This window comes from Teredinibacter turnerae T7901 (genome assembly GCF_000023025.1).
GTDB classification, from domain to species: Bacteria; Pseudomonadota; Gammaproteobacteria; order Pseudomonadales; family Cellvibrionaceae; genus Teredinibacter; species Teredinibacter turnerae_B.
In genome coordinates this window covers 57,672-115,342 of sequence record NC_012997.1, presented here as the reverse complement: position 1 = coordinate 115,342, position 57,671 = coordinate 57,672, and the positions used below count along the sequence as shown (strand labels likewise).

General features: G+C 51.0%; 46 protein-coding genes and 2 pseudogenes (2 of these 48 cut by a window edge). 23 read left to right on the top strand and 25 right to left on the bottom strand.

Translation table 11 applies throughout. The annotated features are described in order from the left end of the window. Positions 1–1,800 carry the 5' portion of an oligoendopeptidase F gene (gene pepF, locus TERTU_RS00445; protein ID WP_015817014.1) on the bottom strand. Its footprint begins 51 nt before the window's first position, so only the first 1,800 of its 1,851 coding nucleotides appear in the window; the start codon lies at positions 1,798–1,800; its stop codon lies off the left edge, out of view. A gap of 440 nt (positions 1,801–2,240) precedes the next feature. Between pepF and TERTU_RS00440 the strand changes: the two genes are divergently transcribed. From TERTU_RS00440 to TERTU_RS00410, 7 genes are all read left to right on the top strand, one after another. Further along, positions 2,241–5,726, top strand: coding sequence for a PAS domain-containing hybrid sensor histidine kinase/response regulator (locus TERTU_RS00440; RefSeq protein WP_228378225.1), 3,486 nt, complete (start codon positions 2,241–2,243; stop codon positions 5,724–5,726). Between the two features lie 44 nt (positions 5,727–5,770). Then, positions 5,771–6,310, top strand: coding sequence for a GNAT family N-acetyltransferase (locus tag TERTU_RS00435; protein ID WP_015819243.1), 540 nt, complete (start codon positions 5,771–5,773; stop codon positions 6,308–6,310). A 478-nt stretch (positions 6,311–6,788) separates the two neighbouring features. Further along, positions 6,789–8,990, top strand: coding sequence for a tetratricopeptide repeat protein (locus TERTU_RS00430; protein ID WP_015820409.1), 2,202 nt, complete (start codon positions 6,789–6,791; stop codon positions 8,988–8,990). Between the two features lie 23 nt (positions 8,991–9,013). Then, positions 9,014–9,529: a hypothetical protein gene (locus TERTU_RS00425; protein ID WP_015820851.1), complete on the top strand. Its 516-nt coding sequence runs from the start codon at positions 9,014–9,016 to the stop codon at positions 9,527–9,529. Positions 9,530–10,058: 529 nt separating this feature from the next. Further along, positions 10,059–12,260 carry a tetratricopeptide repeat protein gene (locus TERTU_RS00420; RefSeq protein WP_015817320.1) on the top strand — a complete coding sequence of 734 codons (2,202 nt, stop codon included), beginning with the start codon at positions 10,059–10,061 and terminating at the stop codon, positions 12,258–12,260. Positions 12,261–12,578: 318 nt separating this feature from the next. Next, entirely contained in the window at positions 12,579–13,049 is a 471-nt protein-coding gene (locus TERTU_RS00415; RefSeq protein WP_015819936.1) for a hypothetical protein, read from the top strand. Between the two features lie 213 nt (positions 13,050–13,262). Then, complete coding sequence (locus TERTU_RS00410; protein WP_015818438.1) at positions 13,263–14,126, top strand: alpha/beta hydrolase; 864 nt, start codon at positions 13,263–13,265, stop codon at positions 14,124–14,126. 14 nt (positions 14,127–14,140) lie between these two features. Here the strand turns inward: TERTU_RS00410 and TERTU_RS00405 are convergent, their stop codons facing one another. Then, positions 14,141–14,623: a YHS domain-containing (seleno)protein gene (locus TERTU_RS00405; protein WP_015816937.1), complete on the bottom strand. Its 483-nt coding sequence runs from the start codon at positions 14,621–14,623 to the stop codon at positions 14,141–14,143. A gap of 297 nt (positions 14,624–14,920) precedes the next feature. On the opposite strand from TERTU_RS00405, the gene TERTU_RS00400 reads away from it, so the two are divergent. Next, the gene (locus tag TERTU_RS00400; RefSeq protein WP_015820641.1) at positions 14,921–17,305 is read left to right on the top strand and encodes a TonB-dependent receptor domain-containing protein; all 2,385 of its coding nucleotides are present in this window, start codon (positions 14,921–14,923) and stop codon (positions 17,303–17,305) included. A gap of 76 nt (positions 17,306–17,381) precedes the next feature. Beyond that, positions 17,382–18,500, top strand: a complete 1,119-nt coding sequence (locus TERTU_RS00395) for an alkaline phosphatase family protein (protein WP_015817248.1) — start codon at positions 17,382–17,384, stop codon at positions 18,498–18,500. 243 nt (positions 18,501–18,743) lie between these two features. Here the strand turns inward: TERTU_RS00395 and TERTU_RS00390 are convergent, their stop codons facing one another. Beyond that, positions 18,744–18,998 carry a hypothetical protein gene (locus TERTU_RS00390; protein WP_015817707.1) on the bottom strand — a complete coding sequence of 85 codons (255 nt, stop codon included), beginning with the start codon at positions 18,996–18,998 and terminating at the stop codon, positions 18,744–18,746. Positions 18,999–19,438: 440 nt separating this feature from the next. Here TERTU_RS00390 and TERTU_RS00385 point away from each other — a divergent pair, with 440 nt between their 5' ends. After that, positions 19,439–20,227 carry a type IV pili methyl-accepting chemotaxis transducer N-terminal domain-containing protein gene (locus TERTU_RS00385; protein WP_015819598.1) on the top strand — a complete coding sequence of 263 codons (789 nt, stop codon included), beginning with the start codon at positions 19,439–19,441 and terminating at the stop codon, positions 20,225–20,227. 145 nt (positions 20,228–20,372) lie between these two features. Here the strand turns inward: TERTU_RS00385 and TERTU_RS00380 are convergent, their stop codons facing one another. Genes TERTU_RS00380 through TERTU_RS00360 form a run of 5 tightly spaced genes read right to left on the bottom strand, consistent with a single transcriptional unit; the run spans position 20,373 to position 24,635 of the window. Beyond that, positions 20,373–21,038, bottom strand: a complete 666-nt coding sequence (locus TERTU_RS00380) for an SCO family protein (protein WP_015817857.1) — start codon at positions 21,036–21,038, stop codon at positions 20,373–20,375. Between the two features lie 2 nt (positions 21,039–21,040). Beyond that, on the bottom strand, positions 21,041–21,976 hold the full coding sequence (cyoE, locus tag TERTU_RS00375; RefSeq protein WP_015819185.1) for a heme o synthase: 936 nt from the start codon (positions 21,974–21,976) through the stop codon (positions 21,041–21,043). Next, on the bottom strand, positions 21,960–23,231 hold the full coding sequence (locus TERTU_RS00370) for a COX15/CtaA family protein (RefSeq protein ID WP_015819023.1): 1,272 nt from the start codon (positions 23,229–23,231) through the stop codon (positions 21,960–21,962). The genes cyoE and TERTU_RS00370 overlap by 17 nt, the downstream gene beginning before the upstream one ends. Further along, positions 23,228–23,881, bottom strand: coding sequence for a hypothetical protein (locus tag TERTU_RS00365; protein WP_015819825.1), 654 nt, complete (start codon positions 23,879–23,881; stop codon positions 23,228–23,230). Before TERTU_RS00365 ends, TERTU_RS00370 begins: the two co-directional genes overlap by 4 nt. 22 nt (positions 23,882–23,903) lie before the next feature. Next, positions 23,904–24,635, bottom strand: a complete 732-nt coding sequence (locus TERTU_RS00360) for an SURF1 family protein (RefSeq protein ID WP_015819343.1) — start codon at positions 24,633–24,635, stop codon at positions 23,904–23,906. 36 nt (positions 24,636–24,671) lie between these two features. Here TERTU_RS00360 and TERTU_RS00355 point away from each other — a divergent pair, with 36 nt between their 5' ends. Next, the gene (locus TERTU_RS00355) at positions 24,672–24,932 is read left to right on the top strand and encodes a DUF2909 domain-containing protein (RefSeq protein WP_015816950.1); all 261 of its coding nucleotides are present in this window, start codon (positions 24,672–24,674) and stop codon (positions 24,930–24,932) included. A 5-nt stretch (positions 24,933–24,937) separates the two neighbouring features. Here TERTU_RS00355 and TERTU_RS00350 read toward each other — a convergent pair whose 3' ends face one another. The 4 genes from TERTU_RS00350 to coxB are packed head-to-tail and all read right to left on the bottom strand — an operon-like array spanning position 24,938 to position 29,278. Then, complete coding sequence (locus TERTU_RS00350; RefSeq protein ID WP_015819865.1) at positions 24,938–25,861, bottom strand: cytochrome c oxidase subunit 3; 924 nt, start codon at positions 25,859–25,861, stop codon at positions 24,938–24,940. A 26-nt stretch (positions 25,862–25,887) separates the two neighbouring features. Then, positions 25,888–26,508 (bottom strand): cytochrome c oxidase assembly protein, encoded by a 621-nt coding sequence (locus TERTU_RS00345; protein ID WP_015818406.1) that lies wholly within the window; start codon positions 26,506–26,508, stop codon positions 25,888–25,890. Positions 26,509–26,542: 34 nt separating this feature from the next. Continuing rightward, positions 26,543–28,126: a cytochrome c oxidase subunit I gene (ctaD, locus tag TERTU_RS00340; RefSeq protein ID WP_015817004.1), complete on the bottom strand. Its 1,584-nt coding sequence runs from the start codon at positions 28,124–28,126 to the stop codon at positions 26,543–26,545. Between the two features lie 12 nt (positions 28,127–28,138). Beyond that, complete coding sequence (gene coxB, locus TERTU_RS00335) at positions 28,139–29,278, bottom strand: cytochrome c oxidase subunit II (RefSeq protein ID WP_015820196.1); 1,140 nt, start codon at positions 29,276–29,278, stop codon at positions 28,139–28,141. A gap of 286 nt (positions 29,279–29,564) precedes the next feature. On the opposite strand from coxB, the gene TERTU_RS00330 reads away from it, so the two are divergent. From TERTU_RS00330 to TERTU_RS00310, 5 genes are all read left to right on the top strand, one after another. Further along, positions 29,565–30,842, top strand: coding sequence for an MATE family efflux transporter (locus TERTU_RS00330; protein WP_266352077.1), 1,278 nt, complete (start codon positions 29,565–29,567; stop codon positions 30,840–30,842). 172 nt (positions 30,843–31,014) lie between these two features. Then, complete coding sequence (locus TERTU_RS00325) at positions 31,015–31,692, top strand: hypothetical protein (RefSeq protein WP_015820815.1); 678 nt, start codon at positions 31,015–31,017, stop codon at positions 31,690–31,692. A 128-nt stretch (positions 31,693–31,820) separates the two neighbouring features. Further along, entirely contained in the window at positions 31,821–33,818 is a 1,998-nt protein-coding gene (locus tag TERTU_RS00320; RefSeq protein ID WP_041589995.1) for a DUF3857 domain-containing transglutaminase family protein, read from the top strand. Positions 33,819–33,859: 41 nt separating this feature from the next. After that, positions 33,860–34,999 (top strand): hypothetical protein, encoded by a 1,140-nt coding sequence (locus TERTU_RS00315; RefSeq protein WP_015819386.1) that lies wholly within the window; start codon positions 33,860–33,862, stop codon positions 34,997–34,999. A 27-nt stretch (positions 35,000–35,026) separates the two neighbouring features. After that, positions 35,027–35,521: a hypothetical protein gene (locus tag TERTU_RS00310; protein ID WP_015817885.1), complete on the top strand. Its 495-nt coding sequence runs from the start codon at positions 35,027–35,029 to the stop codon at positions 35,519–35,521. Positions 35,522–36,034: 513 nt separating this feature from the next. On the opposite strand, the gene TERTU_RS00305 is transcribed toward TERTU_RS00310, so the two are convergent. The 5 genes and pseudogenes from TERTU_RS00305 to TERTU_RS00285 all read right to left on the bottom strand — a co-directional run. Next, positions 36,035–36,310 carry a hypothetical protein gene (locus TERTU_RS00305; protein WP_015817567.1) on the bottom strand — a complete coding sequence of 92 codons (276 nt, stop codon included), beginning with the start codon at positions 36,308–36,310 and terminating at the stop codon, positions 36,035–36,037. Positions 36,311–36,570: 260 nt separating this feature from the next. After that, on the bottom strand, positions 36,571–37,242 hold the full coding sequence (locus tag TERTU_RS00300) for a glutathione S-transferase family protein (RefSeq protein WP_015820658.1): 672 nt from the start codon (positions 37,240–37,242) through the stop codon (positions 36,571–36,573). A gap of 404 nt (positions 37,243–37,646) precedes the next feature. Further along, positions 37,647–37,982, bottom strand: coding sequence for a zinc ribbon domain-containing protein YjdM (locus TERTU_RS00295; RefSeq protein ID WP_015819143.1), 336 nt, complete (start codon positions 37,980–37,982; stop codon positions 37,647–37,649). A 78-nt stretch (positions 37,983–38,060) separates the two neighbouring features. After that, on the bottom strand, positions 38,061–40,787 hold the full coding sequence (gene polA, locus TERTU_RS00290) for a DNA polymerase I (protein WP_015819720.1): 2,727 nt from the start codon (positions 40,785–40,787) through the stop codon (positions 38,061–38,063). Between the two features lie 195 nt (positions 40,788–40,982). Then, a pseudogene (locus tag TERTU_RS00285) lies at positions 40,983–41,711 on the bottom strand (transposase); the annotation flags it as partial. Positions 41,712–41,771: 60 nt separating this feature from the next. On the opposite strand from TERTU_RS00285, the gene TERTU_RS22420 reads away from it, so the two are divergent. Further along, positions 41,772–41,966: a SymE family type I addiction module toxin gene (locus tag TERTU_RS22420; protein ID WP_080516680.1), complete on the top strand. Its 195-nt coding sequence runs from the start codon at positions 41,772–41,774 to the stop codon at positions 41,964–41,966. A gap of 39 nt (positions 41,967–42,005) precedes the next feature. Here the strand turns inward: TERTU_RS22420 and TERTU_RS00280 are convergent, their stop codons facing one another. The 5 genes and pseudogenes from TERTU_RS00280 to TERTU_RS22110 all read right to left on the bottom strand — a co-directional run bounded on the left by TERTU_RS00280 (position 42,006) and on the right by TERTU_RS22110 (position 44,823). Beyond that, on the bottom strand, positions 42,006–42,191 hold the full coding sequence (locus tag TERTU_RS00280) for a hypothetical protein (RefSeq protein WP_012779312.1): 186 nt from the start codon (positions 42,189–42,191) through the stop codon (positions 42,006–42,008). A gap of 176 nt (positions 42,192–42,367) precedes the next feature. After that, on the bottom strand, positions 42,368–42,922 hold the full coding sequence (locus tag TERTU_RS21050) for an SMI1/KNR4 family protein (protein WP_228378222.1): 555 nt from the start codon (positions 42,920–42,922) through the stop codon (positions 42,368–42,370). Positions 42,923–43,090: 168 nt separating this feature from the next. Further along, positions 43,091–43,321: pseudogene (locus TERTU_RS22405) on the bottom strand (hypothetical protein); the annotation flags it as partial. Between the two features lie 302 nt (positions 43,322–43,623). Beyond that, complete coding sequence (locus TERTU_RS00265; protein ID WP_041589993.1) at positions 43,624–44,004, bottom strand: hypothetical protein; 381 nt, start codon at positions 44,002–44,004, stop codon at positions 43,624–43,626. Next, positions 44,005–44,823: an alpha/beta hydrolase gene (locus TERTU_RS22110; RefSeq protein WP_015819287.1), complete on the bottom strand. Its 819-nt coding sequence runs from the start codon at positions 44,821–44,823 to the stop codon at positions 44,005–44,007. A gap of 430 nt (positions 44,824–45,253) precedes the next feature. On the opposite strand from TERTU_RS22110, the gene TERTU_RS00255 reads away from it, so the two are divergent. Continuing rightward, positions 45,254–46,534: a hypothetical protein gene (locus tag TERTU_RS00255; RefSeq protein WP_015817450.1), complete on the top strand. Its 1,281-nt coding sequence runs from the start codon at positions 45,254–45,256 to the stop codon at positions 46,532–46,534. Beyond that, the gene (locus TERTU_RS00250; protein ID WP_015819053.1) at positions 46,531–47,307 is read left to right on the top strand and encodes a transglutaminase-like domain-containing protein; all 777 of its coding nucleotides are present in this window, start codon (positions 46,531–46,533) and stop codon (positions 47,305–47,307) included. Before TERTU_RS00255 ends, TERTU_RS00250 begins: the two co-directional genes overlap by 4 nt. A gap of 308 nt (positions 47,308–47,615) precedes the next feature. Here the strand turns inward: TERTU_RS00250 and TERTU_RS00245 are convergent, their stop codons facing one another. Continuing rightward, complete coding sequence (locus TERTU_RS00245) at positions 47,616–52,295, bottom strand: hypothetical protein (protein WP_015818075.1); 4,680 nt, start codon at positions 52,293–52,295, stop codon at positions 47,616–47,618. Positions 52,296–52,614: 319 nt separating this feature from the next. Further along, entirely contained in the window at positions 52,615–53,736 is a 1,122-nt protein-coding gene (locus TERTU_RS00240) for an OmpA family protein (protein WP_015817157.1), read from the bottom strand. An 808-nt stretch (positions 53,737–54,544) separates the two neighbouring features. On the opposite strand from TERTU_RS00240, the gene TERTU_RS00235 reads away from it, so the two are divergent. Next, the gene (locus TERTU_RS00235) at positions 54,545–54,841 is read left to right on the top strand and encodes a hypothetical protein (protein ID WP_015817770.1); all 297 of its coding nucleotides are present in this window, start codon (positions 54,545–54,547) and stop codon (positions 54,839–54,841) included. A gap of 201 nt (positions 54,842–55,042) precedes the next feature. On the opposite strand, the gene TERTU_RS00230 is transcribed toward TERTU_RS00235, so the two are convergent. Further along, positions 55,043–55,936 carry a metal ABC transporter substrate-binding protein gene (locus TERTU_RS00230; RefSeq protein WP_015820523.1) on the bottom strand — a complete coding sequence of 298 codons (894 nt, stop codon included), beginning with the start codon at positions 55,934–55,936 and terminating at the stop codon, positions 55,043–55,045. Between the two features lie 95 nt (positions 55,937–56,031). Here TERTU_RS00230 and TERTU_RS00225 point away from each other — a divergent pair, with 95 nt between their 5' ends. The 3 genes in view from TERTU_RS00225 to znuB are tightly spaced (each overlapping or abutting the next) and all read left to right on the top strand, a layout consistent with a single transcriptional unit that may run on beyond the window. Continuing rightward, complete coding sequence (locus tag TERTU_RS00225; RefSeq protein WP_015816832.1) at positions 56,032–56,514, top strand: Fur family transcriptional regulator; 483 nt, start codon at positions 56,032–56,034, stop codon at positions 56,512–56,514. Then, a complete protein-coding gene (gene znuC / locus TERTU_RS00220) occupies positions 56,511–57,254 on the top strand; it encodes a zinc ABC transporter ATP-binding protein ZnuC (RefSeq protein WP_015818376.1) in 744 nt (247 codons plus the stop codon). Before TERTU_RS00225 ends, znuC begins: the two co-directional genes overlap by 4 nt. Further along, positions 57,247–57,671: the 5' portion of a zinc ABC transporter permease subunit ZnuB gene (znuB, locus tag TERTU_RS00215; protein WP_015818493.1), read on the top strand. Its footprint extends 373 nt past the window's final position; only the first 425 of its 798 coding nucleotides appear in the window; the start codon lies at positions 57,247–57,249; its stop codon lies beyond the right edge, outside the window. Before znuC ends, znuB begins: the two co-directional genes overlap by 8 nt.

Here is a 57,671-nt window from a genome sequence, read left to right as displayed (position 1 = left end):
TTTTTTGATTAGGGCGCGATAAGGCGCGGGCGTAGCTAGATCAACGCCAGCTTTAGTTAACAGGTTGTAGGGGTAATCCGAGCTGCCCGCGCGCAGCAGGTTGATGTAGTTATCGACCCCAGCCTGCCCATCCTTAACGATACTATCGTAGAGCGCCGTGCCAGCAGTGATCGATGTGGCGTACTGGAATACATACATGTTGTTGTAAAAGTGCGGGATAAACATCCATTCATTGGTGTAAAGATCGTCAATCTTAACCACACCCTCTGCATCGCCGTGGTAACGCTTGAGCAACTCACCATAGATTTGCGACATCTTCTCGCCGGTGAGGGCTTCGCCTTTCTCGACGCGCTCGTATAACTCCAGTTCGAACTCGGCAAACATTGCCTGTCGGAAGAAGGTGGTGCGCAGATTCTCCAGCCCTTCACCCAGATAGAAAATTTTCTCCTGGTTCGACTTCGCGTGCGACACCATGTAATCCTGCAGAATCAATTCGAGCGATGTGGAGGGAATCTCGGCGATAAAAGTCGCGTAATTGTAGGTCGGGAACGGCTGGCTCTCCGCGGAATAGAGCGTATGCATAGCATGACCCCATTCGTGAGCCAGAGTAGACAAACCGTTGTAATCGTCGTTGTGGTTCAGGAGCAAAAACGGGTGCACATCGTAGGCGCCACTGTTCATGTAGGCGCCACTACGCTTGCCCTTCTGCGGGTAAACATGCGCCCAGCGCTTATTCATCCCATCGCGCTGACGGCTGACCCAATCATCGCCGAGCACACTCATCGCATCCAGGGTAATTTGCTTGGAGGTTTCGTAATCGAACTTTTTATCGAGCTTCACCAACGACGGGTACATATCGTAGTAGCGTAATTGATCGACGCCCATAATCTGCTTGCGCAATTTGAAGTAGCGATGCAGGGTCGGTAAAGACGCGTTCACTTCTTCGACCAAGGTGCGATACACCGCTTCTGGCAAATTGTCCTGACTAAGCTCTTTTTCAAGCACGCTGTTGTAATTGCGTGCGCGGGCCATGGCAACCTGGTTTTGAATATGCGCATAGAGCACTGAGCCCACAGATGCGCGATATTCCTCCCAACGCCCCCAGTAGGCATCGAATACTTTTTTGCGTAACGCGCGATCCTGCGATGAGCGCCAACGGGTATAGCCCTGGCTGTCGATACGGTATTTTTTACCATCGGCCATGGCGATTTCAGGCCAGGGGATATCGGAGTTCGCCAATACACCATAGGTGGTTTGTGGCGCGGACAGTGTCGCCGCGAACTGGGCTAGCAGCTTTTCGCCTTCGGCATCCAGAGTGTGGGGTTCCGCCAGCAGGATTTCGTCAAGTGTGTGGCGGTATTTTTCCAACTCTGGGTTTTTACCAATAAATTTTTCAATTTTTTTAGAGCCAATCGCCAACACTTCCGGTTCAAACCAGGAGAGCGCTTTGCCGAGTTCACCAAAACTGATGGTACTGAGCTGATCCATCTCCAGATGCTCGGTATTACGCAGGTCTTCATCGGACAGCATGCTCGAATAACTGTAGACACGTTGCATTTTGCGGTAAGCGTCGGAAATCGTATCCAGCCCTTTTTGCAGGTGTTTGGGGCTTTTGCCTAGGGTACCTTTCACTTTTTCGATTTGCGCCAAATCGTCTTTCATACTGTCACGGGCTTGCGCCCAGTCAGCTTTGGTGGCGTATATCTCAGATAAATCCCAGGTTGTGGCGTCGTCGGCATAGGTTTGCACAGCAAACCCGACACTCACAGAAAAAAGAAAACAGGACAGCTTTTTCAGCACAATATTATTCTCCCGATAGCATAAAAGGTGGTTCCGTTAGCAATCTTTATTCCCTGCTGCTAACGGAGCAGCCGTTAATCGACCGCAATACAGTTTGCCCGACCAAGGGTAAAAACCAGGGCACTCGTCCTATATACATTTATACAGGTTATATCGCTCACATGGCTTGTTATCTGACCAGCCTGGCGCGGCATACCCGGCGAACAGTAGCAGTTTTTGTAGCGATGGCAAAATTGCCTAGTGGTGCCCAATAGGCGCACATGTGAGGGGCGTCGAGCTGATCAGTGCACCAAGGACGCCTGCGCCAAATTTCGCAAGCGTGTATAGACGGCACTCACCCTGCTAGACTCCCAGCCAAAGCTTCAGTCGACAAGCCACTGCAGCGGGAACTGCTGCAGCAAGCACCACTACACCACCACACTAATAAAAAGAGGCTGGTTTTGAGTCCCGTACTATTAATCGTGACGCTTATCGCCTATCTGGCGATGCTGTTTTGGATCGCGCGGATTGCCGATCGCCGCCGCTACAATATCGATAGCAGAGCCCGCCATCCGCTGGTGTACACACTTGCGCTCGGGGTTTACTGCACCAGTTGGACGTTCTACGGGTTGGTTGGCACCGCCGCCACCCACGGCTGGGATTACCTGCCCATCTTGCTCGGCCCGGTATTGCTGTTCACAGTAGGGTTTCCGATAGTGCAGCGTATCGCGCGCATCTGCCAACAGGAAAACCTGCACTCTATTGCCGACTTCATTGCATCGCGCTATGGCAAACGCCAGGCGGTAGCGGTGGTGGTTACTGTTATTATTCTTTTCGTCACGATTCCGTATATTGCCCTGCAATTGAAGGCCGTATCAGATGCAATGGCGGTTACCATGAGCGGGCAGAGCTTCTCCGGCCACGACCTCACTCTCATAGCCGCTATCAGTATGATCGTGTTTGCCTTACTGTTCGGCGCCAACCGCCTGGACGTTGCCAGTTATCATTCCGGAATCATGGCGGCTATTGCATTCGAATCACTGGTTAAGCTCATTGCGCTAGTGGCACTGGCAGTGTTCGCGCTGCTGTTCACCCAGGCCCCCGCGACAGAAGCAGCCGCAGAAGCAGCCACAATGGCCAATGAAGTATTCAGCGAGACCCCGCTAAAACCGTCTTTTTGGGTGTTAACCCTGGTCGCCGCTTGCTCTGTATTTTGTTTACCGCGCATGTTCCAGGTAACGTTTGTGGAATGCCTGAGCGAAAACCATCTTAAGTTCGCACGCAAAGGCTTCACCCTCTATATGTCGCTGACGGCGCTCAGTATTTTTGTGATTGCCTGGGTTGGCAATACACTGCTCGCCGGTACCAGTTACGACAGCGATCACTATGTGCTGGCATTGCCCCTGTTTGCCGGTAACAAAGCCCTCGGCGTACTGGCGTTTATTGGCGGGTTTTCCGCCGCGACGGCAATGATTATTGTCGCCAGCCTCACCCTCAGCCAAATGCTGAGTAACGACGTAATACTGCCCTTACTGATTCGCGCGCGTAAACACCGCGTCAACGTGCCGGACTACACCCGCTCGCTGAAACTGACCCGGCGCTCGACAGTGATTGCCATTATCGCCCTCGCCTGGCTTTACCATCACGCCCTTGCCGAGAATGCCGCTCTCACCGAAATTGGCCTTATCGCATTTACCCTGGTGGTACAACTGGCCCCGGCCATTCTATTTGGGCTTTACTGGCAACGCGCAAATGCGGTCGGCGTATTCGCTGGCCTCGCCGCAGGCACCACGGTCTGGTTTATTACGCTGATGGTACCGCTCCTCGCTCACGCGGGTTGGCTCAACCCCGCCGTGCTGGAACAGGGGCTGTTTGGTTGGAGTTGGCTGCGACCAACAGCATTGTTCGGCATGGACTTCAGCGACGACTACACCCGCGGCGCAGTGTTGAGCCTGTTGGCCAATGCGGTAGCCCTGGTGTGGGTATCGCGCCTGGACATCACCCGCCTGCCGGACCATATTCAGGCCATCGCGTTCGTAAATCGCGAGCGTACCCGCCAGGATTCATCTGTACAGGGGTTGCGTATCAATCGCACCGATCTGGCCAGCCTGTTGAGCCAGTTTCTCGGTAAAACCGCGACCCAGCGCCTGCTCGACAACGACCAGGCACACGACGGCGTGCTCGCCAGCGCGAGCCTGCTGAAAGAAGCTGAACAAGCACTTGCCGGTATCATTGGTGTTGCGTCGACCCGCGCCATGCTGGTCAATCTGAGCAGCGGCGAAAGCCTGGGCGTGGCGGATGTGGTGAATATTTTTGAGGAGACCACCCGCACACTGCAGTTTAATCAGGACATGTTATTCGCCTCGTTCGAGAGCATCTCCTCCGCCATCAGTGTCGTGAACGCGGATTTAAAAATGGTGGCCTGGAACCGGCGCTACGAACAGATGTTTAACTACCCCGAGGGAATGCTGCGAGTGGGTAAGAACGTCGCCGAGCTGGTGCGATTTAACGCCGAGCGCGGCATGCTTGGCGCGGGCTCCGTGGAACAACATGTGAAGACCCGCCTCGATCACCTGCTCGCAGGCAAGGCGTACCGGGTGGTGCGCAACCATCACCAAGGCGTGATAGAAATTAAAGGTCGCCCACTGCCCGCGGGGGGCTATGTCACTACCTACGACGATATTACGGAATTTATCGAAGCCCAGAACGAGCTGGAAAAAGCCAATCTCAACCTGGAGCAACGGGTGCATGAACGCACCCAGGAAATCGAAAATATCAACCGCTCGCTGCGAGAGGAAATTCGCAAACGGGAGGAAACCGAACAGGAGCTATTGGATGCGAAATCGCTCGCGGAATCGGCCAATGCCAACAAAACCCAGTTTCTCGCCAGCGCCAGCCACGATATTCTGCAGCCCCTGAATGCGGCCAACCTCTACGCCAGTGCGCTACTGGAGCGCCCGGCCATCGACAGCGAACTCAAAGACAACCTGCGCCACCTGCACAATGCCATCGGCTCGGCGGAATCCATCATTTCCAATCTGCTGGAGATTTCGCGTCTCGATACCGGCGCATTAAAACCGCAAATACGCAGCTTCGCACTCAACGAAATCCTCGAGCCACTGGCCAACGAGTTCCGCGTCCAAACCCGCGCCGAGGTGGAATTGCGCTGGCTGCCCACTCGCCTGTGGACGGAATCCGACCCCAAATTCCTGCGTCGTATTCTGCAAAACTTTGTCGCCAATGCCGTGAAATACACCGAGCAGGGGCGGATTTTGCTCGCCTGTAAGCGGCGTGGCGAGCAAATTGAAATACGTGTATGCGATACCGGGCCGGGGATTTCCGAGGCGCATCAACAGCGCATCTTCGACGACTTTTATCGCATCCACACCGAGGTAGAAGGTGCAGGCCTGGGCCTGGGCATCGCCCTGCGGTTCTCGCAACTACTGCATCACCGCCTGGCACTAAAATCGCAAGTGCACCGCGGTAGCGGCTTTTCGGTTTGGGTACCGTTGCGCGACCCAAGAAGCCCGCAAAACCTTAAAACCGCACCGGTGGAAATTAATTCGGGGCTCGAGGATCTCCACGTGTTTTACGTGGACGACGACGAGAACAATATCCACGCACTCAAAACACTGATGCAAAACTGGGGTTGCCGGATTACCAGTGCCGCCACCGTAGCCAGCGCGCGAGCACTGGCGCGGGCAAGCACCGAGCAGCCGGATGCATTGTTACTGGATTACCAGCTCGATGCGCAAATGAACGGCATTGAACTCGCTGAACATCTGCGCGAAGTGTGGGGCAGCTTGCCGGTGTGTATTGTGTCCGCAGCGCCGGACGACAATCTGGCAGCGGCTCTCGCCCACAATAATTTCGATTTTTTGCGCAAACCCATTAAACCCAGCAAACTGCGCGCACTAATGGAACGCTATAGTGGCGGCCATCGTTAAGCGCCCTTTTCAATCAACCCAAGGTTTATGGTTCAAAAATACCCATGATTATTCGCCCTCTGGCAGTAACCGACGCGCCACTTGTACACGATTTTTTTGTCCGCAATTGGCACCACCTCAAACCCTGGGTCCCGCAGCTGGCTGTCAGTTATAAAGATGCCGCCCAATGTGCAAGCGGCGTTACGCGCTTGGTGGAGGCGGCACAGTCGGGCTCCTCAATCCGATTTTTACTGCTAACTGACGATCAAACTCAACTTGTTGCATCCTGCACACTGTCACAAATCGTTCACGGCCCATTTCAGGCCTGCTACATGGGTTACGACATAGATGCAGCCTACGAGGGCAAAGGGCTAATGCGCGCCTTGTGTCAACACGCCATCGCTCACGCTTTTGGCCCATTGAAGCTGCATCGCATCATGGCGAATTACATGCCGCACAATAATCGGTCTGCACGCCTGTTAAAGCGACTGGGATTTAAGATTGAAGGCGTCGCGCAAAATTATCTGGAAATTAACGGCCGCTGGGAAAATCATGTGTTAACCGCACTGACCCACCACCAAAGTCCTACAAGCAGATTCCAGTAAAAAGAGTCCCGTAAACACAGTCCAGCAAACAACATTCAGCGTTTTATCCCCCATTTGGTATATACAGCACGCCGATAATGCCGCGGACAGGTGGTTTTACCAGCCGATTCCACCTATCTTTTTCGCAAATCCCAAAAATATTGCGAGCGCTTGTCTTGGGCCGCAGAAAAATTCTCTTGGCCGCGCTTAACGCAGGGAGACTAGTGCGCCAAAAATAGGTACAATCCTGCGCATACCGCAGCCATTCACGCAAGTGACGTCATAAAAATYAACACATACCCGGTAAAGAAGTACTTACCTTTTCGACGCGTGTCGCACTTAAGTGAATCTGTTATAGTTTACCGATCAGTAAAAAAATTCGGCACTAATTCCCAGGACTCCTTTTGGCAGGGCGCCACCAATAATGTTCTTACACGCGCGGATAAATTGATCCCCTGCGCGTAAAGAGTGGACTTTTTATGCTAACGGCAGGCAGGGTATGGAACATCGCCACCTGACATTGATGTTTACCGATATCGTCGGTTATTCCCGGTTGATGGGGCGCGATCAGGTGCAAACCATTGCGATGCTGGAAGACTACCGCAGAATCCTTATCGAGCAGATCGACAAGCAGCAGGGCACGGTGGTGGAATTTATTGGCGATGCGGTCTTCGCGCGCTTCGACACCCCCATCGCAGGCGTTACTGCCGCCATAGAAATTCAAAAAGCCCTTTTCTCGTTTAATCACTTTCGCGATAAAAACCTGCCGCAATTGCAAACGCGCATCGGGCTCCATTGCGGCGAAGTTGCGACAAAAAACGAAGCATTTTTCGGCGACGATGTGAATATTGCCGCCCGCCTCGAACCCATCGCCATCGCCGACGGTATCTGTATTTCCGACCGGGTATACCAGGCAGTGAAGAGCGAGCTTCACGAGCCCGTGCTAGCGCTGGGCGTGTTGCCGTTAAAAAATATTCAGCGCAAGGTTCGGGGTTATTTAATCCGCCCACTGGGTATTACCCTGCGTATTCGCGGACACTACATCAATCGCCGGGTTAAAGAAAAACTGGGCGCCTATCGCTACCCCATAGCCGCCTCAATTTTCATGTTAATCGCTGCAGGGATCTACTTCGTGCCCCGCTGGCTGGTACCCGGTTACGATGCGAATTATGTAGAAATTGCCGATTTCCAAATGCTGTCTAATGATCAAAATAACAACAGCTACTTGAGTTCAGGTATATCCGACGCGGTGCGGGCGCAGTTGGCCGACATGAAAGACCTTTACGTGTTAAAAGCCGGTGAAGGTGTTCAGGCTCCAATAGTGCTCACCGGCAGTGTGCAGCGCTTCGGCGACAATTTACGCGTGTCTTATCAGATAAAACGCCGTGATGGCGATGTGCAAATCACCGGCGGTAAACTGGACGGCAAATACAACGAAATTTTTATTCTGCAAGACCGGCTGGTCGGCGAAATCGCAAAATACCTGGCCGACGAATTTGCTATACCCAATTTCCGCCCGGCGCGGCTGGATACCACATCAGATATTCTCGCGTACGAATACTATATGCGGGGCATGGATTACCTAAGCAGACCGTACACTCAAAGCAACAACGACGAAGCCATTAAATACTTTACCACTGCGCTGGTCCACGACAACCAGTATGTGGACGCAGAAGCAGCTCTGTGTGAAGCTTATAAAACCAAATACGGCAACCTGGGCGATGTTTCCTGGTTTAACAGCGCCAAGCAGCATTGCGAATTGGCGTTAAAGCTCGACCCGACTCACACTGGGGCAATTCGTACCATGGCCGAGATCCATCGGCAATCTGGCGAGTATGACCAAGCAATCCAGTTGATCGACCAGGTGTTGGCACGCGAACCCGACAATACGCCCGCCGCCCGCCTGCTTGCGTTAACCTATCACGACAAAAATGAATCCGCTAAAGGCGTACGCATACTCGAAGATTGTATTCAGCGGCACCCAAAAGACTTTGTAAACTACAAAGATTTGGCGCGTATTTATTTAGATAACGGTAACCTGGAAAAGGCAATAACGAATTACAAGAAAGTCTTAGAAATTACACCGCAAAATAATGCGGCATTGAACAACCTCGGTATTTCCTACTACTTTCTTGGAGAATTAAAACAAGCGCGAAAATACTTTGAACTTGCCACTCGGCTTATCCAGGGGCTCGACGCCTACAGCAATCTCGGTAGCCTGAATTATTTTCTTGGCGACTACGACAAAGCCGCAGAGCAATTTAAAATCGCACTGGCCATGTCACCTACCAACGCCCTGCTCCAGCTCAATTACGCCGACTCGCTGCGCAACACCAACGGCAAGTCCGGTTTGGCGGAGGAAAGCTACAATAAAGCCATCGCTCTAGCCGAGGAAATACACTTTGTTAACCCGGAAGACAATGATGCGAATATTACCCTCGCGCTAAGTTACCTCGCCTTGCACAATCCGGAACAAGCAGAACCCTATTTACGCAAAGCAGAGCTAAATGCTCCGGATTACCCGGAAGTGATTTATGTGCGCCTGCGCTACGATATTGCCACTGGCAATTTCAGCGAGGCCTTCGCCACCCTCAGTGAATTATTGGACGCTGGGTACTCAAAAGCCATATTGGAGCGCGACCCGGATCTAGCCGCGCTGCACAATCAACCGGATTTTAAAACGCTGTTAGCGCACTATTAAAACCCCCACAACAAGGACCCCAGATGAAAATTAAATTTGCCCTCGGCTTTGCTGCTATTTTAGTTTTGCTAACCGGTTGTACCTGCCCTCGAGTCTGCATGGTACCCCCCAACACGGACGAACCGGCACTGGTGCGCATTACCACAGATGATACTGGCATGCCTCGCGCCACCCCTAGAGAGGTGGTGGTGTACCCCAACCAGGAAGTTATCTTTATGAGCACAGAAGAGTTTTCCCTCCACTTTATCGGCCTGTCACCTGTAACGTTGACGCGACGTGGGGTTAAGGATTTCGAAAGCAGCAACGGCGAAGTGATTATCCCAGCCGCCGACCCTGAAATCAGCGATGACGAAATTGCCGACGCCCGCTCGGATGAATCCATTAAAGAAATATTGGCCAACAAAGACCTTTACGGAATTACCGAAGACACCGTTCAAGCCAAGTTACCCGTGCGCCAGCAGAATTCGGTTACCATCAACTACACCGTAGAGATCAACGGCAAAATTCTCGACCCACGATTTAAGCGCGTCGATGATTAGCACCTAAACACCTTGAGTGCTCATTTTACTACCCCGCTTTTTTAGCGGGGCTACTCTAACTTTCCTCAAGTCGCCCCAGCTATCTATTGCCATCCAGTTTGGCTGTGGGCGCTTGTCGCAGCTTCAGCTGACCAGACAATTATGGAGCCGGTTTATCCTGTTGAAGCCGCATACCCCTTCCACATCAGCCATAGATCTCCACCGGCCCTTCAGCTTGCGGGTAGAACCTATGACAACTAAGAGCCCTCACCTCTAGAGACTTAGACGCCAAAACTGTTTACAATTGCGCCGTAAAGACAGCGCCGAAAAACAATAAACAACACTGTTTCAGTCTCCCCGGGGTAATCAAACACTTACCTGTCAGCCGCGTGTCGCGGCTCTGTGAATCTGTTATAGTTTTGCGGCTTCAGCGCTATTTCTCACCTTATTTCAGGATTCCTTCTGGCAAGACGCCACACAAACTGCTTCGCGGAGACCCGTTGTGCGGGCACGCGACGATTGGACTTTTTATGCGAACGGTAGGCAGGGTATGGAACATCGCCACCTGACATTAATGTTTACCGACATCGTCGGTTATTCCAGCCTGATGGGCCGCGATCAGGTGCAGACGATTGCGATGCTGGAAGACTATAGGCGCATCCTGATCGAGCAGATCGGTAAACAACAAGGCTCCGTCATTGAGTTTATCGGGGATGCGGTATTCGCCCGCTTTGACACGCCTCAGGCCGGTGTGACCGCCGCCATCGAAATTCAAAAGGCCCTGTTTTCGTTCAACCACTTCCGCGATAAGAGCCTGCCCCAGCTTCGCACCCGCATCGGCTTACACTGCGGTGAAGTGGCCACCAAAAATGATGCGTTTTTTGGCGACGATGTGAATATCGCTGCACGACTGGAGCCTATTGCAATCGCCGACGGCATTTGCGTATCTGACCGCGTATATCAAAGTATCAAAGGCGAGCTACGTGAGCCCTGCATGGCGCTCGGCGTGCTGCCACTCAAAAATATTCAAAGCAAAGTACGCGGCTATCTCATTCGCCCGCTGGGGATTACGCTCAGTATTCGCGCCCATTATCTAAATCGCCGCTTTAACGAAAAACTCGGCGCATACCGCTACGCAATTGCGGCTTCGGTAATATGTCTCATTTTACTGGGCATTTACTTTATTCCCCGCTGGCTAGTACCAGGGTATGATGCCAACTACGTAGAAATTGCTGAATTTAAAATGCTCTCCACGGATGGAGGCACCAACGAATATCTGAGTTCAGGTATATCGGACGCGGTACGCGCTCAGTTGGCGGATATGAAAGATGTCTACGTACTCAAAACCGGCGAAGGCGTCGAAGCTCCTATACTTCTGGAAGGCAGCGTACAGCGCAACGGCGACAATTTACGTATTGCTTATCAAATCAAACGCAAGGATGGCGATGTGCAGATAGCAGGCGGCAAGTTAGACGGCAAATACAACGAAATTTTTATTCTGCAGGATCGTTTGGTGGGCGAGATTGCTAAATATCTCGCCGACGAGTTCGATATCCCCAACTTCCGTCCCGCGCGGTTGGATACCACGTCCGATATCCTCGCCTATGAATACTACATGCGTGGCATGGAGTTTTATAATCGGCCGAAATCCGAGTCCAATAGTGATGAAGCAATTAAATTTTTTTCCACCGCTCTGGTCCACGACCCAGCCTATGTAGACGCCGAAGTAGCTCTTTGTCGCGTTTATACAACAAAATACCTTTCTAACCGTAATGTCAACTGGGTTGAAAGTGCTGAACAGCACTGTAACGCAGCCCTCCAACTGGCACCAGAGAATGACAACGCGCTTACCGCAATGGCATCCATTTACACTAGAACAGGGCACCATGATCAAGCTATTGCTCTTCTTTCTGGCATCACAGAACGGGAACCTGAAAACGGCCGGGCGGCTAGAGCACTTGCTTTAGCGCTAGCCAAAAATAAACAAGTAGACGATGCCATAAAATTACTGCAATCAAGTATCGAAGCAGCACCTAAAGATTGGCGAAACTATAGTCACCTCGGCCGCCTGTACCTGTCAACTGGAGAAATGCAACTCGCGATAGAGGCGTATCTTGCAGTACTCGAGATTACGCCAAAAAATTCGAGCGTACTCTCCAATCTTGGAACTGCATATTATTTTACTGGCAATCTAAAAAAAGCGCGGGAGTATTTTCAAAAACACACCGAGCTTGTAAAAACAGCCCAAGCATATACCAACCTCGGCACTCTGAATTACTTTCTTGGCGAATATGAAATAGCAAGTAAACAGTTTAAAATCGCCGTCGATTTGGCACCCTCCGACCCGGTCAATCACCTCAATTACGCAGACTCACTGCGTAACACGCCTAGAATGAAGCGCTTTGCTAAAGAGCACTACACAACAGCCATTCGCCTCGCAAAACAAATGCACAAGCTGGACCCTACCGACGCCAACAATATGCGCACGCTAGCGCTCTGTTATCTTGGCGTAACCGATATAGAAGCGGCGAAGAAGTACCTGTCGATGGCTGCAGAATATGAGTCTGGGACCGGGGATTATCTATACCTGAAGTTGCGCTACGAAATCGCGACTAATCAATTGGAATCCTCTTCGGAGACATTGGAAGCGTTACTACAAACTGGATATTCGCCGGCGCTGCTGTCACACGACCCGGATCTTTTACCCATCCGTAAAATGAAGGGCTATAAGCAGTTGATTGCTAAATACTGATGCACATTAGTTGAGATCGCGAACCCCAAAAAGCGTGTTACCCCCAGAAACGGACACCAACATAATCGGACCTAAATGAAGCAGATTATTAAACTGATTCTTCAGAGTTTTCTATAAAGAAGCGCATTTTGGAGTTTCAAGAAACAAGGTTTCCAATTACATCAGCAAGAAGAAGTGGAGCTAAATATTTTACGGACTACACTATTCTCTGTGTACAAGCAGAAAATATTCATCCTAAAAACTCGCTGAAAATTTTGAGTAGCAGTTACTACATATGAAGATTTTGTTTCATATCCACACACTATGGAGACGGTAATTATGGACACACCCACAACCCCACCAAAAAGGCCACGCAGACCTGAACGTATTACGGTACCAATAAAACAAGAAGATGACGGTTCGCCTTATTTAGGCGTCAAAGATGACATCGTTCTAATTAAAGAAGGCGATGAATTGATTTTTGAGAGTGCGATCGACTTCGATATTCACTTCATTGGACGGTCGCCTATCGACCTTAGCCGACGCGGTAAGAAATATTTTTCCAGTGAAGATGGTAAAATCGTGATTCAAACAAATCCGGGCGCGCGCAGAGCAAGAAGGGAATGTTTCGATCGAGATGTGGACTACGATATATGCAGAAGGGAGCTATCGGATAAGGCCCGCGAAAGAAAGATCATCACGGACAAACGGCCTCGCCGCACCTCGACGGGCGTTGAGTTATATTTCGATGTGATCATTGATGGAATCGTGCTCGATCCAAAATTGAATATTGACGACCCCGACATTTAATTCTTGGTGATATAGCCAAAAAGTACCCCACTGCCCGTGCCCAACTACAACATAGCTGGCACGGGCGTTCTAACTATATCCAGCGTCGAGCATAGACATAGCGACATTGGAATAACTCCTGATTGACACCACTTTCACCAATCGCTCTCCCATAGATCTCTATTCCCCCTTTTAACGTACAAACCAAAACAACGTTAAGAGCAGAACAGTCCCGTGAGAATTTTCCTATTAATTCTAACCTGCCTACTATTTGGGTGCGCGCAACCGTCATTTAACAATGACACCAGCCACAACAAAACCCTGTTCAGCCCGGCGATGGACCGAGACATGGGCTACACGGTTTATACACCGCCTGGATGGAGCCCGCGCGAGCAACTGCCGCTGCTGGTGATGTTGCACGGCGCCAATGACGATGAAACGACCTTTTTCCGCTATGGGGTCGATCAGTACCTGGATGGCGAAATCGCAGCGGGAAAGCTGCCTCGGGTAATTGTGCTGAACCCGCAGGGCGACCGGGGCTTTTGGGAAAACTGGCACGATGGCAGTCGGAACTACCGTGATTGGGTTCTAAACGATTTAATGCCTGTTGTGCAGACACAATACAACACCCTGCCATGCCCAGCGAACTGCTTCGTTTCGGGCGTATCTATGGGGGCACATGGCGCCATGCGATTTAGCTACTACGCCCCAAATACCTTCGCCAGCATTGCCGCCATTAGCGGGCGGATAGTCTCTCGCGAGCAAGCGACCGATGGTTCGTTAAAGATGGCAATCATGCGCTTTATGTTGCCGGTTAATCGCATTTGGGGTGACCTCGGCAAATTACCTCGCGACGGCGACCCCTATGTGGCCTGGACGGAGAACCGGGTTTTGTCGAGCAAGCCGCTGATGCTCGCCTGGGGAAAACATGAAGACGCCGACATTGTTGATTCAAATCTCGCGTTTGCGGCGCACCTCTCCGCCAACCAGCGGCCTTTTACGCAAGTGGTTTTCAACGGAGAACATCGCTGGGTAGATTGGGCACCGGTTATCGCCGAGAGTATCCGATTTCATTTAGGTAGCGGCGACCCTGAGTAGCTGCGAGCCGCGGCCTATTTGCAGTTGCCCCGCTTTTCACACACATCGAGAACGGCGGGCCAATTCGCGTCTGCTTCCTTAATTTTCTCCTCCATGTCGACCTTCCAACGCAAATACGAAATCCGACTGTAGTTCAGGTACAGCTTGTCATCCACAATTTTCCAACTGTCTGGGCGGATCGACGTGGTATAGCCATGCGCAACCGCAAACGCACAGTAACCACCGTACTGGGGGGCATATTTTTCGGGGTTAGCGATAAATTTATCGCGATTTTCCGCGCTGGCAAACTTCCAAGTGGCGCCATTCCATACATAGGTAAAATCGTCTGATCCTATAACAGCATCATCACCCGGCGCCAAAGCGTAGTACGCGACAACATCGGCCCCTTTTATAGCGCCCAGGGTCGGGTGCGAATATACCGGCGGGTCGCCAGCAAAAGCGTTAGCGGAAACAACAAAAACCAATATCCAGATACGGCGAAGCAACGAGATCAACATAGACTTTGTCCTCTGTATAAAGTCCGAGTATGACATGTGGCTGCCGGTTCGTTAATGGAACAGTCATACCGGCCACTTCGTGCGCTCAGTTTCGCGGGAGCCTGTCTCATCCAATTGACGTAAAAACCATCAATAAAAGCCTAATCGCGTCAATTTCGTGACGAAAAAATGAAGTTATCGTGATAACTATTTTAATAATTTGTTGCGACAGATGCTTTTTCTTACAACCTAAAAAAATCCTTAACATTTCGGCACCACAATCGCCCACACAAAAAATTGATACTTGGGGGTAGGTCCATGTTGTTTAAAAAGAAGCACCTCTGTGCAGCTATATTGAGTGTTTTGTCCGCATCTGTTGCGGCACAAACCGAAACCAATGAGACAAAGAATGAGCAGATGCTGGAAGAGATGGTTGTCCTTTCCAAAAAAACCAGCTTCGCTAATAACAACACTGCGGAAACCATGATCGACCAGCAGTCCACCATGACCAGCGTGCTAGCGGTGGTGGATAATCTGCCCGGCGTGTTGATCAGTGAAGGCGACGCATTCGGTGGCGACGACTGGTCCACCACGATTTCCATCCGCGGTTTCCAGGTAAGCCTGGATGAACAACAAATTGGTATGACAGTTGATGGCATCCCCAACGGCGGCTCCAATTACGGTGGCGGCTCCAAAGCCAACCGTTTCATCGATACCGAAAACCTGAGCACAGTAGAAGTTTCTCAGGGTACGGCAGATATCGCTTCGCGCTCGCACGAAGCGTTGGGCGGCACGCTGAACTTTATCAGCAATGACCCACAAGACGACGAACGCATGCGCTTCAGTATCAGCCAGGGTGATCACCAGGGCCAGAAGTTGTTTGTTCGCTACGATACCGGCGCGTTCGCCAACGGCACCAAAGCGTACATCAGCTTATCCTCTGCTGACGGTAAATCCTGGATCGACGAGTCCGGTGAGAGTACCCGCGATCATCTCGCGCTAAAAGTTATCAACAGTGGTGAGAAGCTGACGGTTACCGGTTACCTCTCGTACGACGATACCGAAGAAGACAACTACCAACGCGTCAGCCTGGCTGAGTTCGAACAAAACCCGGAATGGGATCGCTTAACGGGTGAGTGGACGGGTATCCCGATGATCGACCAGTCCTACCGTCGCGGCTGGTCCACGCTGCGAGAAAACACTCTCGGTTATGTAAAACTGGATTGGGATCTGGACAGTGTTCAAATCAACGGCACCGCCTACTACCACCACAATTCTGGACGCGGCGACTGGGTACCACAATACATTGCCGACGTAACAGACGATGGTGCAGGCAATCCTGAATCCGAACTGACTAGCGGCAACACCGTTTACGGTGGCGCGTCTCTGGGTTCATACACCTACGTTAGCCGAGATGGCATGCAGCTAACACCGGGCACTGACTGCGCATCCCTCAGCTTCCCTTATGGCGGCACCAGCAACGACGACCCCAGCACAGCAGACGTTGATGAAAGTTCGGGCTTAGCGCAAGACCCAGCGTGCTTCCCGGCGGATGCCGTGCCCGTGGGTTCCTACCGCCACACACACTACGGCATGGACCGCTATGGTCTGACTGCCGACGGCAGCTGGACTCAGAGCCTCGCGGGTGGCGAAAACACGCTGCGCGGTGGTATCTGGTACGAAGACCGCAACCGGGAAGAATTCCGCAACTGGCACAAAGTTCTCGATTCCCGCGTGGGCTATCACTACGACGCAACCCCATACTGGGTGCAATACGATCGCGAGTACCCCACCGACACCTTTATGTATTACATCGAAGACAGTTTTACCGCTGGTATTGCGACAGTACGTTTGGGCGGCAAACAATGGTTTGTTGAAACCACCCGCAACGATAAGTTTGGTGGCCCGGATGCAACCGTTAATTCCGACTCTGACCTGCTGCCACACGCCGGTGTGCAGCTGCAGCTGACCGACAATCTGGAAGCCTTCTCTGGCTACGCAGAAAACTATGCGGCCATTAAAGACGCGGTTCTCGAAACCAATCAAGACAGCGATTCCATTCGTGCCGAAACCGCAGAGAACTTCGACATCGGTTTGCGCTACACCAGCTCGCGCTTCGATGCCACCATCACGCTGTACAGCACCGACTTTAAAGATCGCCTGACCTATATCCCTGCCGGTGGCGTGGACGGCGTGGACTACCTCGGCGAACTCGACGGTGTCTACACCAATGTTGGCGGTATTGAGTCCAGCGGCGCAGAGGTGAGTGCGACTGTGTATGTCAACGATAACTTTAAAGTCTATTCCTCCTACACCTACAACGATGCCACCTACAAAGACGGCTTCGTCTTTGGCAGCGCGGTCATTCCTGAAGGTAATACCGTATTCGGTTCGGCAGAGGAAATGTTCGTGCTGTCTCTCGACTGGCAAAAAGGAAATTACGGTGCAGGCTTTAGCAATAAATATGTAGGTGCACGCTGGATGGACCCACAAAACACCCAGCGCATCGACGCGTATAACGTGGCCGATGTTTACGCTGCCGTGACTGCCGACTTAGGTGGCGATGTGTTTAAAGGAATGGAAATCCGCATGGTTGTTAACAACCTGTTTGACGAGCAATACATCGGCGGTGTTGCCGGTGGCTGGGGCGGCTGGATCGGCGCAGATCGCACAGCGTCCGTCAACCTGACTCTCGATTTCTAAACTCAATTCCATTGAGTACGCAAGGCGCAGTCGGCAACGGCTGCGCTTTTTTTATTTTCAATCCAAAGGCGAAATTATGAAAAATCGTTTTCTCGCACTTCTACTCCTCACCCTGTGCCTGCCCGTGTACGCCAATGACAACCTGATTCTGGTTACTATCGACGGGCTGCGCTGGCAGGAAGTTTTTCACGGCATTGATTCATCACTAGCGACCAATAAAGCATTCAGTGCGCGTTCTGAAAAATTGCTTACTGATTTTGGTGGCGAAAATTCTGCTGAAAAATTAATGCCTTTTTTTCACCACACCCTCGCTCGCGAAGGCGCGTTTTACGGAAATAAAGATGCCGGCGAATGTATGCAACTGAGTAACCCGTGGTTTTTTTCCTACCCCGGCTACAACGAAATACTGACGGGCAGCGCCGACCCCGCCATCGACAGCAACAGTAAAAAACCCAATCCCAATACGACCATCCTGGAGTGGCTGAACCAGCAATCACAATTTAAAGGGCAGGTATACGCATTCGGCTCGTGGGATGTATTCCCTTTTATTATTAATGAGGCGCGCAGCAAGGTTCCGGTGAATGCAGGGTTTCAACCAGCCGCATTCAGCAAGTTAACTCCGATGGAACAAACGCTAAACGAACTACAGGGTGAAATACCAAGCCCTTGGGAAACAGTGCGGCTGGACGCTTTCACCCATCACTACGCGCTCGAAACCCTAAAACAACGCCGGCCACGGGTGCTCTATATCGCCTATGGAGAGACCGATGATTTCGCGCACGACGGCGAATACGACCAATACGTACTAGCAGCACATCGCACCGATCAGTTTATTGCAGAACTCTGGCACACAGTGCAGTCCAGCAACCACTACCGCGACAACACCACGCTGATTGTTACAACCGACCACGGGCGCGGCAGCACCCAGGAAGATTGGCAACATCACGCCAGCAAGGCCGCAACTCAGGGGTATATGAAGTCATTGGCGCACTTTAAAGACGGGATTATAGGCGCCAACGACGTCTGGTTTGCGGCCATAGGCCCGAGGATTGACACCCAACTCAAGCTATCAGACACCTGCCTGAGCACGAACCAGATCGCGGCCACCGCAGTCGAGGTTCTAGGTTTGAACTGGCAGAAACAAAACAGTCACGCGGGCAACGCACTGCCGATATTGCAAGAGAGTGAACTATAGAAGTAGAAACTCTGGCTACAAAAAAGGAGCTAGTAAACAGGTGCCAGGTATTGATTCCCCGGCACCTGCGTCAGCCGGGCAAAGCGACGGTGACTTAACGTGTGAAGGCGCTAAGCAAACCCAGCGGAGAGTAGAACCCAGAGGAGAGTAGAACCCAGAGGAGAGTAGAACCCAGAGGTATAAAAATTACCTACGACTGGATATCTCAATCCCAAAACAACAGCGCAGCTATTGCAAATCTCATTAATCACCACTGCAATCGCCGCCGCTATCACCACCGTCACAACCGGAACCGCCAAAATCCAGACCAAAGAAGCTGTCGCCCCCGCCGGTTCTGTCGCTACTCCCTTTTCCGCTAAATAGCTTGTATGCCAGCAGTAAACCAAAAATTAATACACCAACTGGTGCAAGCACGGAGCTGTATGCGCTCAACGAATTAAAATCAGCGTAATGCCAACAAATACCGAAGCCCACAAAAAGCAATATTAATCGAAGCATATCTCCTCCTTTGCACCAACAGCCAAGCGGCGGTGCTGTATGTTCCGCAAACGCCTGTTTATTCCTTACGATGATATTCAATCAATAATGGTATAAGAATTCAAATCATAAAAACCATGTCGATCTGACTAATTTCTAACCATTTTTGACGTTGACCGCCAATAATTGTCAGGAAATTTCATGTGCCACGTATTTGTGCTAATTTTCGGCTCACATCGCACCTTTATGAGACTCAGGCGCACCGGGTGTTGACACTAAAATTTTTCAATTCCCAAAATTATTCTTCTAAAAAAGCACAATGGCACTTCATACCTCCCTATATTAGGGCATTAATTTCAATTCGTTGTTTGGCCCAATTACTGCTTTGAGGCAACCCAGCACCAGTATGGTGATTTTACTGATTTCGATTTTGATTGATATAGAGTTTTCTGGAGGCAGTGATGCGTTTTTTCATCCTAGTGTTTTTAGTGTGTATAACAGGCAATGCCATGGCGTTAACCATGGGCGAAGCAATAAATATAGCCGGCAAACAACGCATGCTTTCCCAGCGGATCGCGCAGTCTTATATGCTTACCGGCATTCAACCGGAAAAAGCGCGCTACCACGACCAACTCAACAAATGCATTAGCGAATTCCAGAGTAACCTTGCCGCTCTGCAAAATTTTCCTGATGCGCGCCCCCTGACTCAGGATTTGCTAAAAGTCCGCGCGTTATGGAACGAGTATCATCAGCTGACCAAAACTGACCCCAACCCGAAAAACTCAGCCGCGCTGGTCACCAAGAGCAACGAGCTCCTTGCCGCCGCACACGCGTACGTTGGCAAATTGGAAAAATTGTCTAATAGCTCCAGTGCCGAACTGGTGAATGTATCCGGACGTCAGCGCATGTTGTCACAGCGTATCGCCAAGAATTATCTCGCTTACTATTTGAAACTTGACGAAGGCAAAAGCCTGGAGCTGCTGTATTCCGATCTTGCCGAGTACGAACTGATGCTCAGTTACCTCAAAGACAGCACACTAAACACCGACGAAATCACCCGTAAGATATTAAAGACCGAAGGCCATTTAAAATATGCATCTAAAGGCTTTGATGGCGATATGACGCTGGATGGTGACCGTCTCATTTTTGTGATTACTGGCACTACTGATATTATGCTGCGCAATATGGATGAAATTACCAAAATGTATGCAAACCTGCTCGACTCCAACACAGCTATTGCATCACGGTAAGCCGTAAACAAAGATAACCCCAGTAAGTGAAGCCGACCTATTGTCGGCTTTGCTTTTTGAGATTGCCAAATAGCTGACGGCATGCAGATTGTGATGGCGTTACTAATCCGCACTCCATATTAAGTTAGCAATTTTTATTGCCAAATTAATAATAAGCACTAACAATCGATTCAATCACCGTTGTCAAACGGGCTAACTCAAACGGGGGCTGAATAAAGCCCTGGTAGTGTCCTTCCGGATTGATCAAAATCAGATTAGCGGTGTGATCTACCGTGTAATCATCCCCTTGTACCACCTTCTGGAAAACCCCGTTGAGATTTTGCGTCAGCGTCATAATCTGGCGAAAGTCGCCGGTGAGGCCTATAAATTCGGGATTGAAATAGTGTACGTACTCGGCGAGTTTTACAGGTGTATCCCGTGCCGGATCAACGCTCAATAAAACAACGCGCGTTTGCGCGGCAATCTCTGGCTGTAAATTTTTATGCACCTCGGCCAGCTTTGCCAGGGTTGTGGGGCAAATATCCGGGCAATGGGTAAACCCCAGAAACAGCAGCGTCCAATGTCCTGTCAATTCGGCCTGGGTAAATGCCTGGCCCTTTTCGTCCTGCAAGCGAAAATCTTCAATAATTCGCGGGTGATCAAATAGAATTGCGCCATTCGCCCGCAACTCGTGGCTAGACAAGATGCGTGGCTGGGTAATCCGGTAAAAAACACCCAGTACCATTAGCGCCATCAACAGCAGCAGGTAAACAACAGTTTGCCTGATACGCCGTTTTTGTACGGGCGATTTCTGCGCGGCAAGGATTTCCATCGTCAGACTCCGTACACCGGTATTGGGAACAGGTAGTGGTCGACCAACATCACAACAAACAACGCCATTAAGTAAATGATGGAAAATTTAAAGGTCTCCAACCCCTGTTTCGGATCTTTGCTAACCAACAGTTTTAATGCTCGATACAAAAAGCCTGCACCGAGAACCAATGCCCCTACGAGATAGCAATACCCCATCATCCGCGTGGCAAACGGCAACAGGGTGACTGCAATTAAAATAACGGTGTAGAGCACAATGTGGAGACGGGTATAACTGTCTCCGTGGGTTACTGGCAACATGGGAATGCCAGCCTTAGCGTATTCCTTCTTCCGATAAAGTGCTAAGGCCCAAAAATGCGGCGGTGTCCAGGCAAAAATAATGAGCACCAGCAATAAACCGTGCCCGTCCAGCTCACCGGTCACTGCGGTCCAGCCAAGTAACGGCGGCGCAGCGCCAGCCAACCCACCTATAACAATATTTTGCGGCGTGGCCCGTTTAAGAAAGAGGGTGTAAATCACCGCATAACCCAGGAGTGAGGCCAGCGTCAGCCAGGCGGTCAGCGCATTAATAAAGCTGCTAAGTATCCAGAGGCCTACTCCACCCAATAACGCCGAAAATAATAATGCGTTAGTCGGGGTAATACGCCCATTGGCTACGGGCCGATGAAACGTCCGCGCCATTTTTACGTCCACGTGACGGTCCACCAGATGGTTCACGGCCGCAGCGGCACCGGCACACAAACCGATGCCAAGATTACCCAACACCAGCAGCCACAGAGGTGCCGGCGATGGTGTCGCGAGCAACATGCCGATAAGGGATGTTAACAACATGAGCATCACGACTTTCGGTTTGGTCAGTTCGTAATAATCCCGCCAGGGCAATGCAGTGGTGATTGCCTGCGTTGCTTTGTCGATTTCTGATCTAATGATTAACGCCATAATTGTTCGCCCATAGCCGGTGATTTAACGCAACCAACATCAGCAATAGCACAGCTCCACCGGCGTTGTGCGCCACCGCAACTGCAAGTGGTAATGACAGTAGTACGTTGCTGACACCCAGAGAAATTTGCAGCCCCAAAGCCGCGATAAGCATGGCCGACCAACGACGCACAATTGGCTCGCCCGTACGCCACAGCAAGCCACAGAGCAACAGCACAGCCACGGTTACACCAAGCGCGCCGAACCGATGCGCAAAGTGGATTGCGATTCTGCCCTCCGCTTCCAGTTGGCCGCCAAGATAATTGGGCCCCACTGATTGCAGCATATTGAACCCATGACGAAAGTCCGCCGCGGGCCACCATTGATTTTGGCAACGCGGAAAATCCGGACACGCGAGTGCGGCATAGTTTGATGTGGTCCAGCCGCCGAGCCCCACCTGTAAAATCACACAACCCAGTGCAATGCCCGCCAGCAACCGCAAATTTTTTAGGCAGCCAGAACTCAGGGTAACGCCAGCCCTTTGCCAACCCCAACCCGCGCAATACTGGAACCCGCAATACTGTAACAACAGCCAAATCACTGAAAGCGTGGCGAAGCCGCCGAGTAAATGCGCGGTGACAACTTGCGGCCATAGTTTTAACGTCACCGTCCACATGCCAAAAAAGCCCTGCGCTATCACCATTCCTGCGAGCAATGCGGTAACACACAGCTCCGTTGCCTGCCCTTTGTATTTACGCCAGCGCTGACTGAGCAGAACAAAGTAGCCGCTAAATATCAATAGCACCGGGATATCCATCACCGCGCCCAAAAAAATGCGGGCGAACAAACTTGCAAGCAATATTGCTAAAGCCACGGAAAAAGCGATGCGCATTGGCGATTGGGTGCGACGGCAGGCCATAATAAACAGCACGAAAATAACCATGCCCAAAGACGATGCTAACAGCCGGTGAAGTTGCTCCGGCCAGGTTTTGTGCACTTCAACCGGTGTTGCAGAAAATTTTTCGTTGGCGGCGGCAATTTCGTGATGCTCGTTGGGCACCCACAAATGGCCGTAACAAGTAGGCCAGTCCGGGCAACCGAGACCAGCATCGGCCAGCCGGGTAAATGCGCCGAGCGTAACCACCGCCAACGCCAGAGAAAACGCCACCGCGCACAACATCACAAACGCCCGCGTGCTTTTGGTAGTCGGACTTTGAGTTTGCTTGGATCGCCGATGTAATTGTGTCGGCGTTGCCAGCGTTATGATATCGCTCATTGCTGATAATCAATGCTGAATTTCAGCGCGCGCTTTAGATCCTTTAATAACGCACCACCGGGTATATCGGCCGCGTATTCCATCATCGCGTAGCCCTCCTGATCGACCAAAAAATAACGGGAGGTTAACTGCGCGGTGTCGAGAACCTGGTGTTCGTCGACACCACCGGACCGCAGCCAGGACTGCCATTGTGCGACGGGTACCGAGACTATTTTTAAGCGTGGATGCGCCTCGCGTAATTGTTCCAGGCGCGCCAAACCGGCAGTTCCTTCCAGATTTATCGCAACGCGCTCCAGGCGATCACTTTTTTCGCCGAGCCGAATATGCACTTGCCGTGTGGTGTATAAATTACGGGTGCACAAATTGTCGCTGCAGTGACTGTCTACAGGTAACAGCAATCGCCATTTCTTCTCACCTGTTATCGCTTGCAGAAATTCAGGGGCATCGGCTGCCAGGAGCGTGGTCACATTCACCGGCTGCGGCAACAGGCTGCCTGAATTAACCGTGTGCGCAGGCACCCCAACGCCAGTAAAAAATACCGTATAAGCGGCGACAATGGGAAAGAGCGCAACCAGTGTAAGCCATAGTGGAACCCAGGATTTACCCGGTGAGGCACTGCGGGGAATATCAGTCTCGATGGCGCTGGTCATAAGCTTCTCCACTATTCAGCGATTACTCTGAGTTCGGCGATTGCTCGGGCACGCGACGCACACTGCTTATCAGCCACAACACCAGCAGCGCTGCCGCCATCGCAAACCATTGCACTGCATAGGCGCGATGACGCGCAGGCGGCATATTGATGGGCTGCCACACCGCGCTAAATGCGCCCGGGCTGTCGCGATCAAGCTGTAACTCAAAGGGCAGCAGAGTGACACCACTAACAGCGTATACACGCGACATAAATTCCGTATCAATCTCGAGTAAACGTTGTGGCCAGGTATCCGACGCCTGTTGCTCGCCGATAAACGCAGAATCACTGGGTTTGCGTAAATTTCCGGTTACCCTTATCTGAGCAGTGGGCAATACGACTTCCGGGTTTATATTTCGGTATGCGTTTGCTGGCACCCAGCCAGCGTTTACCGCTAACCAGTCACCCGCGCTAGTTTTGAAAGGCGCAATTACCTGATACCCAAGTGCGCCCTGGTACACCTTGTTTTCCAGTAGCCAGTATCGCTGCGTATCGAAATGGCCTTGCGCAAAAACCCGCCGTAACGGGCTTGTTTGGTCTAAAATCTCACGATAGTCGACCGCCGGTTGCGCCTGCGCTAATTGCCATCGCGCTTCCAGGCTGGCTTTCTCGTCGGCGCGCTGCAATTGCCAAAAGCCCAACACGATCAGCAGCGGGAATACCAACGCACAAACGGTCGTCAAACGAGCTGAGTAGACAAATCTCAGTTGTCCCATAAATCAGCTGCTGCAATACCATGGAGATCGCGAAACATGAGTCCAACGGTGTTAAAAATTATTGTGGTAGCGCTGTTACTGGCTGTCATCGCAAGTCTCACCAGCAGTTTAGTTTTCTTATTGCGCGATTCGGGCAATACGTCTGCCAAACGTACGCTCTATACGCTGGGTATTCGCGTTGCGTTGGCCACCGCACTTCTCGCCACCATCGGCTATGGTATTCACTCCGGCAAGCTCGGCAATACCGCGCCCTGGGCACACTCGGCCACACCGACCGTATCCTCAAAAACCCCATAAGCGCGCTAGCCAAGCACATACACAAAAATAAATAGCGCAACCCACACCACGTCTACAAAATGCCAGTACCAACTGGACGCTTCAAAACCAAAACAATTGTCGTGAGAAAAATGCCCTTTACTCACAGAACGCAGCAACTGGACTAACAACATAAACGTGCCCATGCTGACGTGCAGACCATGAAAACCTGTGAGGATAAAAAAGGTTGCACCGTATACCCCGGCGTTCAGGGTTAGGCCCATATGCTGGTATGCGTGCATATATTCTTCGAACTGCAATGTCAAAAACGCGATACCAAGCAAGACGGTGATGGCGAGAAATACATTAAATTGCTTTTTATTGTTATTTTTCAGCCCAGTGTGCGCGATATGAACTGTCACGCTGGAGCTGAGCAGCACCGCCGTATTCCAGAAGGGCAACCAACTCGCCCAACCGGTTAAACCCGGATTACTCATATTTTCATCGGGACCAACCATTCGGGCGGTGTCGTTATTGACGACCATATCCGGTGTGGTCATGAGCGGCCATTGCGCTTCGAAGTTATTCCAGAGCAACGCGCTGGTAGGGCCGTTTGAAAGTTCTGGCAGCGCAATATTGCGTATATACCAGAGCGCGCCAAAAAATGCGGAAAAAAACATCACCTCCGAAAAAATAAACCAACCCATACCCCAGACATAACTGCGTTTTAATTGTGCGTTGTTGAGACCTTGTAAATTTTCGTTAATAACCGTAGAAAACCAAATAAACAACACCGTACACAAAAGCAATACGCCGCACACAAACAAGGTTTGGCCATTGCCATCCGAACTGGACTGCAGCTGGTTTAACCAGTTGCCTAACCCGTAGACGGTAAGAAACAATCCTACAGATGCAGCAAACGGTAACCTGCTTTGCGCGGGGACGTAGTACACATCAATTTTCTGTTCCATAACGATGGTTCCGCAATGTCGCCCGGCTAAGGGCTGTGGGCAATTAAATGCGTCGTGTCCGCGGTGCGCACCGACTGCAACTGTCGATTTTTTTCCGCTACCGCCTGGGGTGAACTCGCGGTCACATCGAACAGGGTATAACTTAAAATAATGGTATTAATGGCTTTAGGCAGCGCCTGATCTACCACAAACAGCAAGCCTAAATTCGCGGCTTCGCCCGGCCCCAACGCCTGCTGGTTAAAGCAAAAACACGCCATTTTATGGAAGTAATCCGTCGCATTATGCGGCACCATACTGGGTACTGCTTGGCCCACCATAATATTCGCAGTGGGGTTTTGCGCAAAAAAATGGGTAACAATCTGCTCTCCAGGATGTACCTTTAACGAGAAATCTTCAGGCCTAAATTGCCAGGGCATATTGTCATTTTTCGCGCTGACAAAGCGCACCGTCACTTGCCGACTGGTGTCTACTGCGGCTGCGACCGGCGTTGCCTGGCCACGGGTTTTACCGTTCAAACCCGTGAGATCACAAAACAGTGTATAGAGCGGCGGCATCACCAACGTGGCAAATAAAAACATGGCAATCACTAAGGCCACCGATTTGCCAATCGAACGCGCGATACCCCGTTGCTCTCGCAAATCGCTCATCGATCAATCCCAATGCGTGCCTGGCAGCGCGTCATTAGGGCGTGCCCGCAACCAGATGGGGGTCGTCATCCGCGATGTCCGGCGGTCGTGTAAAAGTGTGATAAGGCGCTGGCGAAGGCACCGTCCATTCCAATCCATGGGAGCCTTCCCACACCGCTGTGGTCGCTTTGCGCCCAACCGCAATGGTTTTAATGACGTTGTATAAAAAGAGCACCTGGGCTGCGCCAAAAAGAAATGCGCCCACCGATGAAATCATATTCCAGTCTGCCCACAGCGGGTTGTAGTCGGGAATACGTCTGGGCATGCCCGCCAGCCCGGAAAAATGCATCGGAAAAAACGTGACGTTCAAGCCGATAAAGGCAATCCAGAAATGGACTTTGCCCATCAGTTCGTCGTACATATGTCCGGTCCATTTTGGCAACCAGTAATACACCGCCGCGGTAATCGAAAAAATCGCACCGGGCACCAAAACATAGTGAAAGTGCGCGACCACAAAATAGGTATCGTGGTATTGAAAGTCTGCAGGCGCCATAGCCAGCATCAACCCCGAAAAGCCACCGATGGTAAATAAAATAACGAAGGCGATGGCAAACAGCATCGGAGTTTCAAATGTCATCGAACCGCGAAACATGGTGGTCACCCAGTTAAATACTTTTACCCCGGTAGGCACTGCGATCAGCATGGTCGCGTACATAAAAATCATCTCACCAAAAAGCGGCATGCCTACCGTAAACATGTGGTGCGCCCACACAATAAAACTGAGAAACGCGATAGAGGCCGTGGCATAAACCATAGAGCTGTAGCCAAATAGCGGCTTGCGGGCAAAAGTGGGAATAATGGCGGAGACAATGCCAAACGCGGGCAGAATCATAATGTAGACTTCGGGGTGACCGAAAAACCAAAACACGTGTTGAAACAATACCGGGTCACCCCCGCCCGCCGCATCAAAAAAGCTGGTGCCGAAGTGAATATCCATCAGCATCATGGTGACCACCCCCGCCAACACCGGCATCACCGCAATCAATAAATAGGCGGTAATCAGCCAGGTCCACACGAAGAGCGGCATTTTCATCATGGTCATGCCCGGCGCCCGCATATTTAAAATCGTCGCAATAATATTGATCGCCCCCATTATCGAAGACGCGCCCATAATATGTATGGCGAAAATAAAAAACGTGACCGAGGCCGGGGCGTAAGTGGTGGAGAGCGGGGCGTAAAACGTCCAACCAAAATTAGGCGCGCCCCCCTCCATAAATAAGGTGGATATCAACATCGCAAACGCAAAAGGCAATATCCAGAAGCTCCAGTTATTCATGCGTGGCAGCGCCATATCCGGAGCGCCTATCATCATCGGTATCATCCAGTTGGCCAGCCCCACGAACGCGGGCATCACTGCGCCAAACACCATGATTAAGCCGTGCAGTGTCGTCATCTGGTTAAAAAAATTGGGTTCGACGATTTGTAGCCCCGGCTGAAATAATTCAGCGCGAATGACCAGGGCGAACATGCCGCCAATAAAAAACATCGCGAACGAAAACCACAAATACATGGAACCAATATCTTTGTGATTGGTGGTGTATAACCAGCGGGAAAAGCCTGGAGCCGGACCGTGTGCCATGGGTGGATCTCCCTATTGGTTTTGGGTGAAGTTAACGACGTCGATCGGCTGCAGGCTGTCGCCCATATTGTTGCCAAAGGCGTTGCGTTGGTAAGTAATAACCGCGGCGATTTGCACCGGTGTCAGTTGATCGGCAAAGGCCTGCATGGCAGTGCCGGGCACGCCGTGAACAACGGTTGCCAGGTGTTTTTCCAACGCGCCAGTTGCGACCTTACTGCCCGCAATCGCGGGAAAAACACCCGGTACGCCAGCACCATTCGGCTGATGACACGCCGCGCAGCGCGCGTTGTAAACGCTTTCACCCTGGCTATAGAGCTCATCAAAACTTAAATGCTGCTTCGCCGCTTCGGCGACCGCTAGTGCGGCCTGGCGCTGCTCGCCCAGCCAGGTATCGAATTCCGCTTGGGGGACGGCTTTCACTACAATCGGCATAAAGCCGTGGTCTTTTCCGCACAGCTCCGCGCACTGGCCGCGAAAAACGCCGGGCTCTTCCACAAACGTCCAGCTCTCGTTGATATAACCGGGGATGGCATCGCGTTTAACCGCTAACTGCGGCACCCACCAGCTGTGGATCACATCGGCGGCGGTTACCAGAAATCGCACCTTTTTGCCGACAGGAATAATCAGGGGGTTATCTACATCGCGCAGGTAATCGGTGGATTTTTCTTTCGGACCATAAATTTGCTCGCGGGAGGCGTCGCTGAGGTTGGAATAAAAACTCACCTCTTCACCCAGGTATTCGTATTTCCACTTCCACTGATAACCTGTGACGAGAATGTCGAGGTCCGCGTCTTCGGTATCGTAAAGTTGTTTCAGGGTAGACGTGGCCGGCACGGCCATAAAAATAAGGATGAGCAGCGGGATCGCTGTCCAGATGATTTCCAACGTGGTGCTCTCGTGGAAATTTGCCGCTTTTGCACCCATGCTTTTGCGATGCATCGCCATGGAATAAAACATGACGCCAAACACCACAACGCCAATACCAATGCACCAGAATAAAATGGTCATGTGCAGACCGTAGACATTGTGGCTGACGTCAGTCACCCCTTTCGTCATGTTTAGCGGCCACTCGCCCGCGGCAACGCCACAACACGCGGCAGCGAGCACGACGCTGGAGGTCCACGCAAACCAACGCGAGGAAAGTTTTAACATCGCCCTTTCTCCATTATTGAAATAGTGTGGGTCTGCTAAATCTTTCCGGAACTGCGCTAAATCGATGCAATGATCCGAAAATGCAGCGCGGTGAATGCCGCGTTACTTGAGTATAAACAAGGCTTATCCTTATATCTAAGTGCTTTTGGTTACTTTGTAATCACCGAGAAATAGCAATTCTGCATAATTAATCAAACTGTTGGCGCCAAAAAATACGAACATGCGTTTAAACCATTTTTCTTTTTTTTCATTGCCCCACCGTCAGGCGTATGCCCTGGCCTGGCCCATGATTCTCAGCAACATTTCATCGCCGCTCATGGGCATGGCGGATACTGCCATGCTGGGTCACCTGGACTCCTCTCTCTACTTGGGTTCAGTGGCGATTGGCACCAATGTCTTGGCGTTTCTGTTTTGGATGTTCAATTTTTTGCGCATGAGTACCACCAGTTTTGTGGGGCGCGCCATGGGTGCCAACGACCACGCCACTTTATTAGTCCAACTTGGCCAGAGCCTGCTGATGGCCTGTTCTCTAGGCGTTATTCTGCTCCTGGCACAGGGAGTTATTTTGCCTTTCGCCCTTCAACTAATGGCACCAAATACCAAGATCGCAGCGCTCGCCCGCGAGTACTTGCAGATCCGCCTGTTCGCAGCGCCAGCGGTCTTTGTTACCTTCGTGTTGATGGGTTTTTTTATTGGGCTGCAAAACGCGCGTGTACCGCTGGTCATCACTTTTGTGGCTAACGGTCTGAACATTGGCTTGGATTTTGTTTTCATCGTTCTGAACGATTGGGCAAGCGCGGGCGCTGCCTGGGCGTCGCTATGTGCAGAGTGGTCAGCGTGTTTGCTTGCCGTTGCATTTGCCTGGCGCCCCCTGAAAGCGCTACTTAACAAACACCCTGCACTGAGTCTCACCATGCTGTTTCGTCTGCAGGATTGGCGAAACCTGGCTCGCTTGAATGGCGACCTCCTCGTGCGCACCAGCCTGTTGTTACTGGTGTTTAATTTTTTCACTGCACAAAGTGGCCACTTGGGGCCAGAAATTCTTGCCGCCAACGCAATACTTATGCAATTGGTGCTGCTGCAGTCTTTTGGCCTGGACGGTTACGCTCACGCGGTTGAAGCCATGGGCGCCAAGGCGCTGGGCGGGCGCGATCTACATCGGTTTTTCGCGGCCTGTGCGGCTTCTACTTTCGCAGCAATTGCGCTGGCGTTGGCGGTCACCCTGTTTTTCGCAATCGGTAAGCAACCATTAATTGCGATGTTTACCGATCTACCTGGGGTCGCCGATACGGTGATGCAGTACTACGGTTGGCTGCTGTTTATTCCACTGGTGAGTGTGTGGACCTATTTGTTAGATGGAATTTTTATAGGCTCTGGCCACACCCAGCTTATGCGAAACGCCATGCTGGTATGTGTGTTCTGCGGGTTCGTACCGCTCTGGTTCTTTACACGTGGTTACGAAAATCACGGTCTCTGGTTGAGTTTTACAACCTTTAACTTTTTGCGCGGGGCAAGCCTGGCAATCGCCTTCTATACTCTAACGGCGAGGCACAAATGGTTCTAAGAGGTGATCTCCGTTGCCACCAACAGGGGGGTTGGGTGGCAGGTTCCACTGTAATAAGCCACAGATGGCTGAGTTAATTGCTATCTATGATGGCGTAAATCTTCTCCTATACTGAGACAGGTTGATACGGTGCTGACCGGCTTCACCCTTATTTCCGAAGTGTCAGTTTGTCATGAGTGAGTTACGAATATTGCAAATACGCGAATCCATTAAAGAGGCTCAACGGATTGAAGCTAACAACCACCAACTGAGGATGTTCCTGGAAGCGAAATTACCCGAGCTTCACCGCAGCATCGCGCTGCCAAAATCGGACGGTCTGCATTCGTTGGAAGAGTTTGTGACCCGGTACATTGAGCATGTACCCGATTTTCTGGAAGCGTTAACGGAGTTGACCAAATCCGCCGGTGTTTACGAGTACGCGGAAACCTTCCTTACCATCGCCGAGGACTACTTTTTCAATCCGCCAGAGCTGGTGGAAAGGCGCGATGGCCTGCTGGCGTTGATTGACGAAGCCTATCTGGCCCACCGCCTGATAGAAGAAGTCAATGATCGGGTGATGATGGCAAGCGGCCTGCCGCTGGCGCCTATGGACATGACACTGTCGAATATTATCGTCCACGACCTGCTCGGCGACGATTTTGCCAACCAGCTCGACCTGGCGGTGCATTACTCTATAGAGTCGTTATTTGAAAGCGATAATTTCTTCCGCAAAGCTGATTTCAAAAACTACCTCAACCACCAGAATGGCGAAGCATGGCAATCGGCTATGGCACGCTGGCCCTGCTTGGCGGGTGATTCAGCGATCAAGCTTGAGCTGAACCACCAGGCCCCCGGTTCATCCATGCACTAGTCCTCCCCAAAGACGCGGCTCCCGCTCCAGCGATACGCCGCGTGTTTCCAGTTGTTTCCAGTAGACATGGACGCTGCAGGCGGGTAGCCTTGACCGCCACAACACTATAACAACTCTATCATTCCTCAATGAGACTCCTATTCCTAATCCTGCTCCTGGCAGCGGGTTCGGTTCAGGCTGCGCAAACGTTCACTTATGGACAGTTTCAGTATTCCTTCAGTGATGTACCCGCGTGGGTGAAACCGGCCAAAACGCCCAAAAGCCGCGGCAAACCGCAAGGTCAATCTACCGAATACGCGCTTATCGATACGCAGGTTAATGCTGCATCGCAGAATTTTCAGCGCTACAAAGCTTTCAGTTACTACCTGCATACCAGCCAGGCGGTGAGTGAAAATTCCGAACTGGAAATAACCTTTAATCCAGAGTATCAGCAGCTGGCAATTCACCAGTTGCAACTGATACGCGAAGGCAAAACAGTAAACGTACTGCGGCCAGAGATATTCCGTCTGTTACAAAAAGAGGAAGACCTGCGCAACGGCATTTACCACGGCGCTGTGACTGCGGTGGCGATTATTCCCGATACGCGCCCCGGTGATCGCCTCGATTACAGCTATACCATCAGCGGTCGCAACCCCGTGTACGGCAATAAAATTTTTGGCGCGCTCAATTTTGGTTGGGGTGTAGATGTGGGCTACTCGCGGTTGCGTGTGCTCGTGCCCCGTGACGTTAAACTGCAAACCCGGGTTCACGATCTCGAACTCAACTATAAAAAACGACGCAAAGGCGACACCGTTGAGCATACCTGGGAAGCCGATAGCGTAGCGGGACGCACCGATGAGGGGGACTATCCGCCCTGGTTTGTGCGCTACCCCTTTATCGAATATTCTGAATATACGTCCTGGCAGGAAGTGGTGGCCTGGGCGGAAGATCTTTACGGCAGTGTCGACGCCAACTCTGCAGAGCTCGACAAGCTGGTTAAACAGTTGCAGAAAAAAGCCAAGACTCCTCGCGAGTACGCGTTGGCCGCGCTGGAATTCAGCCAGGAACAAATTCGCTACCTGGGGTTGGAGTTTGGCGAGAACAGTCACCTCCCGCACTCACCCGCCGTAGTCCTGGAAAACCGCTACGGCGACTGTAAAGACAAAACCAACCTGCTGGTGCAACTGCTGCGCAAGCGCGGCATTGATGCTGACCCAACGCTGGTCTCTTTCGACTTCGGCCGAGGTTTTACCGAATTTTTGCCCAGCCCGCTGGCGTTCGATCATGTGATTGTACATGCACAAATTGACGGCCAGCAGGTGTGGCTGGACCCGACCCGCACCCATCAGGCAGGCCGTATCCAAGACCGTGGCTTCCTGGAATTTGGCAAGGGCTTGATAATCAACAATGAGCGAGCCGACCCGGTGGCCGAGATAGCTCCGCTCGAAGGCCAGATCGACCAGATCGACGTTACCGAAACTTTCAGCACTGCCCGCTTCGACCAGCCGGTTAAACTGCGTATTGAATCCCGCTATACCGGCGACCAGGCAAACTATCAGCGCTATTTTTTCAACTCCAATTCGGTGGCGGAAATCAGCGATAAATTCTTAAATTTCTACGCTAAAATTTACCCCAATATTCGCCGCAACAGAGCCGTAACCTTCGACGATAATCGTGCGTTTAATGAATTTACCATCGTTGAGCAGTACGAAATTCCAGAATTTTTTACCGCGCAGGATAACCTCTATTCGTCCACCTACTACGCCAGTGCGATCGAACAATATCTCGTCCAGCCGCAGACCATTCGGCGTGAATCTCCCGCAGCAATCGGCCAACCTAAACGGGTGTCCCACCGCATTGTGGTGGAGTTCGCTAATGACGTAGAGCTGTATATCGACAGCACCCCCGTGGTGAAACAGCAGCCCGCTGTGGAATACCGCTCCCGCAGCCAGCTTATTGGCAAGCGGTTTGAACACCGCGCGCAACTCTGGGTGAAAAAATCCTGGGTCGACTCCGCTAACATGGCCGACTATCTGGCACTCACGAAAGAAATTCAGCAAGATATCGATTTTTCACTCACCCTGGGGTACCCGGCCAATAAAAAGCCCAGTGCAGCGATTAACGCCCTGGTGGATGCGCTGCAGTGAATTCAAGTTTTCGTGGGGCTTGCGCTCCACAGCAGCGACTAGTGCTGACGCTATGGCTCGCCTTTTTCAGCCAGCTTGCCCTAGCAGCAGAACCGATACAATTGCGCTGGGAAAAGGCCCACACTGTCGCCGCTAGCGACCGTCTCACCAGCTACGCACTCGAGATACAAGACTATGCGAATGTGCAAGACGCCGATGGTTTGCTCGCGCGGCTAGGCGTAGACGATTTTGCCGCGCGGATGCGCGCGCAGTTCGATGCGAACTTGCGCCAGCCGGATGGCAAGCCCTTCCCGCCACACGAAATCCAAGCTGTTCTGGCACAGCTTCGCCCAGCGGTAAAAAATCAATTCCATCAGCTCTTCAGTGCTGGCCAGCAGTGGGAATTTATTCGCTTGCGCAAATACCGGCTGCGGCAGTTTTTGCTCTACCGGGTGGATGCAGATAACGGGAAATATGATTTTCTGGAGTTCGAAATCGCCCCCCATCGCCAGCGCTGGCAAGTGATTGACTGGTATACCCACTCCACTGACAAGTGGGCAAGCCTCGCTTTCACCGACACTCTTACTTTCAGCCATCGCGCGCAGATGGCTCCCAGCGACGAACACGGAGCACTCCTGACTTATCTGCGCAACAAGCCAGATGACCTCATCGGAGCGTTCGACAAACTCGCCCCCCGTTTCCGGTCTGAATCCATCATCCAGAGCGCCCTGCTTGGCTTCGCGCTGCGTTCGGCAAAAGCACAAATGGCCGAAGTGTACCAACGCCTCGTAGCAGAGGCCCCGGCAAACCGCTTCCTGCTATTCAAACTGAACTACACCATTGAGCAGGGCGATAGCGAACGGGCCCTGAGCTACTTAACAGGTTTAGAAAAACAATTGGGCGGCGAAACGCAGCTCTCACTGCAAAAAGCGGAATTGCTCTATGATTTGGGAAAATCGCGCCAAGCGGACCGATTATTAGCTAAAATAATTGATAGCCACAGGGATAGGCCGCTGGTGTTTTACACGACCTTACTGCTGCTGGCCTACTACGAAAAATACGATCACGCGGTACTGGTACTAAATGCTCTGCAGCAAGCGTTCGGGTCGGAATTGACAGCCCAAGGGCTCGCACAAATTGATGGACTGGAAGGATTCCTCGCATCTGACGCATTTCAGCGCTGGGCCGCGCAGAACCTTTGATTTTCTACAACACAACAAGGAAACATCATGAAATTGCGTCACTTCGCTTGGGTAATACTTGCACTGCCGCTGTTTGCCGTTGGCCAAACCATTAACATCGCTAAAGAAACCCCCTACTACGACGAAAAAATCATTCAACCAAATATCGTTAATGAATGCACAGACCTCGGCGGTAAACTCAGTGCATTCGCAAAATCGTACTCGGAAAAAAATGGTTTTACCGTAGCGCTCAGCGATAAATTCAATAGCGCGAACCCCGGATACAATTTGAAGCTGGAAATTACCAATGCCGTCAGTGCCGGTAACGCGTGGATGGGGCACGCCAAAGGCGTTACCATTTCGATGGAGTTATATAAAGATGGCAAGCAGGTCGCCTCGCACACTCTCAACCGCAACTCATCCGGAGGCATCGGTGCCGGTTTTAAAGGCAGTTGTGACGTGCTCGGCCGTTGCACCAAGGCGCTCGGCAAGGATGTAGGTAAGATTTTGACCAAATGGCGCAAACAGGGCTTGCTGAAATAACCCTGCCGAAGACTCGCGCTCGCTGCTGCCTAGACACGCACAGCGGGCCACAACAACCGGGGACTCAACGGCTTAACCAGAATGACTGGACTACCACCTGAATCCAGCTGCGCGCTGTTGCGATTACCTAGGGCCTGTTAACACTAATTCAATTCGCTCTGCTGGAGCCTGTATTTTCAGGATGAAAGGCATTTTTGGCGTTGTTTAGCGGGCTAAACGAGTGAAAAATAACGCATCAGCCTGGAAATACAGGCCCAGCCCTGCGGGTTGCGGCTAAAATCCCGCTCTCAGCGTTGTTTGTCGCTCATTTGGAACAACCAAACTACGCTCCAAACGCCTTGATAGCGAAATTTTAGCCGCAACAGAATGAATCGAATTAGTGTTAACAGGCCCTAGCTCGCGTGCTCAAAGCCTCAAACCACCACCGTAACATTCCTTACTTCTGTAAGATTCTCTACTCCGCGAACACCTCTTCAGCGCATCGGAACGCTCGAGAAAAGCGTGAGAGTAAGACTAGTGCTCCTGCTCGATCATTTCACGGATTAACAATGTCCAGCGGGAACTGCTGCGATGCCAGAGATAGCCACCCCAAAGCGCTCCCAGCGCAGAACACACCGCAAAAGTCGCGAGCGCCGCAGCGAATGAAAGCTGACCGTGGCTGAATAAACTGATGATGCAGTACAGAACTGCGGTGGAAAACCCCCAACTCAACACGCCGACGCGAAGTACGAACGGCCATTTGCCCAGGGCGATGATTTTTTCGAGTTTGTCACGTTGCTGCTGATTCACTGAGTTGTCCCGTTATTTTTATAGGCGCTTGTACAAGCCGCGAATCACATTAACGCCGCTACCATCTGGCGCACTCGGCGCAATTATATCGTACCGATGCAGCGAAATCGGCACACAAAAGTCGCAAAATTTCTAAAAAATACAGCAATTAATTCGTTAGCATCTGGGTTGAGCGGTGTTAGCCGGACAGGCTCCACACCGCTAGCATACAGATCGGTCTATAACCGGCTGCGGAGGAAAGATACAACGCACTAAAAACCTTAGCTACAGGCTTTAATCGAGGGAAGAATATCCTCTCCCACTTCGTCATCGAGGACTATTTCTTTTTCTTCCAACGCAGCCGCTTTCCAGGCTCGCATGCCGTTGTGATTCAACAGGTGCTCGCAGTATTCGCTGGCAGGTTGCGAGAGGTGAACGCCGTAAGTCTGGATACGAAACGCCACCGGCGCGAAGAAGCAATCGGCAATACTGAAGCTGCCAAATAACCAACTGCCTAATTCCTGGTGCTGCGTTTGCGACCATATTTCATCAATGCGCGCTATGTCCCGCTTGGCGGCATCCGACAATTCTACCCGTCGCAACGCCCGGCAGTTCATTGGCATTTCGCTGCGCAACGCGGCAAAGCCTGCATGCATTTCGGCGACTACCGCGCGCGCTTTCGCCCGGGCGGCCGCCGGTCGCGGCCAGCCCCGGCCTTCCAGGTATTGCTCGTTAATGTATTCACAAATAGCCAGGCTGTCCCACACGGTGGTGTGGCCGTCGACCAGTACGGGCACTCGCGCTGAAGGTGAAAACTGGCGCAGGTGTTCCGACAATTGTGTTTCCCCCAACGAAATGGGCAGTTCATCAAACGGCAGTGAAAAATGCCGCAACAGCAACCAGGGCCGCAGGGACCAGCTGGAGTAATTTTTATTTCCAATCACGAGTTTCACGGGCGTACTCTCCATGGTGCTTTGAATTTCTGGCGTTTTTATCGCTTTAAGTGGCTGGTGTTGTAATGCTACTCAAAGCGGCCTATGAGTACTTCTTTCACAGGTGAGTTCGAAGCAAAATCCGGGCTTAGGTTGCCCACGCATTACAAACATTTCAACTCAGTCCCCAATCGAACCATTCTGTGTGGCTTTCGCGGCGAGTGAGCACTTAGTGCCTTAGAACAGAAGTGGCAGGTAAGGATTCAGAACGCACATAAATTGCGCATTTCAGTTACCCTTGGAAGCTTCGTGAGCCCTCCGTCACTGCCAATCAGCGGTGAGGATCTCATGAATTTTGGAGTCATAATTTGATTGGATCGAACAAAGGGTTTGATTTCGCTATCAAACCCTCTGAAAAGTACGGATCAGACTTTCTTCACAAATTCCGATTTCAGCTTCATGGCCCCAATACCGTCGATTTTGCAGTCGATATCGTGGTCACCGTCCACCAGGCGGATATTTTTAACCTTGGTGCCCACTTTAACCACCAGCGAGCTGCCTTTGACTTTAAGATCCTTGATCACCGTGACGGTATCGCCATCAGCGAGAGGGTTGCCGTTAGAATCTTTGATCACTTTTTCATCGCTGTCACCGGCGTCTGCGGGGTTCCATTCGTGGCCGCATTCCGGGCACATCAGGTTGGCGCCATCTTCGTAGGTGTACTCCGAGTTGCAGGCCGGGCAATTGGGTAAATCAGACATGGTATTAACCTCAAAAATGTAAAAACCGGGCACAAGGCCCGGCTCAAAGCTGTGTTATAAAAATATTTACTGGCGAACTTAGTGAGCCTGGTCCCAGTTATCACCAATACCGGCTTCCACCAGCAAGGGCACACTCAGCACCACAGCGCTCGACATGATGTCGCAAAGTTTTGCCGAAATCGCCTCCGCATCAGCGGCCGCGACTTCAAGTACCAGTTCATCGTGCACCTGCATGATTATGCGCGCATCGATCTGCTCGGTTTGCAACCAGGCGTCTACATCGATCATAGCGCGTTTAATAATATCTGCTGCGGTGCCCTGCATAGGCGCGTTAATAGCAACCCGCTCGGCCGCCTGGCGGCGCATTCCGTTGCTGGAATTGATTTCCGGCAAATACAGCCTGCGCCCCAACAGGGTTTCCACATAGCCCTTTTCCGCGGCCGATTTGCGGATATTTGCCATGTATTCCGCTACCCCAGGATAGCGTTCAAAGTAGGTGTCGATATAGGTTTGGGCATCGTTGCGGCCAATGCGCAACTGGCGGGCGAGGCCAAAGGCGCTCATCCCGTAAATCAAGCCGAAGTTAATCGCCTTGGCACTGCGGCGCTGCTCGCTGGACACATTTTCCAGCGCGGTACCAAATACCTCAGCAGCGGTGCTTTTGTGGACATCCAGGCCTTCCGCAAAGGCTTTTTGCAGGCCAGGGTCGTTCGACAGATGCGCCATAATCCGCAGCTCGATCTGGGAGTAATCCGCCGCAACCATTTTGTAACCCGCCGGGGCGATAAACGCCTGTCGGATGCGGCGCCCCTCGTCCGTTTTAATGGGAATATTCTGTAAATTCGGGTCGCTCGAAGAAAGCCGTCCAGTTGCGGCCACCGCCTGGTGATAGGAGGTGTGCACACGCCCGGTTTTTTTGTTCACCATTGTTGGCAGCTTGTCGGTGTAGGTGCTTTTCAGTTTCGACAGACTGCGGTGCTGCAGAATCACCGATGGCAACGGGTAGTCCAGCGCCAGCTCCTGCATCACTTCTTCGTTGGTGGACGGCGCACCTTTCGCGGTTTTTTTCACCACCGGCAGATTCATTTTTTCAAACAGAATCGTCGCCAGTTGTTTGGGCGAACCCAGGTTAAATTCTTCTCCCGCCAGCTCATACGCTTCTTTTTCCAGCTTCACAATGGACGCCCCGTGCTGCAGGCTCAATTCGCCCAGGAGCTTGGTATCCAGCAAAGCGCCATTGCGCTCGATGCGGGAAAGAATGGATACCAGCGGCAGCTCAACATCGTTGAACACGGTTTTCAGACCCTCGGCTTCCGCCACTTTTGGCCAGAGGGCCTGATGCAGGCGCAGGGTAATGTCCGCATCCTCCGCCGCGTAGGGCCCCGCTTCCTCCAGCTTAATCTGGTTAAAGGTCAGCTGCTTTGCGCCCTTACCTGCGATATCTTCAAAGTGAATGGTTTTGTGCCCCAGGTGCAGCTCCGCCAGGGTATCCATATCGTGGCGACTGCCGGTACTGTTGTGCACGTAGGATTCAAGCATGGTGTCGTAGGCAATACCTTTAAGCGCGATATCGTAATTTGCCAACACGTTCGCGTCGTATTTAAGATTTTGCCCAACTTTTTTAAGGCCGTCGTTTTCCAGCAATGGTTTGAGGCGAGCTAACACATGCTCGCGGCTCAGCTGCTCCGGCGCGCCGAGGTAATCGTGCGCAACCGGCACATAAGCCGCCTTACCCGGCTCAACCGCAAACGATACACCGACAATTTCGGCGTCCATATAATTTAGGCTGGTGGTCTCGGTATCGAATGCAAACAGCGCTGCGGCCTGGAGTTTTTCCAGCCAGGCCTCAAAGGCGCTCTCATCCAGCACAACGTCATATTCGGTTTCCAGCGCAACCGCTTCCGGTACTGCGTGACCATCATCGTCCGCCGGGGCATTTTCCAGCTCGGCAATCCAGCCTTTGAACTCCAGTTCCTGGTACCAGTTCATCAGCCCGGCTTTGTCTGCCGGCGCCGGTTTTAGCTCCTCGATGGGCAACTCCAGGGGTACATCCGTTTTGATGGTCGCCAGTTCGTAGGAGAGATACGCGTTGTCCCGGTTCTCTTCCAGCTTCTTCGCCATGGATTTACTGCCGCGAAAGCTCAGCGAGGCGATCTCATCCAGGCGCGTGTAGATATCGTTCAGGCCACCCAGGTTTTGCAACAGTGCCAGTGCGGTTTTTTCGCCAACGCCCGGCACACCTGGAATGTTGTCAACCTTGTCGCCCATCAACGCCAGATAGTCGATGATGAGTTCTGGCGGAATACCGAACTTGGCCTTCACGCCCTCAATATCCATCACCGTATCGGTCATGGTGTTCACCAAGGTGATATGTTCGTTGACCAGCTGCGCCATGTCCTTATCTCCCGTGGATACCACCACCGGCAAGCCTTTCTCGGTGCCTTCACGGGCGAGGGTCCCGATCACATCGTCGGCTTCCACCCCTTCCACAATCAATAGCGGCAAACCCATAGCGCGAATCAATTCGTGTAGGGGCTCAACCTGACTGCGCAAATCGTCCGGCATCGGGGGGCGATTGGCTTTGTAGTCTTTATACATATCGTCGCGAAAGGTCTTGCCCTTGGCATCGAATACAACCGCAATCGGGCTCTCCGGATAATCCTTCTCCAACCGCCGCAACATATTCACCACCCCTTTAATTGCTCCGGTCGGCTGCCCCTTAGACGTGGTCAATGGCGGCAAAGCGTGAAAAGCACGGTAAAGGTACGACGATCCGTCGACCAGAATCAGCGGTTTGGTACTCATAGAACAATCCAGGGCTTGTGGCTGTGGGAGAGGGATTTTAACGGAGTTTGCAGTGGAATGTGGGGAAATGGGGCTTTAGCCTGCTAATACAGAGGGTAATGCAGTGAAGAAGGGGCGGCTTTAAGTTGCTCGAGCTAAGGGTTAACCCTGTTCGATTACTCGCCCGCCAAGCGAATGTTTAAACGATAACCGCGCTCACGCAGCCCGGTACATCGCTTTGGAAATACCCACCCCTTTGGCAGCACGCAAACCGTAGCGCTCCACATACGCACGCATGCGTACAACATGCCCGGCACAGCGGCCGTAGCTGCGGGAGAAATTCTGCACGTGTTCGAGCCGGTTTTTTGGATCTATACCAAAGCGCTCGATGGTGGGTTTAATGGTATCGGATATGCCACCGCGCTTATCTGCACGTAAAACCCGGCCGGTTTCATCCACTAAGCGCAAATAATCCTGATCGGTAAAGGGCAAGGCGACATGAATATCCGTATGGCTGGACCCGTCGAATACCATCAGCGGCGCTTCTGGCTGTTTATCCAGTTTTAAATCCGCTTTTAAGCGCACTTGTTTTTCGGTGCGCTCGGCCAGTTCCGGATGTTTTTTAAGTTGTCGTTTTTTGCCGGCAAACTCAGCTAAGCGCTGCTGAATGGATGTAAAATCGCTGGTATCCAGGCTTTCTTCCATTCCTGCGCGCACCGGGTTTAAATCCACGTACGCCATACAACTGAGTAATGCAGCCTCGTCCAACAGCGCCTGACTTTTATCTCGGCCTTCCCAGAAACGGCCTTTACAATTTTCTTCCGCATTGGCCATGCGCGCGATCGTTTCGTTAACCCTGCGCATAAACCAGCCAATATCAAACAGCCGCTCGCGCCGCACATAACAGTGATAGAACGGAGTTTCATCGAGGCAGACTTGGGTTTTTCTCCTTGTGGTGATGGTTGCTGGTGTTAGGGATATTTAAAATATCAGTCAATAGTTTGGATGTCCTATTTATTTCTTGTCCCGGCGCACTGGATGTCCTACTTATTTTTTTATTTTAAGAACCGCCACCAACGGACACCCATTGGTGAGATTAACCTCAAAGGCCATTGGTTAATCAAAGCGGGAGTTGAGATTGATTCGCCTGTGAAGGTCAGGGTTATGGACGGGTATTTGGTGCTCACCAGCGAACGGTAAAAATCAAATAGGCACTCAGCGAGTGCCTATTTGATTCATTTAATCAGTTTCTACTTTTTTAATGCGCTTGCTAAATAAAAAACTAATTGCTACACCTAATATTGCTCCACCACAGGCCCAATATAGTTTTTCGTAGCCACCGCCACCTTTATCACCAATCAACAAACCCACAATACATAAAAATACTACCCAAAAAATTATCTTTCCCTTACTAACATTAATCATGTCTGATCTCCGTCGTATTAGCCCAGGGATCTAATTTAAACTTTATAGTGTCAATAGTTTGGATGTCATTTTTTCTCCTGTCCCTCTGATTCTCTCCTTGATTGACTCATCTCTGGCCGGGGCTCTCTGCAGCTAAGGAATAAAATATCTCAACTGTTAATTGGGGCTGCACTTTATTAATTGAAGTGGGCCGCATTATTTTCTGTATACGACTTATCCAATCTCAATATCTCAGAGGATAGCCAATCATTAAAGCTTGCCCATTTTTCTCTATCAATGTCGTTGCTTTGCGGCAATATACGAAACACTCCTCCATTTCCATCAATGACCGCATAGGAACCATCCTCAGCATAGTAACCCACAACAAAATCACTATCAATTATCCCTTTAATCCGTGCGCTTTCATTAGGAACTATTACGTTTGAAGGGTAATTATAAATATGTATATCGGCTGTACGTGATAACGGAACCAGCCCAAACACTCTCATACTACCCGAAAAAATCATTAACCCATTAGAACAAGTCAAAAATTTTTTATATTGGACTGGAAGGCCTCGTTCTAATCGATTTTCCAACTCCACAATACCGGCGTCTTTTAGAGGCGCATAAATAACGTTTATATATGCCTTCGGCGCAATGTGGGGTGCAAATCCAATTAATTTGGTACCCATTTCATTAATGATTTCACCATACCTCCCCCAATGTAACAATGGATCAAATACGTTTTTCATCGATAAATAACCATCCATTCCACACCCAACTTTAAAAACAGTGAATCAATAAAAACAATTGGGCTTACAAGCATTACCACCACTTAATCGCTCAGCAGCTTCAATCCCCAATATCACAAAAGTGACTAATCTATCAAGCGTTTCAGAAAATTTTTCTGTCACGAACTCCACTAACATATCGCCTTTACAGAACTGCATCCACCGTTCAACAACCTCGGTACGTGACCAGATCTGCGCGCGGCTTTTATCCACATGCAACAACACGTGGTAATGGTTGCTCATTACCGCGTAGGCACAAATATCAATAGCGTAAATATACGACAGGAATTTAAGACGGGAAACAATCCATTGTTTGCGGTGATCATAGCTCTCACCCGTAGAAAAATCCTCCCCACACAAATACGCCCGCCGCACACACCGCACGTAGCAGTGATAGAAGGGAGTTTCATCAAGGCAGACTTGGGTTTCTCTACTTGTGGTCATGATTGCTGATGTTAGGAAGATTTAGAAGGTTTGTCAGTAATTTGGATGTCCTATTTATTCTTCTTTATCTTCGTATTCGGGGTCAACCTTCACAACCATCGTGAAGGCCACAGGCAAAAAGAAAGCGGCTAAAGCCGAAGCCTTACCGCTTGCATTCAGATCGTTGTGAAGAGCCTTCTGATGACATTCACAACTTTTTAATTGGGGTCTGTCCCCGATTAATCCGGGTTAGAACAATCGGAAATCCTCTCTGTGTAAATCACAATGTCCATAAACTTTTTTTGATCTTTTTCCAAATCATAAACTTCCCTATACGGGAGCCAGCACAACCCTGTATCTAACTCAATTAAAAAATGTTGTGTCACATCTCCCTCAACAATAAACTGCCCGTCACCGTTAGTTTCACCTGAGCCTTTTTTTATAGTCGCAGGTAAAGTCATAAATGATGATGAACGAATCTCCAAAATACTTACCTGAATTCCAGATATGGGCTTTCCTGTCTTCTGATCCTTAACCACTCCGTTTACACGAACCGGCGAGAGCTGCGCGGCGCAACCAAAACACATGAGAGTAAAAGATAAAACGACGTATTTCATCATCTAATAACCCATCCATCCGTCAATTAAAGCTCTATTTCCTGCGTAAGCTTGGGACACAATAGTTATATGGTTACTATCAGGAAGAATAACATTCAATCCTCCGCTAACACTTCCTCCCCGAAAAGTATTCGGTCCAAAGCTAACAGCATTTCGCTGATAAAAATTAAGCGCACGTACCGTACTTGGCACCGCGTAAGATTTAATACCAAAAAACGAATCTCGATGCGCATCGAAGGTTACAAGCCCACTTACTGAAAAGCCTGCTTTTGCCACCTGATTTGCCAGCCATATAGCTTCATCACCACCTGCTGAATATCCCATTAAATACAATTCTCCATCAGGGTTAGACTCAAAAAAGTTTAGAGCTTCAGCAAGAGCGGCTTTACCATTTGAGTGTCCACTAAACGCATTTTCGTCATATAAGGTCGCCCCGTATTTGCGGGCAAGCGAGTTGAAAGCTGCGTTGTTACCAGTTCGTTCACCTCCAGCACCATCGAACGCAATTACCTTACGCTCCTTTTGTTCACGAACTGCCTCATCGGCCATGGCAAGATCACCACCAGCGAGCTTGTATACGTCTCTAAGCATCGCTGCTTCTGAATTACGAGCAGCGAATTTATCCATGGCTGCCACCACTATAGGAAGATCGGCGTCTTCCACTTCATCATAATTAACAGTTATTTTATATATTTCTTCACCTGAAGTTCTTGCGCGAACCTGAGCGAACAGCTCCCTTTGCTTTTCCAATAAATAAGGCCCAAGGTTTCGACCTGCTTCAATTTTATCTAGGTATAGGTCAGTAAGAATATGGACTACCATTCTATGACTCTTACCTAGATGCTAGGCATGTTTTAGAATGCAAAATGCCCTAAAATATTACTGTTGCACCCAATTGAAGCAAAGGTGACGCGCAGCTTTACTCGTTTGTATCATAGTGCAAGCGTAGTTGGGTTTCGTCTAACCAATGTCTCCATAACGATAAACGGTAAGGGGCCTAATTAATGGAACTGAATGCTTATTACGGGACCCTTTAAGAAACGAGTAACGGTTAAAGCCTAATGGGCTATGTTTTTTATCTCTAGCACCGAATCAACGCTCTGCAGCCAACTGTGCTTTGGCTTGCGAGCTGAACCTATGCAATCATCCTTATAAATAAACTAAACATAATTAACTTTTGTGCCAACCGAACTTATTGGCATGGTATGCTAGACCAAAAGGGTAGATAAATTTATCGGATGAAAGGAACTTTATGAAATTTAACACAACACCAATCTTCTTAGCCTCACTACTACTAACCAGCGGCGCTCTAGCCCCATCGGTAAACAGCAAACCACTCCCTAAAGATAATGCACATAACGTCGTAACGTTAGTAGATTTGAAGGATTTCCCCTCTTGGTTTCACGAAGCAATAAACCGCGAAAAATCTGTCAAGAAAAAGTCGTCACTAAAAATAAAAAAGTTCAATATTAACGAGAAGGTTTTAGGTAAATTAAAATTACAAGAATCCTCAGATACCACGTGGTATTACACTATTGATATTGGTACAGATTCTCCAGTGGAATGTTATGTATTCACAGAGTTTGACGGCCCTGCGAATTCATTACATAGCATGATAGAAAACAGCCTTAGCGCTATCGCCGAGCTCAACAAAAAACCGCTGTCTTCCAGATATACTTCTGCTTTGGGTGTCGGATTGGTGGGCGACACACCGTATCTAGCACTCGATACACTGTATTCAGTCGGTGAAGGCAAGAATAAAGCATCCGGCATCCTCAAAGGTTTATCGGCCGCAACAAACAACAGTTTACAAATTTGTACACATAACGAGCTTGGCTATAAAAAAGCTTTTCTAAACGTATTTACATCGTTTATAAACGCATTTATTGCGTCGGAAGAGAATCAGGAATTTTTCGAATCGGTGTTTGTTATGAGCATCAATGACCTACCACTAGGTTACGCGCGCGAAAAGTACGCGCTCGATGAAGACGGCGATATAGTGCTCCACACTGATTCAGCCATGCTTGCGCCCGTGGATGCCAGTTCGGTCGCACGATCAGATAGCGGTGCCAGAGAATGGAGTATGAAGGACGGCTCTATGATTAACAAAGTGAGCTATTCTATCGAAAATAATGTTTTAGCATCGAGTTTTTCATTAGAAATGCGTGACAGCAAATGGCATGTTAGCGGCGAACTTCAGGGAAAACCTGTCAATGCTGTATTAGAACATAACAATTGGCTGCTTTCGGGATATGGCAGCTATCTTGCTGCTATTGAGCTACAAAAATCAGATAAAATTTCCGAATCTTACCCAATGTGGGTTCCTGAAGCGGACCCGACCTCAGCACTAAAAGTGGTACTCAGTAAGACTCCAAAGGATCCTACCGCCAATTTAAAAATTGACATGGGGCCTATGGTCATGAAGTTTCTCGCGGAAAAAAGCGGTATATTCAAACACGGTACTATTGCGCAGGGGCCGATAACCATTGGCCTGCAACAGCTCTATGTTAAAGGCGAACCACAATTACCATGAAGCGCCTTTTTATCTTAGCTCTCCTTATTTTTACGACGACCACACAGGCAGAGCGTATTCCGTATCTCGCTGAGATATCTGTGCAGCTCGGTACGGAGCAAAACTTGCCACTGTCGGATGAGATTCGCTTTACTGTTGTCTCATCCAACAGTGAAGCCATTCTTAACAGCTTGCGGGAGCGTTCCAACATTAAGGTCGATCAATTAACTAGCAGTTCTGTCGTTATCACGTTAAAAGCTAATAGCCGATCCATAGGTAAACTAGATAATCGCTATCTGTCCAGTAGTTTTGTAATCGATCTGGAAGAAGAAAGTACCCAGAAGTTTGTTTCTGGCTACAAAGGCTCTAACGAGACTTATGCGGATATTAGGAAGATGGCCGAGTATGTTCGCGGTTATATTACTAACCCCACCTATATTCATAGCTTTAATGTTGCCTCACGAACGGCGAAATTGCGCAGCGGAGATTGCACTGAATATGCGGTACTGGCGACGGCACTCGCAAGAGCAGAAAAACTGCCTTCGAAAGTTGTTCTAGGTACCGTCATTCTCGAAGGAAACGATAGGGTGGTAAGCTATGGCCACGCTTGGTCTGAAGTCTGGCAGGACGGTCATTGGCAAATACTGGACCCGGCGCTATACGCGTCTAATTTTAATCGACATTTCTATTTGCCAGCGATGGAATTAGAGAACGAAGGTCCAGGTTATTCACTCGATTTAGTAAAGGCAATGCAGCTATTTCCAGTCAAAATAACGCATCTAGAGAGCAATTAACTTCACGAGCTCTATTAGTCAGCTAAGTAAAGCATACGCTTAAACATTCTAAGGAATCGTTTTGCTTCACGATAATTGCCATGTTCCTTACATCTCTCAACTCGCCCTACAACGATAATTTTTTAAGTTTAAAAACACGACTCTTAGAAATAGCTCTACAACCATAAATCGCTCTGGCGCATCAACCAAGCCTCGTTCCACTAAAATAAAAATTTTAGGTCGCATATTTTCTTTGCCATGCAACAAATCTAATCAATTTTTTAACACAGGATCAAGTCAACCAGTGTAATTCAGTAAGTTAGCTATATTTACCAGCGACTTGATTCTGTACTCCCGGTGCTCCTGTGTAACATCCAAACACGCCTGTACCAACAGGTTCCCAGTAACATTGCAATCCAAACCCAACCAAAAACACCCCCGCCGCTTTTTTCCTGCGCGAGCGGTGTTTGGCCTAGTTTGGGCGTAGGTGAATCCGTTGGCGTGGGTTCGAATGTAGGTGTCGGTTCGTTAGTTGGTGCCGGGCTTGGTTCGTCTGTTGGGGTTACTTGGCTGGTAATTTCTATTTCTGCATCGGCTTTGTTGCTCAGTGCGGGTTCGCCGGAGTCGGTAACGGTTACGGAGATGGAGTAGGCTCCATCTTGCAATTCGTCTGGGTCGAATTTAAAACTGGCTTTGGTGCTATCGATTTCCATTCCCAGTGACAGAAGTTCCCAATCAAACCGATGGGTATCGTCGCCGTTGGGGTCGTTAACATTTGCGGTTACGGTAACCTCGCCACCTGCACTCTCAACGGTTTTGGTTGGTTCGCTGCCCTGGGTTATCAGAAGGGTTATTTGTGGTGGTAAATTGGCATCGGTCACAGTGACCGTTGCAGATACTTTTTCTGCGACTACCGCAATGCTTTTTGCTTCGCCGTCGAGCACCACGCTCGCATTTTCCAATCGCAATACAAGCGCTTCGTCGTCTTCGTCTTGCCCGTCACCAAGTACCGTAAATTTGAGTTCGCGCACTAATTCGCCCTCATCAAAAATCAGCGTTGTTGGCAGGTTCGGCCCCTCATAATCTGATTCAGACAACGTGCTTTGTGGTTCCGCAGTTAATTTAACGTCAATTGGATACATGGGTGAAGTACATTCCAGCGCAACTGTTAACGTTATTTGATTGTTTTCCCCGCTGAGAATTTCAGTATCGGTGAAACCCATGGAGGGGTACACCGCAATTATCTGAGTATAAGCCGCGCTTATATTCCCCGCCGTATCCGTCGCCCGCCATTCAACGGTGTTTTCGCCACAGGGCACGGCAAATGGGGTTTCACCATCGGCAACAATATTTTCTCCATTTAATGTTGCCGACACAGTTGGCGCAACATCAACCAGATCGGTCGCCACCACGTCTACAGCATCCAGCACCATTTCAATCATCCGGCCCTGGCTAAAACGCACAATATTATCTGGCGCACCTACAATAACGGGCTTGCCGTTATCCGGGCCGAGGGCAGGGTCCTGCTCGTCGTTAACGCCGTCGTTATCGTCGTCGGTATCCTGATTATCACCTATGCCGTCGCCATCATAGTCTGCATATTCCTCGGGATCAGTCGGAAACGCATCGGCGTTATCGCCCACGCCATCCAAATCGGTATCGTGAATTTCAGTGGGGTCATTGGGGAAGGCATCGGCGTTGTCGCCAACACCATCGCTATCGGCATCAGATGTTTCGGTTGGATCGTTGGGAAAGCGGTCGCTGTTATCACCAACGCCATCCTGATCTGTATCTGTGGTTTCCTCCGGGTCTGCTGGAAAGGCGTCACTATTGTCGCCAGTACCGTCACCGTCAGAATCCAGGCTTTCCGTTGGATCATCCGGGAACACGTCGCTGTTGTCGCCAATCCCATCGCCATCGCTGTCGGCACCTTCTCCGGCATCCTCAGGGAAGGCGTCACTATTGTCGCCAACTCCGTCGTTATCCGTATCTTGCGTTTCGGTCGGATCGTCGGGAAACACATCGTCAGTGTTGTCGATACCGTCCGCATCGCGGTCATTATCGTCATGATCCAGAATGCCGTCGCCGTCGCTGTCTCGGAATACTGATTTCCCTATCGTAAGCCCTGGCAGTTGGTGCGGGTTACCAAAATCCCAGTCGCTCGACCAGTTCTGGTAGAGGCTAATATTGCTGCAGGTCTCGTCGCTCGCAGAGGTAGGGCACTGCAGGGTTGCCAAGGGTAAACCCCAACTAGCGCCTTCGTTAGTCTCGCCCGGTGCGACCCAGTAGTTGTACAACAGGCTCGATTCAGCGACAAGCTGGCCAGCCAGGGGCAAGCTCACTTCTTGGGTGACAGCGTAGCTGTAGGCGATGCTGCTTTTATAAAGCGAACCGACTAACCCACCCGCATAGTTGCCGGTAACAACAGCGCCTGTCGCGAACGTATTCAAAAATGCAGAGCCTGAGGAATACCCCACGAGGCCTCCAGCATAGTCACCGTGGGCCTGTACCTGCGCCGCGCTAAACACATCAAGTAGTACGCTATCTAGGGCCTGCCCGACCAGACCGCCAGCAATCCCTTCAAGACCAATCCCGTTGCTTTGCACCTCGCCCACACCGTAGCTTCGCGTCACCGCTGTATTGCGAGCCACACCGGCGACCATACCTGCGCGCTGCCCAGCATGAATAAGTGTAAGTTCACCTTCCAAACCCAGATCGCGGATCTGGGCGTTTTTCAGATAGGCGAATAGCCCCCCGGACAGAGCAAATGGCCGGAACACAAAAAGGTTTAAAATTCGGTGGCCATTGCCCGAAAACTCGCCGGTAAAGGGGTTGTCCATATCGCCAACCGGCAGCCAGCCCGCGCCGTCGTTCCAACCTTCATCAGCGGTGTCAATTTCACCATTGCCGTTCGTATCGAAGTCGAGCTCCCCCATCAGCTCATAGCCTCGACACTGCCGTACGGCAAACCCGTCGACCAAAACCACCGGACAGCCGGATTGATCCAATACGGCCTCTGCACTGAGTCTCTGCCCCAAGCCCGCCAAGCTGTAGCGGATGGCACTTAGCTCCTCCCAGTTCACGACATCGATAAGTCCGTCTGAATCGGCGTCAGCATCGGCAAGCCCATCGCCATCATCGTCGCTGTCGAGCAGATCGTTGACGCCGTCGTTATCGCGATCGTCTGGGGAGGGGTCGAGCACTAAACCAGAGGACGCCTGGCAAGTGGAGTCGCACTTCGGCGCCCAGCTATCAGGCTGGCCATCCAGGTCCGTATCTTCATAAGCCGCAGGGTTATTGGGAAAGCCATCGATAATCAGGCCCGAGCTTGCAGCACAATCGGTACGGCACTCCAACAACCACCGGTCGGGCGCTCCGTCGCCGTCACTGTCAGCCACTGCCGCCCCATTGAGCGGGAATTGATCGCTGGCGTCTTCTACGCCGTCGCCATCACTGTCACGATACACTCGGCCGTGCAGCGCAAGCCCCGGCAATTGCTCGCTGCTGCCGAAATCCCACAGCGGTTCGTCGTCGCCGTTTCTAGCCTCTCCCCAATGCGGGTATACGAGCCCGTCCGCGCAGTTGGCGTCGCCAGCAATTTGCGGGCAGGCCAGCACTTCCAGAGTGTCCCCATAACCGGCATCGCTCTGCTCGGGAAGTATCGACAACCAGTGGTTTGCAGACAGCAAACCCTCATCTACACGGCCAATAAGAGACAGTTTCATCATCGTGTGAAGCGCGAGGTTATCGCTCACATGGCTCTCGTCGCCAGAGAGCACACCCACCAGTGATCCGCGTGGATTAAGACCACGCACCGCGCCGGTTGCCAGTGTGTTGGCGATCTCGCTCGATACGGCTTTGCCGATCAGCCCGCCGCATACGCCGCTAGCGGCGTTAATGCTGACAGCCGCCATAACGGCACTGATGTGCACCTGCTCTGCGTAGCCAATAAGGCCACCTGCATAACTTTTCGATATGGATTGTGCGCGCACCTCCCCAGCAACATAGACCTCTTGAACAACGGAATAAGACGCTACACCCGCCAACATTCCCACTTGAAGTTTACCGTGGACCTTCGCGTGATCGCCCTGCAATGCCAAGCCCGTAATAGTGGCATTTTGAATAGCGCCGAATAAACCTTGCTGCGGGTACGCATCCCGGTCGATCACCAGATTATTGATGCTGAAGCCGTTACCCTGGAAATCCGCGCGAAAAGGCGCCAGCGTGTCCCCGATGGGGAGCCATCCTGTACCGTCGTTCCAAAACCCGTCCGCTTCGTCAAAAACACCGTTACCGTTAGTGTCCAGCTCAATATTCGCTGTTAGCTCATAGCCGTGACACAAGGGTTGCTCGATGCCATCCACCACCCCCAGTGGACAGCCCGATGTGTCATTTGCCGCGCCCAGAGTAGTGATCTGTCCGGAGCCTTTCAGGTTGTGTCGCACTGCATCCAGTTCCTCCACCGTTGCTATGTCGATAAGTCCATCGGAATCTGCGTCCGCATCCTCGCTACCATTGTTGTCATCGTCGGGGTCATCACCGTCTTTCAGACCGTCGTTATCACGGTCATCCAGGAAGGGGTCAAGCGATAAGCCAGATCCCTCCTGACAATGAACGTCACAGTCGGGCGTCCAGGCATCGGGCAACCCATCGCCGTCCTCATCCAGGAAGGCGGCAGCCGTGTGTGGAAAGGCATCCCATATCAGGCCGGATGCATCCCGGCAGCCTTGGTCGCAAGTCAGGTTCCAACTATCGGGTGCGCCATCCTTATCGTTATCCCTGGCAGCGGCGAATTGCTGGGGAAAATCGTCGTCTTCATCCGGCACACCGTCAACATCGGCATCGTTGTTGATGCCAGCATCATCCAGTGGAGTGGGGATTGGATTGGGACCCTGAAACGCGTTAATCTCGGCAAGGCCGGCGTCGTCCAGATCGTAATCGCGACCAGGTTCGGCGTGAAGGAGCAGGCTACAGAGTGCGAGGGGGGCGATCAGCAATGAGCGCAACATAATCTCTCCTTGGTACCGCGAAAAGTGCGCGGCACGAACAGTCCTTTACCCTTGCGGGGGAAAATTTTTATATTGTTTTTTCTAACAGCGGGTGGGCAGGAATACTGGCGCAGGGTCGACCAGCCCGATGGATAGTGTACGATTTTTTGGCGTGCGGATTAACTGGGGCCTGTAACTATTTTCGGTAAAAATACCGGGTATGAGTCTGCTTAACATACATCTACAACCACAGGCCCGCCGGGGTGCAGGCCTGTGGATAGATGTCATGCTTTTTAGGTGCTATTTTTTAGATGCTATGGCTTTGAGTTGCTACGGTTTGTTATCGAGCTTGCTGCTTATCAATTTGCGCGGAGACCTGCGCAACCACACGGCGATTAGCCAATCGACCGGCTGCCGTTGATTCATCCGCGATGGGCTGTTCCTCGCCGTAACCTCGCGCATCCACACGACTGGCTGCAACGCCATACTCAGAAATAAGCACCGCGGCTACTGCGCTGGCACGGCGCTGCGACAAGCTTTTATTGTAAGCCGCTGCACAACTGGTATCTGTATGCCCTTGAATTTCTACCCGGGTATTTTCGTACTGCGCCATAAAATCAGCGACTTTTCGAATTTCGCTAAAAAACTCAGGTTTAACCACCGCACTGCCTGAATCGAAATTCACCTTAAGGTTAATGGATATGGTTTCGCTCAGTGTCACGGGGCAGCCACGGTCATCGACCTTTAATCGTGCCGCAGTAGCTGGGCAGTTATCGAGGTAGTCTGCGACGCCGTCCGCGTCCGTATCCAGCGCACAACCCCGTGTATCCACGGGTGCACCGCTCGGTGTGTTCGCACAGACATCTGAGGGATCCGGAACTCCATCGTTATCCGTATCTTTCGCTCTTACTGCTCCGGATTTTCTGGGTGCATCGCTACCTCCCCATAAATAGGAAAGCGTTACCGCTGCGACGTTATAAAAGGCATCTTCACCCTCAGTCATAAAGAAATGATTGAGCGCTGAGCGAATTTCCCAGTTTTCTGCAAGGCGAAATTTGATGCCCGCACCGACCGTGGTGATCGAAGAGCGATAGTCATCGAACAAATCGGTTTCCAGCACAAGTTGCCCCCAACCGAGGGATAGATAGGGTTGCACACGCCCATCAGTGTTGAAGTGGTATAGACCTTCCAGAAAATAATGGTGTGCATCCACATCAAGGTTGAACAGCTCCAACTCTGTTTGCGTCTGTTCGACAACCAGCCCAGCAGAAATTGCAGGCGTAAAACGATAAGCAGCCAGCCCTCGTACACCTGGGCTAGCCTCAAAGTCGAGGTAATCGTCATAGTCAAAATAACTGCCCCCCAGCCCTACCTCATAGGTAGGATCAGAGGCATGCGCCGACATCTGTGCTAAACCCACAGCAACGGTAACGGCTGCGACAATGAATGATTTTTTGAACATGTAAACTCCTTGTAGCAAGGCTGCCAGCAAGATTTCACTGCGCCGCACATTGCTGTCCTGAATGAAATTGGTCTGTCGGAGAGACAGCCGCGAAGGAGTTTAACGAGTTAGCGAAAACACACTGAGGTATCGCGCGCCAAAATCCACGTGCCTATTACACGTGCCTATTAACAGTGCGTTAGGCAGGACAGCATAAATCGAAAGTTTTACCGCTGTTTTAAGTGTTGGCGGTTTCTCTGAGACACCCGCCGGCGGGATTTCTTAGCGCCAGACTTACGTTCAGCGCTCAAATGCAAAAGCACAGCACGAGAACCAATCGAGTTTGTTCACCAGTTCATTCCCGGACGCCAGCCATTCCTGTCCGTTAACTAATGCATTTAACTTATGTTCCCGTCTCAGGCCGTTGCGGCGTATAAATCTACGTTTAACCCCGTTTATTAAGTGCCACCCAAAGTAACAACTAGACGCAGATCACACTATTTTGGTAACTGTTACCACACATTTAAGCGTTTTATATACGCTATAAGCATATATAAAATTACTGTTTATAACTAAAATTACGAACCGTTAGTCCAGAATCACAATATATAGCCAATTAAATGTTAACTAACGCTATATGTAGGCCAAACTCCAATTATGAGAATAATTATCGAATAAGCTGTAACAAAACTTTTATTTGCCAAAGGTGTTACCCATCGTTACAATGCGTAGCACAAGGTAACAGAAAGCCTTGAACGGAGGTCAGGAGAGACACTCCTGACATTCGGTATCAACCACCACCATAAAATCTTTATAGGAGATATTTTCGATGAACAAGCTTGCAAGCATAGCCTTGGTTGCGCTTCTGTCGAATGTGGCTGTTTCTGGTGAAGTTGGTGCCCTTGATCCTCAGAATTCCAGTGCTTCATCTTACGATGTCGCGCTTGCGGAGATAGGCTCCAGCAAAAGCTGGGTAGCTACGGACGACTTCCGCGTCGTGCCTGTTGAGACCGTGAACTCACGCCAGGAAGCGGAGCTCAACGCACACATGATTAGCGTCAACAGCAAAGTTAACGACAGTTTGAATGCTCTGATTGAGCAAAAGGTAGCGCAATCGCTGCGCTAATTGGTCTCTCTGAAGTTTGTAGTAGTGAGACCTGCAGTATAGCGTTTCGATTGCACTTTATTTGACCGGAGAAATATGCGCTCCGGTAACAGTTCCCTCATAGACACACCGGTTTATACCGAGTCTTGAGCCCTGCACTCCCTTCCTCTATAACAGTGCAGGGCTTTTTTTTGCCCATTTTTTTCGCTTTACGCGTCCGCCCTACTCTCCATCCTGACTAGTCCCATCCTGCCCAGACCCGTCCTGACCAGTTGCCGATTGAAAACAGGTCGCCAACTTATTTGCTAACAACGCAAGAAATGCTTCGTAGCTTTTCGTGGTTGCCGCGCTCGCCAGCAGGTCCACCACAACCAGGGGCGCGCCCAGTTTTTCGGCATAGGGCTGCGCCTGTGGCAACTCTTCAACATCCGCCAGCAAACATTGGCCCGGCAACATACGAGATTTCGCCTGCATTAAGGTGTGCACACTGATTTGCTGCTCGGGCACCTGCACCAGGCTTGCTGACTGTTTTATCCCCAGAGGGGTCAGCAGATGATGCAGACTCTCATGAAACACCAATACCCCAGCCTCTGTTGGCAGTGCGGCGAACCGTTGTTGCATCGCCTGAGTTTGCTGCCGCAAGCGAGCGTTGTAGGTACTCGCCGCAACCAGTACATTCGCTTCGGGGAACGCCAAAGCAAGTTTTTCTGCAACAGCGGTCACCAATTTGGTCATAGCACCTGCACTCAACCAAAGGTGGTAATCCACAACCGGCTTTTGCATCAATGCCGCAAAACCAACGACATTTTCTGGCCGGCGCTGGCCAATGGCTTTGGCCAGATACTGCTCCATCTCCGGCCCCACCCACACAACAATGCCCGCGGATTTAAGGCTGCGTAACTGAGAAACCTTGAGCGCGTGGTGGTGTGCGGATTGGCCGCGCGGCACGATGGACTCGACACTGACCTTGTCTGCCAGTGCCGCCTCATTGACTAAATCCTGTACCGCCAGAGCCAAAGGCGGCAGCGAGGTAACGATGCTAAAAGGCTCTGCCGGGGAATTGGACTCGGCTCCAGCAGTGTTCGCCAGCCCAAACAGGGCAGCGGCAAAAAGCATAACTAAAGATCGAACTTGCATAGGGAAAACACGAACACATTGTGTAAACGTTATATGATAACATAACTACTCAATAATATTGCTGTCACATTCTTATGTCTTCAACAGAACGCAGCCACGACCACACGGCCTGCATAAAATCCGCGCTGCACAATGCCGATCTCGTATGTCGCCGTGCTGGCGCACGCCTGACGCCCCTGCGTCGGCAAGTGCTGGAGCTGGTGTGGCAAAGTCATAAGCCACTGGGGGCCTATGCGTTGATGGAAATGCTGCAGGCAAATTCAGACCGTAAACGCGTTGCCCCCCCGACGGTGTACCGCGCGCTGGACTTCCTTATCGAACAACGCCTGATTCACAAGGTTCACTCGTTAAACGCTTACCTTGGCTGCAGCAACCCACGCAGCGACCACAGTGACGCGCTGTTTATTTGTACCCAGTGCGGCTTTACTGAGGAGGTGCCGAGCCATTCCATCCAGCAGGCAATAAACCTCAGCGCCTCACAACAGCGCTTCACAGTGCAACAAAAAGTGCTGGAAATTGTAGGTATCTGCGGCGAATGCCGGGGGAGTAAAGGGTGATCACACTTACCGATGTCTGTAAAAGTTATGATGGCCGGACAATTCTCGACAGGATTAATTTCACCCTTGGTGAACGCGAAATTTGCACGCTTATTGGCCCAAATGGCGCGGGTAAAAGTACCTTAGTCAAACTGATTGCCGGATTGGAATTACCGGATGCAGGCACCATTCAACGCGACCCTCGCCTGCGTATTGGCTATGTACCACAAAAATTGCGTATGGAAGCCAGTATGCCTCTTAAGGTCAGCCGATTCTTAAGCTTGGCAGACCCTCTAAAAGTCAACCGCGCCAGTGTATTGGAGCAGCTGGGCATACTGCATATCGGCAACAGTCAAATGCACAGTCTCTCCGGCGGTGAATTACAGCGGGTACTGCTTGCGCGAGCGATATTGCGCAAACCGCAGCTGCTGGTATTGGATGAACCACTGCAAGGCGTCGACGTCGCCGGCCAGGTTACGCTCTATCGCTTAATTGCGTCTCTGCGCACCCAACTCAACTGTGCCGTATTGATGGTGTCTCACGATTTGCATCTGGTCATGGCGCAGACAGATTCGGTTATTTGTCTGAATCAGCATGTTTGCTGTCACGGCAAGCCGGAAAGTGTCAGTCGACACCCGGAATACCTTCGTCTGTTCGGTCGCAGTGTTGCGGATGACCTTGCCGTCTATACCCATCATCACGATCATCAACACAATTTACACGGCGACGTTGTTTCGTCGTGCGGGCACCACCATGATTGACCTTTTCACGCTGCAAATAATCGCGCTGCCATTAATCGCAGGCATGGGCATTGCCGCCATCGCAGGCCCTTTGGGCAGTTTTGTAGTGTGGCGACGCATGTCATATTTCGGTGACACCCTAGCCCACTCAGCGCTGGTTGGCGTAGCTCTGGGTGTATTCGCCGGTATAAATCTTACCCTTGCTATGGTGTTGGGCGGTGTGGTCGTCAGCCTCAGTTTGTGGCAATTGCAAAAGCAACGATCGCTCGCCGCGGACACCCTGCTGGGCATCCTTTCTCACAGTAGCCTGGCACTGGGGTTGATTGGGGTCAGTCTACTCGCCAGCGCGAAGGTAAACTTGTTCTCCTATCTATTCGGCGACCTGCTGACGGTAAACGCCAGTGATTTACTGATGATTTACCTGGGTGGAATGATCTG

What these genes read in the sequence shown, in the direction of transcription:
- TERTU_RS00435 (WP_015819243.1), top strand. Translation starts at nt 5,771, where the DNA reads ATGATTATTCGCCCTCTGGCAGTAACCGACGCGCCACTTGTACACGAT.
- TERTU_RS00430 (WP_015820409.1), top strand. Translation starts at nt 6,789, where the DNA reads ATGGAACATCGCCACCTGACATTGATGTTTACCGATATCGTCGGTTAT.
- TERTU_RS00425 (WP_015820851.1), top strand. Translation starts at nt 9,014, where the DNA reads ATGAAAATTAAATTTGCCCTCGGCTTTGCTGCTATTTTAGTTTTGCTA.
- TERTU_RS00420 (WP_015817320.1), top strand. Translation starts at nt 10,059, where the DNA reads ATGGAACATCGCCACCTGACATTAATGTTTACCGACATCGTCGGTTAT.
- TERTU_RS00415 (WP_015819936.1), top strand. Translation starts at nt 12,579, where the DNA reads ATGGACACACCCACAACCCCACCAAAAAGGCCACGCAGACCTGAACGT.
- TERTU_RS00405 (WP_015816937.1), bottom strand. Translation starts at nt 14,623, where the DNA reads ATGTTGATCTCGTTGCTTCGCCGTATCTGGATATTGGTTTTTGTTGTT.
- TERTU_RS00400 (WP_015820641.1), top strand. Translation starts at nt 14,921, where the DNA reads ATGTTGTTTAAAAAGAAGCACCTCTGTGCAGCTATATTGAGTGTTTTG.
- TERTU_RS00395 (WP_015817248.1), top strand. Translation starts at nt 17,382, where the DNA reads ATGAAAAATCGTTTTCTCGCACTTCTACTCCTCACCCTGTGCCTGCCC.
- TERTU_RS00390 (WP_015817707.1), bottom strand. Translation starts at nt 18,998, where the DNA reads ATGCTTCGATTAATATTGCTTTTTGTGGGCTTCGGTATTTGTTGGCAT.
- TERTU_RS00385 (WP_015819598.1), top strand. Translation starts at nt 19,439, where the DNA reads ATGCGTTTTTTCATCCTAGTGTTTTTAGTGTGTATAACAGGCAATGCC.
- TERTU_RS00380 (WP_015817857.1), bottom strand. Translation starts at nt 21,038, where the DNA reads ATGGAAATCCTTGCCGCGCAGAAATCGCCCGTACAAAAACGGCGTATC.
- cyoE (WP_015819185.1), bottom strand. Translation starts at nt 21,976, where the DNA reads ATGGCGTTAATCATTAGATCAGAAATCGACAAAGCAACGCAGGCAATC.
- TERTU_RS00370 (WP_015819023.1), bottom strand. Translation starts at nt 23,231, where the DNA reads ATGAGCGATATCATAACGCTGGCAACGCCGACACAATTACATCGGCGA.
- TERTU_RS00365 (WP_015819825.1), bottom strand. Translation starts at nt 23,881, where the DNA reads ATGACCAGCGCCATCGAGACTGATATTCCCCGCAGTGCCTCACCGGGT.
- TERTU_RS00360 (WP_015819343.1), bottom strand. Translation starts at nt 24,635, where the DNA reads ATGGGACAACTGAGATTTGTCTACTCAGCTCGTTTGACGACCGTTTGT.
- TERTU_RS00355 (WP_015816950.1), top strand. Translation starts at nt 24,672, where the DNA reads ATGAGTCCAACGGTGTTAAAAATTATTGTGGTAGCGCTGTTACTGGCT.
- TERTU_RS00350 (WP_015819865.1), bottom strand. Translation starts at nt 25,861, where the DNA reads ATGGAACAGAAAATTGATGTGTACTACGTCCCCGCGCAAAGCAGGTTA.
- TERTU_RS00345 (WP_015818406.1), bottom strand. Translation starts at nt 26,508, where the DNA reads ATGAGCGATTTGCGAGAGCAACGGGGTATCGCGCGTTCGATTGGCAAA.
- ctaD (WP_015817004.1), bottom strand. Translation starts at nt 28,126, where the DNA reads ATGGCACACGGTCCGGCTCCAGGCTTTTCCCGCTGGTTATACACCACC.
- coxB (WP_015820196.1), bottom strand. Translation starts at nt 29,278, where the DNA reads ATGTTAAAACTTTCCTCGCGTTGGTTTGCGTGGACCTCCAGCGTCGTG.
- TERTU_RS00330 (WP_266352077.1), top strand. Translation starts at nt 29,565, where the DNA reads ATGATTCTCAGCAACATTTCATCGCCGCTCATGGGCATGGCGGATACT.
- TERTU_RS00325 (WP_015820815.1), top strand. Translation starts at nt 31,015, where the DNA reads ATGAGTGAGTTACGAATATTGCAAATACGCGAATCCATTAAAGAGGCT.
- TERTU_RS00320 (WP_041589995.1), top strand. Translation starts at nt 31,821, where the DNA reads ATGAGACTCCTATTCCTAATCCTGCTCCTGGCAGCGGGTTCGGTTCAG.
- TERTU_RS00310 (WP_015817885.1), top strand. Translation starts at nt 35,027, where the DNA reads ATGAAATTGCGTCACTTCGCTTGGGTAATACTTGCACTGCCGCTGTTT.
- TERTU_RS00295 (WP_015819143.1), bottom strand. Translation starts at nt 37,982, where the DNA reads ATGTCTGATTTACCCAATTGCCCGGCCTGCAACTCGGAGTACACCTAC.
- polA (WP_015819720.1), bottom strand. Translation starts at nt 40,787, where the DNA reads ATGAGTACCAAACCGCTGATTCTGGTCGACGGATCGTCGTACCTTTAC.
- TERTU_RS22420 (WP_080516680.1), top strand. Translation starts at nt 41,772, where the DNA reads ATGTCCTATTTATTTCTTGTCCCGGCGCACTGGATGTCCTACTTATTT.
- TERTU_RS00280 (WP_012779312.1), bottom strand. Translation starts at nt 42,191, where the DNA reads ATGATTAATGTTAGTAAGGGAAAGATAATTTTTTGGGTAGTATTTTTA.
- TERTU_RS21050 (WP_228378222.1), bottom strand. Translation starts at nt 42,922, where the DNA reads ATGAAAAACGTATTTGATCCATTGTTACATTGGGGGAGGTATGGTGAA.
- TERTU_RS00265 (WP_041589993.1), bottom strand. Translation starts at nt 44,004, where the DNA reads ATGATGAAATACGTCGTTTTATCTTTTACTCTCATGTGTTTTGGTTGC.
- TERTU_RS22110 (WP_015819287.1), bottom strand. Translation starts at nt 44,823, where the DNA reads ATGGTAGTCCATATTCTTACTGACCTATACCTAGATAAAATTGAAGCA.
- TERTU_RS00255 (WP_015817450.1), top strand. Translation starts at nt 45,254, where the DNA reads ATGAAATTTAACACAACACCAATCTTCTTAGCCTCACTACTACTAACC.
- TERTU_RS00250 (WP_015819053.1), top strand. Translation starts at nt 46,531, where the DNA reads ATGAAGCGCCTTTTTATCTTAGCTCTCCTTATTTTTACGACGACCACA.
- TERTU_RS00245 (WP_015818075.1), bottom strand. Translation starts at nt 52,295, where the DNA reads ATGTTGCGCTCATTGCTGATCGCCCCCCTCGCACTCTGTAGCCTGCTC.
- TERTU_RS00240 (WP_015817157.1), bottom strand. Translation starts at nt 53,736, where the DNA reads ATGTTCAAAAAATCATTCATTGTCGCAGCCGTTACCGTTGCTGTGGGT.
- TERTU_RS00235 (WP_015817770.1), top strand. Translation starts at nt 54,545, where the DNA reads ATGAACAAGCTTGCAAGCATAGCCTTGGTTGCGCTTCTGTCGAATGTG.
- TERTU_RS00230 (WP_015820523.1), bottom strand. Translation starts at nt 55,936, where the DNA reads ATGCTTTTTGCCGCTGCCCTGTTTGGGCTGGCGAACACTGCTGGAGCC.
- TERTU_RS00225 (WP_015816832.1), top strand. Translation starts at nt 56,032, where the DNA reads ATGTCTTCAACAGAACGCAGCCACGACCACACGGCCTGCATAAAATCC.